Annotated in this window: 54 protein-coding genes and 2 pseudogenes (2 of these 56 cut by a window edge); 40 read left to right on the forward strand and 16 right to left on the reverse strand. The window is 68.8% G+C overall.

Going from position 1 to position 56,296, the window contains the following annotated elements; all coding sequences use genetic code 11:
* From ACWPOB_RS03100 to ACWPOB_RS03115, 4 genes are all read left to right on the forward strand, one after another.
* Positions 1-581 carry the 3' portion of an NCS2 family permease gene (locus tag ACWPOB_RS03100; protein ID WP_100056872.1) on the forward strand. 904 nt of this gene lie to the left of the window's left edge, so the window shows 581 of its 1,485 coding nt (coding positions 905-1,485); its start codon lies beyond the left edge, outside the window; its stop codon occupies positions 579-581.
* Positions 582-624: 43 nt separating this feature from the next.
* Positions 625-1,056: an Rv0880 family HTH-type transcriptional regulator gene (locus tag ACWPOB_RS03105; protein WP_029541818.1), complete on the forward strand. Its 432-nt coding sequence runs from the start codon at positions 625-627 to the stop codon at positions 1,054-1,056.
* A 105-nt stretch (positions 1,057-1,161) separates the two neighbouring features.
* Positions 1,162-1,968 (forward strand): TrmH family RNA methyltransferase, encoded by an 807-nt coding sequence (locus tag ACWPOB_RS03110; protein WP_100056867.1) that lies wholly within the window; start codon positions 1,162-1,164, stop codon positions 1,966-1,968.
* Positions 1,965-2,246, forward strand: a complete 282-nt coding sequence (locus tag ACWPOB_RS03115; protein ID WP_006936132.1) for a DUF2537 domain-containing protein — start codon at positions 1,965-1,967, stop codon at positions 2,244-2,246. The genes ACWPOB_RS03110 and ACWPOB_RS03115 overlap by 4 nt, the downstream gene beginning before the upstream one ends.
* A gap of 40 nt (positions 2,247-2,286) precedes the next feature.
* Here the strand turns inward: ACWPOB_RS03115 and ACWPOB_RS03120 are convergent, their stop codons facing one another.
* The 4 genes from ACWPOB_RS03120 to ACWPOB_RS03135 form a co-directional block, all read right to left on the reverse strand.
* The gene (locus ACWPOB_RS03120) at positions 2,287-3,036 is read right to left on the reverse strand and encodes a DUF6928 family protein (RefSeq protein WP_455399860.1); all 750 of its coding nucleotides are present in this window, start codon (positions 3,034-3,036) and stop codon (positions 2,287-2,289) included.
* Between the two features lie 15 nt (positions 3,037-3,051).
* The gene (gene sepH, locus ACWPOB_RS03125; protein ID WP_455399904.1) at positions 3,052-3,939 is read right to left on the reverse strand and encodes a septation protein SepH; all 888 of its coding nucleotides are present in this window, start codon (positions 3,937-3,939) and stop codon (positions 3,052-3,054) included.
* 245 nt (positions 3,940-4,184) lie between these two features.
* Positions 4,185-5,306, reverse strand: coding sequence for a phosphoserine transaminase (serC, locus tag ACWPOB_RS03130; protein ID WP_029541824.1), 1,122 nt, complete (start codon positions 5,304-5,306; stop codon positions 4,185-4,187).
* Positions 5,307-5,421: 115 nt separating this feature from the next.
* Positions 5,422-6,549, reverse strand: a complete 1,128-nt coding sequence (locus ACWPOB_RS03135) for a citrate synthase 2 (RefSeq protein ID WP_006936122.1) — start codon at positions 6,547-6,549, stop codon at positions 5,422-5,424.
* A gap of 245 nt (positions 6,550-6,794) precedes the next feature.
* Between ACWPOB_RS03135 and pdxH the strand changes: the two genes are divergently transcribed.
* Together pdxH and ACWPOB_RS03145 are read left to right on the forward strand one after the other, a co-directional pair.
* Entirely contained in the window at positions 6,795-7,448 is a 654-nt protein-coding gene (gene pdxH / locus ACWPOB_RS03140; protein WP_455399905.1) for a pyridoxamine 5'-phosphate oxidase, read from the forward strand.
* Positions 7,445-8,713 (forward strand): MFS transporter, encoded by a 1,269-nt coding sequence (locus ACWPOB_RS03145; protein WP_006936119.1) that lies wholly within the window; start codon positions 7,445-7,447, stop codon positions 8,711-8,713. Before pdxH ends, ACWPOB_RS03145 begins: the two co-directional genes overlap by 4 nt.
* 4 nt (positions 8,714-8,717) lie before the next feature.
* On the opposite strand, the gene ACWPOB_RS03150 is transcribed toward ACWPOB_RS03145, so the two are convergent.
* Genes ACWPOB_RS03150 through ACWPOB_RS03160 form a run of 3 tightly spaced genes read right to left on the reverse strand, consistent with a single transcriptional unit; the run spans position 8,718 to position 11,429 of the window.
* A complete protein-coding gene (locus ACWPOB_RS03150) occupies positions 8,718-9,635 on the reverse strand; it encodes an MBL fold metallo-hydrolase (protein ID WP_455399861.1) in 918 nt (305 codons plus the stop codon).
* 22 nt (positions 9,636-9,657) lie between these two features.
* Positions 9,658-10,557, reverse strand: a complete 900-nt coding sequence (locus ACWPOB_RS03155; protein ID WP_455399862.1) for a serine hydrolase — start codon at positions 10,555-10,557, stop codon at positions 9,658-9,660.
* Positions 10,554-11,429, reverse strand: coding sequence for a LysR family transcriptional regulator (locus tag ACWPOB_RS03160; protein ID WP_455399863.1), 876 nt, complete (start codon positions 11,427-11,429; stop codon positions 10,554-10,556). Before ACWPOB_RS03160 ends, ACWPOB_RS03155 begins: the two co-directional genes overlap by 4 nt.
* A 198-nt stretch (positions 11,430-11,627) precedes the next feature.
* Between ACWPOB_RS03160 and bla the strand changes: the two genes are divergently transcribed.
* From bla to ACWPOB_RS03185, 5 genes and pseudogenes are all read left to right on the forward strand, one after another.
* Complete coding sequence (bla, locus tag ACWPOB_RS03165) at positions 11,628-12,548, forward strand: class A beta-lactamase (protein ID WP_455399906.1); 921 nt, start codon at positions 11,628-11,630, stop codon at positions 12,546-12,548.
* A 24-nt stretch (positions 12,549-12,572) separates the two neighbouring features.
* Positions 12,573-13,511, forward strand: coding sequence for an aldose 1-epimerase family protein (locus tag ACWPOB_RS03170; protein WP_100058339.1), 939 nt, complete (start codon positions 12,573-12,575; stop codon positions 13,509-13,511).
* Positions 13,512-13,784: 273 nt separating this feature from the next.
* Positions 13,785-15,083, forward strand: coding sequence for a citrate synthase (locus tag ACWPOB_RS03175; RefSeq protein ID WP_037200579.1), 1,299 nt, complete (start codon positions 13,785-13,787; stop codon positions 15,081-15,083).
* 26 nt (positions 15,084-15,109) lie between these two features.
* Positions 15,110-15,460: pseudogene (locus ACWPOB_RS03180) on the forward strand (FKBP-type peptidyl-prolyl cis-trans isomerase); the annotation flags it as partial.
* A gap of 21 nt (positions 15,461-15,481) precedes the next feature.
* Positions 15,482-15,835 carry an FKBP-type peptidyl-prolyl cis-trans isomerase gene (locus tag ACWPOB_RS03185; protein WP_373867492.1) on the forward strand — a complete coding sequence of 118 codons (354 nt, stop codon included), beginning with the start codon at positions 15,482-15,484 and terminating at the stop codon, positions 15,833-15,835.
* Between the two features lie 77 nt (positions 15,836-15,912).
* On the opposite strand, the gene ACWPOB_RS03190 is transcribed toward ACWPOB_RS03185, so the two are convergent.
* The 4 genes from ACWPOB_RS03190 to ACWPOB_RS03205 form a co-directional block, all read right to left on the reverse strand.
* Positions 15,913-16,200: a hypothetical protein gene (locus ACWPOB_RS03190; protein ID WP_100058337.1), complete on the reverse strand. Its 288-nt coding sequence runs from the start codon at positions 16,198-16,200 to the stop codon at positions 15,913-15,915.
* A gap of 88 nt (positions 16,201-16,288) precedes the next feature.
* Positions 16,289-17,617 (reverse strand): sensor histidine kinase, encoded by a 1,329-nt coding sequence (locus ACWPOB_RS03195; protein ID WP_455399864.1) that lies wholly within the window; start codon positions 17,615-17,617, stop codon positions 16,289-16,291.
* Positions 17,614-18,309 (reverse strand): response regulator transcription factor, encoded by a 696-nt coding sequence (locus tag ACWPOB_RS03200; protein WP_100058618.1) that lies wholly within the window; start codon positions 18,307-18,309, stop codon positions 17,614-17,616. Before ACWPOB_RS03200 ends, ACWPOB_RS03195 begins: the two co-directional genes overlap by 4 nt.
* Complete coding sequence (locus ACWPOB_RS03205; protein ID WP_100058619.1) at positions 18,306-18,941, reverse strand: TetR/AcrR family transcriptional regulator; 636 nt, start codon at positions 18,939-18,941, stop codon at positions 18,306-18,308. Before ACWPOB_RS03205 ends, ACWPOB_RS03200 begins: the two co-directional genes overlap by 4 nt.
* A 123-nt stretch (positions 18,942-19,064) precedes the next feature.
* Between ACWPOB_RS03205 and ACWPOB_RS03210 the strand changes: the two genes are divergently transcribed.
* A complete protein-coding gene (locus ACWPOB_RS03210; RefSeq protein ID WP_455399865.1) occupies positions 19,065-20,864 on the forward strand; it encodes an acyl-CoA dehydrogenase in 1,800 nt (599 codons plus the stop codon).
* A 1,285-nt stretch (positions 20,865-22,149) separates the two neighbouring features.
* On the opposite strand, the gene ACWPOB_RS03215 is transcribed toward ACWPOB_RS03210, so the two are convergent.
* Positions 22,150-23,322 (reverse strand): hypothetical protein, encoded by a 1,173-nt coding sequence (locus ACWPOB_RS03215; protein WP_455399866.1) that lies wholly within the window; start codon positions 23,320-23,322, stop codon positions 22,150-22,152.
* An 899-nt stretch (positions 23,323-24,221) separates the two neighbouring features.
* On the opposite strand from ACWPOB_RS03215, the gene ACWPOB_RS03220 reads away from it, so the two are divergent.
* Together ACWPOB_RS03220 and ACWPOB_RS03225 are read left to right on the forward strand one after the other, a co-directional pair.
* Positions 24,222-25,121 carry an alpha/beta fold hydrolase gene (locus ACWPOB_RS03220; protein ID WP_455399907.1) on the forward strand — a complete coding sequence of 300 codons (900 nt, stop codon included), beginning with the start codon at positions 24,222-24,224 and terminating at the stop codon, positions 25,119-25,121.
* Between the two features lie 144 nt (positions 25,122-25,265).
* The gene (locus ACWPOB_RS03225) at positions 25,266-25,391 is read left to right on the forward strand and encodes a hypothetical protein (protein ID WP_455399867.1); all 126 of its coding nucleotides are present in this window, start codon (positions 25,266-25,268) and stop codon (positions 25,389-25,391) included.
* 116 nt (positions 25,392-25,507) lie between these two features.
* Here the strand turns inward: ACWPOB_RS03225 and ACWPOB_RS03230 are convergent, their stop codons facing one another.
* Positions 25,508-26,086 carry a helix-turn-helix domain-containing protein gene (locus ACWPOB_RS03230; protein WP_455399868.1) on the reverse strand — a complete coding sequence of 193 codons (579 nt, stop codon included), beginning with the start codon at positions 26,084-26,086 and terminating at the stop codon, positions 25,508-25,510.
* A gap of 49 nt (positions 26,087-26,135) precedes the next feature.
* Here ACWPOB_RS03230 and ACWPOB_RS03235 point away from each other — a divergent pair.
* Positions 26,136-26,508: pseudogene (locus ACWPOB_RS03235) on the forward strand (cysteine hydrolase family protein).
* 204 nt (positions 26,509-26,712) lie between these two features.
* Positions 26,713-27,189: a DoxX family protein gene (locus tag ACWPOB_RS03240; RefSeq protein WP_455399869.1), complete on the forward strand. Its 477-nt coding sequence runs from the start codon at positions 26,713-26,715 to the stop codon at positions 27,187-27,189.
* A gap of 360 nt (positions 27,190-27,549) precedes the next feature.
* Here ACWPOB_RS03240 and ACWPOB_RS03245 read toward each other — a convergent pair whose 3' ends face one another.
* Positions 27,550-28,134: a hypothetical protein gene (locus tag ACWPOB_RS03245; protein WP_455399870.1), complete on the reverse strand. Its 585-nt coding sequence runs from the start codon at positions 28,132-28,134 to the stop codon at positions 27,550-27,552.
* A gap of 519 nt (positions 28,135-28,653) precedes the next feature.
* On the opposite strand from ACWPOB_RS03245, the gene ACWPOB_RS03250 reads away from it, so the two are divergent.
* From ACWPOB_RS03250 to ACWPOB_RS03280, 7 genes are all read left to right on the forward strand, one after another.
* Positions 28,654-29,850, forward strand: a complete 1,197-nt coding sequence (locus ACWPOB_RS03250; RefSeq protein ID WP_100055318.1) for an adenylate/guanylate cyclase domain-containing protein — start codon at positions 28,654-28,656, stop codon at positions 29,848-29,850.
* Between the two features lie 1,110 nt (positions 29,851-30,960).
* Positions 30,961-31,407 carry a hypothetical protein gene (locus ACWPOB_RS03255; RefSeq protein WP_455399871.1) on the forward strand — a complete coding sequence of 149 codons (447 nt, stop codon included), beginning with the start codon at positions 30,961-30,963 and terminating at the stop codon, positions 31,405-31,407.
* A gap of 409 nt (positions 31,408-31,816) precedes the next feature.
* A complete protein-coding gene (locus tag ACWPOB_RS03260) occupies positions 31,817-32,674 on the forward strand; it encodes a 3-hydroxybutyryl-CoA dehydrogenase (RefSeq protein WP_455399872.1) in 858 nt (285 codons plus the stop codon).
* 56 nt (positions 32,675-32,730) lie between these two features.
* Positions 32,731-34,317, forward strand: a complete 1,587-nt coding sequence (locus ACWPOB_RS03265) for a class I adenylate-forming enzyme family protein (protein ID WP_455399873.1) — start codon at positions 32,731-32,733, stop codon at positions 34,315-34,317.
* The gene (locus ACWPOB_RS03270; RefSeq protein ID WP_065922144.1) at positions 34,314-35,087 is read left to right on the forward strand and encodes an SDR family NAD(P)-dependent oxidoreductase; all 774 of its coding nucleotides are present in this window, start codon (positions 34,314-34,316) and stop codon (positions 35,085-35,087) included. Before ACWPOB_RS03265 ends, ACWPOB_RS03270 begins: the two co-directional genes overlap by 4 nt.
* A gap of 40 nt (positions 35,088-35,127) precedes the next feature.
* The gene (locus tag ACWPOB_RS03275; protein ID WP_455399874.1) at positions 35,128-36,177 is read left to right on the forward strand and encodes an LLM class flavin-dependent oxidoreductase; all 1,050 of its coding nucleotides are present in this window, start codon (positions 35,128-35,130) and stop codon (positions 36,175-36,177) included.
* Between the two features lie 37 nt (positions 36,178-36,214).
* Entirely contained in the window at positions 36,215-36,811 is a 597-nt protein-coding gene (locus tag ACWPOB_RS03280; protein WP_455399875.1) for a TetR/AcrR family transcriptional regulator, read from the forward strand.
* A 56-nt stretch (positions 36,812-36,867) separates the two neighbouring features.
* Here ACWPOB_RS03280 and ACWPOB_RS03285 read toward each other — a convergent pair whose 3' ends face one another.
* Positions 36,868-37,617: an SDR family NAD(P)-dependent oxidoreductase gene (locus tag ACWPOB_RS03285; RefSeq protein ID WP_455399876.1), complete on the reverse strand. Its 750-nt coding sequence runs from the start codon at positions 37,615-37,617 to the stop codon at positions 36,868-36,870.
* 256 nt (positions 37,618-37,873) lie between these two features.
* Here ACWPOB_RS03285 and ACWPOB_RS03290 point away from each other — a divergent pair, with 256 nt between their 5' ends.
* The 9 genes from ACWPOB_RS03290 (at position 37,874) to ACWPOB_RS03330 (ending at position 45,905) form a co-directional block, all read left to right on the forward strand.
* Positions 37,874-39,055, forward strand: a complete 1,182-nt coding sequence (locus ACWPOB_RS03290) for a Rieske 2Fe-2S domain-containing protein (protein WP_455399877.1) — start codon at positions 37,874-37,876, stop codon at positions 39,053-39,055.
* Positions 39,048-39,482: a nuclear transport factor 2 family protein gene (locus ACWPOB_RS03295; protein WP_100055324.1), complete on the forward strand. Its 435-nt coding sequence runs from the start codon at positions 39,048-39,050 to the stop codon at positions 39,480-39,482. Before ACWPOB_RS03290 ends, ACWPOB_RS03295 begins: the two co-directional genes overlap by 8 nt.
* Positions 39,479-41,143, forward strand: coding sequence for an FAD-dependent oxidoreductase (locus ACWPOB_RS03300; protein ID WP_455399878.1), 1,665 nt, complete (start codon positions 39,479-39,481; stop codon positions 41,141-41,143). Before ACWPOB_RS03295 ends, ACWPOB_RS03300 begins: the two co-directional genes overlap by 4 nt.
* Positions 41,140-41,490: a ferredoxin gene (fdxA, locus tag ACWPOB_RS03305; protein WP_455399879.1), complete on the forward strand. Its 351-nt coding sequence runs from the start codon at positions 41,140-41,142 to the stop codon at positions 41,488-41,490. The genes ACWPOB_RS03300 and fdxA overlap by 4 nt, the downstream gene beginning before the upstream one ends.
* Before the next feature lie 41 nt (positions 41,491-41,531).
* Positions 41,532-42,239, forward strand: coding sequence for a PIG-L deacetylase family protein (locus ACWPOB_RS03310; protein ID WP_065922151.1), 708 nt, complete (start codon positions 41,532-41,534; stop codon positions 42,237-42,239).
* Positions 42,239-42,940, forward strand: a complete 702-nt coding sequence (locus tag ACWPOB_RS03315; protein ID WP_100055326.1) for a 4-carboxy-4-hydroxy-2-oxoadipate aldolase/oxaloacetate decarboxylase — start codon at positions 42,239-42,241, stop codon at positions 42,938-42,940. Before ACWPOB_RS03310 ends, ACWPOB_RS03315 begins: the two co-directional genes overlap by 1 nt.
* A 26-nt stretch (positions 42,941-42,966) precedes the next feature.
* Complete coding sequence (locus ACWPOB_RS03320) at positions 42,967-43,872, forward strand: fumarylacetoacetate hydrolase family protein (RefSeq protein WP_455399880.1); 906 nt, start codon at positions 42,967-42,969, stop codon at positions 43,870-43,872.
* A gap of 51 nt (positions 43,873-43,923) precedes the next feature.
* A complete protein-coding gene (locus tag ACWPOB_RS03325; RefSeq protein ID WP_455399881.1) occupies positions 43,924-44,817 on the forward strand; it encodes a DODA-type extradiol aromatic ring-opening family dioxygenase in 894 nt (297 codons plus the stop codon).
* Positions 44,818-45,113: 296 nt separating this feature from the next.
* Positions 45,114-45,905, forward strand: coding sequence for an enoyl-CoA hydratase/isomerase family protein (locus ACWPOB_RS03330; protein WP_100055329.1), 792 nt, complete (start codon positions 45,114-45,116; stop codon positions 45,903-45,905).
* 335 nt (positions 45,906-46,240) lie between these two features.
* On the opposite strand, the gene ACWPOB_RS03335 is transcribed toward ACWPOB_RS03330, so the two are convergent.
* The gene (locus ACWPOB_RS03335; RefSeq protein ID WP_455399882.1) at positions 46,241-46,588 is read right to left on the reverse strand and encodes a hypothetical protein; all 348 of its coding nucleotides are present in this window, start codon (positions 46,586-46,588) and stop codon (positions 46,241-46,243) included.
* Positions 46,589-46,650: 62 nt separating this feature from the next.
* On the opposite strand from ACWPOB_RS03335, the gene ACWPOB_RS03340 reads away from it, so the two are divergent.
* The 8 genes from ACWPOB_RS03340 to ACWPOB_RS03375 form a co-directional block, all read left to right on the forward strand.
* Positions 46,651-48,129 carry a cytochrome P450 gene (locus ACWPOB_RS03340; protein WP_455399883.1) on the forward strand — a complete coding sequence of 493 codons (1,479 nt, stop codon included), beginning with the start codon at positions 46,651-46,653 and terminating at the stop codon, positions 48,127-48,129.
* Between the two features lie 61 nt (positions 48,130-48,190).
* Positions 48,191-49,279: an alcohol dehydrogenase catalytic domain-containing protein gene (locus ACWPOB_RS03345; protein WP_100055333.1), complete on the forward strand. Its 1,089-nt coding sequence runs from the start codon at positions 48,191-48,193 to the stop codon at positions 49,277-49,279.
* Positions 49,276-50,742, forward strand: coding sequence for an aldehyde dehydrogenase family protein (locus ACWPOB_RS03350; RefSeq protein ID WP_455399884.1), 1,467 nt, complete (start codon positions 49,276-49,278; stop codon positions 50,740-50,742). The genes ACWPOB_RS03345 and ACWPOB_RS03350 overlap by 4 nt, the downstream gene beginning before the upstream one ends.
* Positions 50,743-50,862: 120 nt before the next feature.
* Positions 50,863-51,864, forward strand: a complete 1,002-nt coding sequence (locus ACWPOB_RS03355) for a PDR/VanB family oxidoreductase (protein WP_455399885.1) — start codon at positions 50,863-50,865, stop codon at positions 51,862-51,864.
* A gap of 18 nt (positions 51,865-51,882) precedes the next feature.
* Positions 51,883-53,688, forward strand: coding sequence for a CoA transferase (locus tag ACWPOB_RS03360; RefSeq protein WP_100055336.1), 1,806 nt, complete (start codon positions 51,883-51,885; stop codon positions 53,686-53,688).
* 42 nt (positions 53,689-53,730) lie between these two features.
* A complete protein-coding gene (locus ACWPOB_RS03365; protein WP_100055337.1) occupies positions 53,731-53,970 on the forward strand; it encodes a hypothetical protein in 240 nt (79 codons plus the stop codon).
* A 256-nt stretch (positions 53,971-54,226) separates the two neighbouring features.
* Positions 54,227-55,492 (forward strand): amidohydrolase family protein, encoded by a 1,266-nt coding sequence (locus ACWPOB_RS03370; protein ID WP_100055338.1) that lies wholly within the window; start codon positions 54,227-54,229, stop codon positions 55,490-55,492.
* 47 nt (positions 55,493-55,539) lie between these two features.
* Positions 55,540-56,296 carry the 5' portion of a class II aldolase/adducin family protein gene (locus tag ACWPOB_RS03375; RefSeq protein ID WP_455399886.1) on the forward strand. 5 nt of this gene lie beyond the right edge of the window, so only the first 757 of its 762 coding nucleotides appear in the window; its start codon is at positions 55,540-55,542; the stop codon falls past the right edge of the window.

The raw sequence follows: 56,296 nt of genomic DNA on the forward strand, positions 1-56,296 counted from the left end.
TGTTCACGCTCGTCCTCGCCAACTTCTTCGACGCGATGGGCACGATGACCGGTCTCGGTAAGGAGGCCGGTCTCGCCGACAAGGACGGCAACCTGCCCGGCATCGGCCGTGCCCTCGTCGTCGAGGGCACCGGGGCCATCGCCGGCGGCGTGGGATCTGCGTCGTCGAACACGGTGTTCGTCGAGTCCGCCTCCGGCATCGCCGAGGGTGCGCGCACCGGCCTGGCGAACGTGGTGACCGGCGTGCTGTTCCTCGCCGCGATGTTCCTCACCCCGCTCTACGAGATGGTGCCCGTCGAGGCCGCCGCGCCGGCCCTCGTGGTGGTGGGTGCCCTGATGATCGGGCAGGTCCGCGACATCGACTTCACGCAGTTCGCCATCGCGTTGCCGGCGTTCCTCACGATCGTCGTCATGCCGTTCACGTACTCGATCGCCAACGGGATCGGCGTCGGCTTCATCACGTGGGTGGTCCTGCACGCGGCGGCCGGGAAGGCGCGGACGGTGCACCCGCTGCTGTGGGTGGTGGCGGGCTTGTTCGTCGCCTACTTCGCGGTGGACCCGATCACCGAACTGCTCACCTGACACGCGGCACGATGTGTCCGGTCGGTCCCGTATTGTGCACGCCATGACATCGGAACATCGCACGCTCGCCGGCGACCTCTCGTTGGCAGTTGTGCGCCTGACGCGCCATTTGCGGGGGCGGCGCTCCGATTCCCGGGTTTCCCTGACTCAGCTGTCGGCAATGACCACGCTGAGGCAGGAGGGAGCGATGACCCCCGGCGCGCTGGCCGCGCGCGAAAAGGTTCAGCCGCCGTCCATGACGCGGGTGATCGCATCGCTCGACGAGCTCGGACTCGTCGAACGGACTCCGCATCCCACGGACGGCCGGCAGGTCATCGTCTCGCTCTCGGATGCGGGCCTGGCACTGCTGGTCGACGAGCAGCAGGCCCGCGAGGCGTGGCTGACCGAACGTCTGGCCACGCTGGACGAGGACCACCTCGCCACCTTGCAGGACGCCGTGGGCATCATCAACAAGCTGGTCAGCGAGGCGGAGTGAGCCGGTCCCGGCCCGTAGGGCCGAGTCTGCGCCCGGACGACACGGGGTAGCGCGGAGCGAGAACCCGCCGACGAGACTCCGGTGCTACCTGGGAGAATCGACGGCGTGGTTCACGTCATCGACATCGAGGATCCCGCCGACCCCCGGCTGGACGACTTCCGAGACCTCAACTCGTCGGATCGCCGGCCGGACCTGCCCGCCGGCAAGGGCCTGGTGATCGCGGAGGGCGTGTTCGTCGTGCAGCGGATGCTCGATTCGCGGTTCGCGCCGGGCAGCCTGCTCGGGGTGGATCGCCGTCTCGGTGAACTCGCCGACGACCTGCGCGACGTCGATGTGCCGTTCTACCGCACCTCGGCCGAGGTGATGGCCGAGGTCGTCGGCTTCCACCTCAACCGCGGGGTGCTCGCCGCGGCGCACCGGCCACCGGCACTCGCCCTCGACGACGTCCTCGAGAAGGCCACCACCGTCGCGGTGCTCGAGGGCGTGAACGACCACGAGAACCTCGGCTCGATGTTCCGCAACGCCGCCGGCCTCGGCGTCGATGCCGTCCTGTTCGGCAAGGGCTGCGCCGACCCGCTGTACCGGCGGGCGGTGCGGGTGTCGATGGGGCACGTGCTGCGGGTGCCGTTTGCGCACGTCGAGCGGTGGCCGTACGACCTGGACCGGTTGCGGGCGCGGGGCTTCCAGCTCATCTCGCTCACGCCGAATCCCGAGGCCGTGCCGCTGGCCGAGGCCATGACGGGGGAGAAGGTCGCCCTGCTCCTCGGTGCCGAGGGCCCGGGGCTGACCGAGCACGCGATGCGCGCGACGGACGTGCGGGCACGCATTCCGATGGTCCCGGGCACCGACTCGCTCAACGTCGCCACGGCCGCGGCGATGGCGTTCTACGAGCGGGTACGGCTCCCGCGGTGACCGCACCCCTGCGCGCCCCGTCGACACCGTGGTCGACGGGGCTGACGCTGACGGGCTTCGCCCTCGTCGTCACCGTCGTCACGATCGTCGCGTTCGGGCTCGAACTCGGGCGTGTGCACCCCCTGCTCGCGGTGATCGTCAACCTCGTCGCCGCGGCCGGGATCGCCCCGACCCTGTGGTGGTGGCGGCGGGTGCCGCTGTGGCGGTGGATCGTCGCCGGTGTCGCCGCCGGAGTTCCGGTCGGCTGGATCGTGCTGCTCGGCGTCACGACGTTCTGAGCGGATCCGCAGCCGCGCGCGAATCGGATGGACCCGCCGGTTATTCGGCGTGCGGGTGACCGGACAGCGCGCGACCGGGCGCGGCGGTTCGTCGCGGCCACCACCACCGTCGCGCGGGCGGGCGGGCCGGCTCGTCGTGTTCGGTGGGCGGTCGCTCGCCCTCGCGGTACAGCTCGAAGCCCCACACCTCGATCTCGTGGGGGTCGAGCTCGCCGCCGGCGCGGCCCGTGTAGCGGAACCCGAGCCACGCGGCGTTGGCGGCCTCGGCGAACCGGCGGGGGTGGAACGGCAGCGCCTGCGGATCGGGCAACACGTCCAGCGGCCAGCGGATGGGGAACTCCCCACCCCAGAACGGCCGCTCCCACACGAAGGGCAGCCCGTCGTCCTCGGCGATGTCGACGGGTGTGGCGTCGAACGCCCGTCGCAGCGTGCCGCGCCGCCAGGCCCCGACGGCGCCGCGCGCCCCGGTGGGGTCCGACACGACGAGGTAGGTGTTCTCGGAAGCGACGGTGCGCCTCCAGCTTTCGGGTAGCTGCGACGGACGCGTGGCCGCGAGGTCCGGGCTGCACACCACCGTCACCCCGGGGAAGCTGCCCACGTAGACCCGGCCGGGGTCACCGGCCGCGGCCTGCGCGAGCGGCACCCGGTCCAGCGGCTCGGACGACAGCCCGGGGTGCAGCCGCCCGACGAGCGCGTGGGCCGTCTTCCGGTCGGCCCGCGCGGCGCGCAGCACCGCACCGGGGTCGGGGGCGTCGACGTACCAGATGGTCGACACGGCCGCCGCCACCATCGGTGGGCCCGAACCTCAGACGCGCCCGTTGCTGCGCACGCCGAGCAGCACGTCGTCCCACGAGGGGAGGGCGGGCTTGCCGCGCTTGTCCTTGCCCGGGCTCTGCTGCGGCGCCAGCTTCGGCCGGTCCTCTTCCGCGTCGGGCTCGGGCAGGCTCGCCGTCATGGGCCGGACCTCCTCGACCTCCGCGTCGATCACCGCGGGCGGCGGATCGAGGGTGATCGCCTCGGCGACGACGTCCTCCCGGTCGGGCCCGTCGTTGTCCCCGCTGTCGTCGACGTCGCGCGCCGTGTACACCGGCGTGAGGCAGCGCAGCGGCCGCCCGCAGTCCGGGTCGATCAGCTCGGTGGCGGTGTCGTCGAGCGGGAGGATCGTGCCGCCGTGTGCATCGGGCTGGTAGCGCCAGTGCGCGGTGTTGGTGGACCGGCCGGCGGCCCACTGCAATTGAGCCACCCAGTGGCCCTCGTCGTCGCGCCACGCGTCCCACGTGGCGGCGTCGATGCTGTGCCCTCGCGCCCGGAACGCCTGGGCGACGATCTCGGCGAGGGTGTGCACGGCCGGGCCGTCCGGGCGCACCGGATGTCCCTGCTGGGCCATCTCGGCCGCGCGGGAGCGTTCGAGCAGCACCGGGTAGGCGAACCGCTCCACCTTCGCGAGCGGGATCCCGGCCTCCTCGGCGACCTGCTCGACGGACGCGCCGGAGCGGATGCGGGCCTGGATCTCGCGGGGGCGCAGCTGGCTGGTGGTCTCGATCTGGATCTGCCCGAGGCGGGCGAGGTCACCGCGGGAGGCGGCGCGGAGCGTGTCGTCGATCGGGATGCGGAATCTGTCGCCGTTTTCGGGATCGGCAAGCACGACGTGCGTTCCGTCGGGCTCGAGGCCGACCACTCGAAGCTCTCGCACCATGACCTCCTCGCGGGGAATCGCGATTGACCCGCCCGACTGTAACGGACTCGTGACCCCTGCGGAGCAGGACACGCCGACACGCCGGGGGACCCTGTGGCGCGAAACCGTCGACGTGGCGCTATTGTCCAAGGTTTCCCCGAAAGTCTCTACTACTCGTCGAGAGTTTGGGAGGCGCGCGAGACGGCAAGCGGGGCCGGACCCGACCCGGATCCGACCCCGCCCCGAACGGTTGCGCTACCGCCCTACATCTGGGAGACCACCCAGTCGACGCACTTGGTCAGCTGGGTGACGTCCTCGGGGTCGATGGCCGGGAACATGCCGATGCGCAGCTGGTTGCGGCCCAGCTTGCGGTACGGCTCGGTGTCGACGATCCCGTTGGCGCGCAGGATCTTCGCGACCTTCGCGGCATCCACCGAGTCGGCGAAGTCGACGGTGCCGACCACCTGCGAGCGCAGCGCCGGATCGGCGACGAACGGGGTGGCGTACTCGGAGGCCTCGGCCCACTCGTACAGCCGCGACGACGAGTCCTTGGTGCGGGCGGTGGTCCACTCCAGGCCGCCGTTGCCGTTCATCCATTCGATCTGGTCGGCCAGCAGCAGCAGCGTGCCCACCGCCGGGGTGTTGTACGTCTGATCCTTGGTGCTGTTGTCGACGGCGATCGGCAGCGACAGGAACTCGGGGGTGAAGCGGCCCGAGGCCTTGATCTCGTCCACCCGCTCGAGCGCGGCCGGGCTCATCAGCGCGATCCACAGGCCGCCGTCGGCGGCGAAGCACTTCTGCGGCGCGAAGTAGTAGACGTCGAAGTCCTCCGCGGCGACGGGCAGGCCGCCGGCACCGGACGTCGCGTCGATGGCGATGAGGGCGTTCCCGGAGCCGGCCGGGCGGGTGACAGGCACCGCGACACCGGTCGAGGTCTCGTTGTGGGCCCAGCCGATGAGGTCGGCCGATCCGTCGGCGACGATCTCCGGTGCGGTGCCCGGCGCGCTGTCGACGACGATCGGGTCACCGATCAGCGGGTTCTTCTTGGCGACCGTGGCGAACTTCGACGAGAACTCGCCGTAGGTGAAGTGCTGCGACTTCTCGCGGATCAGGCCGAACGCGGCCGCGTCCCAGAACGCGGTGGTGCCGCCGTTGCCCAGCACCACCTCGTAGCCGTCGGGCAGGGAGAACAGCTCGCGCAGACCCGAGCGGATGCGGGCGACGACGTCCTTGACGGGCTTCTGCCGGTGGCTGGTACCGAACACCGAGGCACCGACCTCGACCAGGGACTGCAGCTGCTCGGGGCGAACCTTGGAGGGGCCGCAGCCGAAGCGGCCGTCTGCGGGCTTGAGGTCGGCGGGAATGATCGGTGTAGCGTCAGCCATCGGTATGCGTGTCCTAAACGTCGAGGAACGAGTGCACCGGTAGTCTAGACGGCCCCCGCCGGGTGGCCGGACGGACGGGCACCCGGCGCAGGGGCCGTCCGCCCGGCTCGGCGGGTCAGTTGTGGGTGATGGAGTCCCAGCCCTCGACGCTCTCGGGGCTGCGCGGGTCCGGGCCGGTGTAGATCGCGGCCGGGCGCACCAGCTTGCCCAGGCGCTTCTGCTCGAGGATGTGCGCGCACCAGCCGGCGGTGCGGCCGCAGGTGAACATCGCCGGCATCATCGCGGCCGGGACCTCGGCGAAGTCGAGGATCACCGCGGCCCAGAACTCGACGTTGGTCTCGATGGCCCGATCGGGGCGACGCTCGCGCAGCTCGGCGAGGGCGGCCTGCTCCAGCGCCGCGGCGACCTCGTAGCGCGGGGCGTTGAGGCGCTTGGCGGTGTCGCGCAGCACCCGCGCCCGCGGGTCCTCGGCGCGGTAGACGCGGTGGCCGAAGCCCATCAGCTTGTCCTTGCGGTCGAGGATGCCCTTGACCAGCGCGCGGGCGTCGCCGGTGCGTTCGGTCTCCTCGATCATCGGCAGCACGCGCGCCGGGGCGCCGCCGTGCAGCGGGCCGGACATCGCGCCGACCGCACCGGACAGCGCGGCGGCGACGTCGGCGCCGGTGGAGGCGATGACGCGGGCGGTGAAGGTGGAGGCGTTCATGCCGTGCTCGGCCGCCGAGACCCAGTACGCGTCGATCGCGGCGACGTGCGCCGGGTCGGGCTCACCCTTCCACCGCACCATGAACCGCTCGGTGACGGTCGCGGCCTCGTCGATGCGCTTCTGCGGCACGGCGGGCTGGTAGATGCCGCGCGCGGACTGCGCGACGTAGGACAGTGCCATCACAGCAGCGCGGGCGAGATTCTCGCGGGCGGTGGCGTCGTCGATGTCGAGGAGCGGCTCGAAGCCCCAGATCGGGGCGAGCATCGCCAGGCCGGCCTGGACGTCGACGCGGACGTCGCCGGTGTGGATCGGCAGCGGGAACGGCTCGGCCGGGGGCAGGCCCTGGCCGAACTTCCCGTCGACCAGCAGCGCCCACACGTCCCCGAACGTCACCCCGCGCGTGACGAGGTCCTCGATGTCGACGCCGCGGTAGCGCAGCGAACCGCCGTCCTTGTCGGGTTCGGCGATATCACTGGTGAAGGCGACCACGCCTTCGAGGCCGGCGACGAAATCCTCGGGTACAGACGCGCGCGATGCCATGACGGTTGGGCTCTCCTCGTTCGGTGCAACCCGGTCCGGGCGGCACTGCCGGTGAAGCGGGACTCGGCGGATGTGATCGGCGCCCCACTCCGTTCGTCGGTGCGACTGTAGTCCCCCGGACTGGACGCTGAGCGATGGGATACCCAGGAGTAGCGTCGAGCATCGTGTCCACCGATCCACAGCCCGGCGCCGAGAACGCCGAGGGACTGACTCCGGGTGCGGCCGAGCACGCCGACCTGGCCTCGATGCGTGTCGACTACACCCCCGCCGGCCCGCAGGGCGCCTCCGCCGCCGACGAGGATCTCGAGCCCGAGTGGCTCGCCGACGGGTGGCTGCCGCTGCTGCGCCGCTGGCTCGGCGACGCCGCCGCGGCGGGGCTGCCCGAGCCGAACGCGATGGTGCTCGGCACCGTCGACGAGCACGGGCGGCCCGTCACCCGCACCGTGCTGTGCAAGGGCGTCGACGCGGACGGGGTCACCTTCTTCACCAACTACGACTCCGACAAGGGCCGGCAGCTCGCCGCGACGCCCTACGCGTCGGCCACGTTCACCTGGATCCCGATCTTCCGCCAGGTCACCGTGCGCGGACCCGTCGAGCGGGTCGGCGAGGAGGAGACCACCGAGTACTGGCACTCCCGGCCCCGCGGCTCCCGCCTCGGCGCGTGGGCGTCGCAGCAGTCCCGGCCGATCGAGTCGCGGGCCGCGCTCGAGCACGCCCTCGTCGAGGTCGCGGAGCGCTACGGCATGGACGCCGAGATCCCGGTGCCGCCGCACTGGGGTGGGCTGCGGATCCGCCCCGAGTCGGCCGAGTTCTGGCAGGGCCGCCCCAACCGCCTGCACAACCGGGTGCGGACCCGGCTGGTCGACGGGCGGTGGATCACCGAGCGTCTGCAGCCGTGAGGCGACTGCTCGCCGACACCACACCGCTCGAGAATCGCGACTACCGCCGGTTGTGGACCGCCGGCATCGTCACGGTCATCGGCGCCCAGCTCAGCGTGGTCGCCGTGCCGCAACAGATCTACGAGATCACCCGCAACTCCGCGTACGTGGGCCTGACCGGTGTGTTCGCCCTCGTGCCGCTCGTGGTGTTCGGGCTGTGGGGCGGGGCCCTGGCCGACGTGATGGACCGGCGCCGGTTGCTCACGCTCACCACCGTGGGCATGGGGGTGACGTCGCTGCTGCTGTGGGCGCAGGCCGCCGCGGGTCTCGGGAACGTGTGGCTGGTGCTGGTGCTGCTGTCGCTGCAGCAGGCCTGCTTCGCGGTCAACCAGCCGACCCGCGGCGCCGTGATCCCGCGACTCATCCCGAAGGGCCAACTGGCGGCCGCCAATTCGTTGAACATGACGGTGATGCAGTTCGGCGCCATCGCCGGGCCGCTGCTCGCGGGCGCCCTGATCCCCGTGCTCGGCCTGCCCACCCTGTACCTGATCGACACCGTCGCGCTGCTCGCGACGCTGTGGGCGGTGCTCGCGCTGCCGCCGATCCCGCCGACCGGGCAGGCCCGGCGGGCGGGCCTGCGCGAGGTGCTCGACGGGTTCCGCTACCTGTCCACGCAGAAGATCCTGCTCGCCTCGTTCGTCGTCGACATCGTCGCGATGGTGTTCGGCATGCCGCGGGCACTGTTCCCGCAGATCGCCCACGACTCGTTCGGGGATCCCGCGCAGGGCGGGCTCGCGCTCGGCCTGCTGTTCGCGGCGATGTCGGTCGGCGCGGTGCTCGGCGGGGTGTTCTCGGGGTGGTTGCCGCGGGTGCGCCGGCAGGGCCTGGCGGTGATCGTGTGCATCGTCGCCTGGGGCCTGGCGATGATCGGCTTCGGCGTCGCGGTGGGCGCGGCCGAACCGGGCGGCACCGCGGTGTGGCTGTGGATCGCGCTGGCGTTCCTGGCGTTCGGCGGCGCGGTCGACATGGTCTCGGCGGCGTTCCGCTCGACGATGCTGCAGTCCGTCGCCACCGACGAGATGCGCGGCCGGCTGCAGGGCGTGTTCATCGTCGTCGTCGCCGGCGGACCCCGCATCGGCGACGTCCTGCACGGCGGGGCGGCCGCGCTGGTGGGCACCGCGATCGCCGCGGCGGGCGGCGGAGTGCTCGTCGTGGTCGGTGTGCTGGTGTGCGTGCTCGCCTTCCCCGCATTCGTGCGGTACCGGGTCGACCGCACGATCCGCTGATCGGTTACCTCCAGGGATCCTCGCGCCGCCACACCTGCGGCAGGTGCAGGCGTACGCCGTCGCGCTCGGCGAGCCCGCCGAGGACCCGCATGGTGACGTCGAGATCGTCGCCGGCGTAGGGCAGCGCGCGCAGCGGCCGGTCGAGCGGGCGGAAGAAGTCGTCCCAGTGCACGAGCACCGCCCGCCGCGCGCCGACCGTGCCGACGGTCTCCGCCCAGTAGGTGCGGATGTACTCCTCGCTCTGCACGCCGAGTTGACCGACGCCGAGATAGACGACCTCGGCGCGGCGGCCGGCCAGCGCCCCGGGCCGGAATCCGGCGCTGCCCTGGATCAGCAGGGTACGGCCGTCGGCGTGCGCGACGAACGTCGACCACGCCTCGCCGCACCGGTACGCCGCGGCCCGCGCGGGCGGGACCACGGGCGCGCCGATCGTGCCCGGGTATCGGTCGGGCGGACAGTGCTCCGACGCGACGAGCGTGACGGTGAACCCGCCGAACCGCAGCGGCTCACCGGGGGTGGCGACGACGATCCGCTCCGGTGGAAGGCCGTGCCCGCGCCCGACGTTCGCGGTGGACTCGCCGCCGACGAGCACCGCACCCGTCCGCTCGGCGACGACCGCGGAATCGAGCACGTGATCGAAGTGGCTGTGGACGGGCAGCACGGCCGCGAGCCGGGTCGCGTCGGCGCGGGCCAGGCACGCGTCGATCCGGGCCGGGTCGGGAGCGAGCCGGCCCAGCGCGACGGCGCCGAGGCCCGGCCGGGTGAAGAAGCCGTCGGTGAGCAGCGCGTCGGTGCCGTCGTCGACGAGCAGGGTGGAAACGCCGAGGAACGTCACGGCCGGGCGGGACGCCGCCGTCGCGGCGGGGACGTCGAACCGGTCGGCGTAGGCGGCGAGGTCCGGGCGGCCGAGGCGCAGTCGCATCCGGTCATCGTAGGCGCGGGAATCATTCGTGCGGCGCCGGACGACGCAGCTCGGTGACCGCGATGCGGGCGGCCTCGGCGATCGCGGCGTCGACGACCGGCAGCACCGGGTCCACGCGCGCGGCCCGGGTGAAGACTGCCACCGCGACGGGCTGTTCGTGCGGGAACTCGACGACGGCGACCTCGTTGCGGATCACGCCGATGGTGCCGGTCTTGCCCGCCACCGACACGCCGCGGTGCGGGAACGCGGACGCGATGCGGTGCGGCCAGATCTGCCGGCGCATGACGGCGCGGACGAACTCGGTCTGCTCCGCGGACAGCACGCGCCCCGACCACACCTCCCGCAGGAACCGGGTCATCTCCTCGGGCGTGGTCGCGCTCGTGTACGCCGGGTCGTACGCGGACACCGTCCACGCCTCGTCGTTGTCCGCGAGCGCCGCGAACGCCTCGGCAGTGGTGTGGGTGTCGGTGTCGCCCACCAGACTCCGGTGCAGGTCGGCGGTGCCGCCGACGATCTTCGTCTGCGTCAGTCCCAGGTGGTCGAGCAGGCCGTCGAGCGGGCCCATACCGATCTCGCCGAGCAACACATCGGCGGCGGCGTTGTCGGACACCGTCATCATCGACGTCGCCAGGTCGCGCCGGCTCAGGGTCACCGGGTCGTGCAGCACGGCGATGCCCGTCGGGCCGGGGGTGCACTCGGCGGGTGTCACGGTCAGCGGCGCGGTGGGATCGATCAGCCCGGCGTCGACGCACCGGCAGAACGCGACGAACAGCGGCAGCTTGTACACCGACGCGGTGACCACCCGCTCGCGACCGCCCACCGTCACCTCGTCGGCCGAGTCGTCGCACCGGCGGGCGTGCACCCAGCCGGTGCAGCCGGCGTCGGCGAACACGTCGCGGATCCTGTCCTCGGCACTCCTCATCTCAGCCGCTCCCGGTACAGGAGCCGGTCCAGCGCGTCCGCGTGCGCGTCGGCCCCCGGGCGACGGACGACACGGACCCGTAGCGCGACCGCCTCCGGCGCCATCCGCAGCCACGCCACCCCGGGCGTCGCGGTGGGTGGCGTGGTGGTGAGCCCGAAGCTCGCGCCGGCGGCGACGGCGGCGAGCAGCGCGCGATCGTCGCGGGCGGTCGTGATCGTCGCGTCCAGGCCGCGCTCGCGCAGCAGGTCGCGGACGGCGTCGAAGGCGGGCAGGTTGGCGGCACGGGGCGGGGCGGCGAACGTCAGCCCGGCAAGCATCGGGAAGGTGGGGCGCTCAGCGCCGGCGCTGCGATGATCCGACGGCACGACCACCCAGCGCGGCAGCTTGACGACGGGTCCCGACTCGACACCGTCGACGAGGGCCGGATGCTCGACCACCGCGACGTCGCACAGGCCCGACCGCACGTCCGCGACGAGGTCGACGGTCGTGCCGACGGTGGTGGACACGGCGCCGTCCGCGCCGACCGCCCCGCGCAGCGCCGTCACACACGCGGTCACCAGCCGGTCCGGGAGGGCCGCGGCCGCGCCCCAGTGCACGGTGCCGCGCGTGTGCGCGATCCGCTCCGACTCGGCGAGGAAGCGCTCGGCGTCGTCGACGAGCAGACGGGCGCGCGGCAGGAGCTGCACGCCGGCGGGGGTGAGCACCGCACCGTGGCGGGCGCGGTGGATCAGCTCGACGCCGAGGTGCTGCTCGAGCCGCCGAAGTCCCTGGGACAGCGGCGGCTGGGTCATGTCGAGTGTTGCCGCCGCCCTGCCGAAATGCCGCTCGTCCGCCACGGAGACGAAGAAGCGGAGATGGCGGATCAGGTCCATGGCGTCATTGAACCAGCGGGATCCGGGCCGGCAGCCGCGACGGCGAACCGGCCCCCGTCTCGCCGTCGAATCCGGCCCGGCCATCTGCGGCGATAGCGCAGCCGACTCGATGGTGGCGGCGTTCGGTATTGGCGTCCGCCGCGGCCGCGATGCTGTTGTGCGGCGGTGACTTCACTTCGACGCGACAATCCCTCTCCGCTGACCCGCCGCCGGTTCCTCGTCTCCGCGCTGGCGGCCTCGGCGCTCTCCGCCGCCGCGGCGTGCGGCGCGCGCACCGAGGCGACGGTGCCGCCGCCGGGGCCGGATGCCGGCGCTCGGTTCGCCCCGCTCGACGCGGTGCTCGCCGACCTCGAGGAGCGTCGCCGGGTCCGGCTCGGCGTGCTCGCCCACGATCCGGGGCGCGGGCTGACGTACGCCCGCCGGGCCGATGACCGGTTCGCGATGTGCTCGACGTTCAAGGTGTACGCGGCCGCCGCGATCCTGCGGCTCGAATCGCAGGGCAGTCTGCGGCTCGACGACGCGGTTCCGGTCGATCCTGCGGACATCGTCGAGAACTCGCCCGTCACCTCCGAGGCGCAGGGCCGGACCCTGACGCTGGCGCAGCTGTGCGACGCCGCCCTGACCCGCAGCGACAACACCGCCGGCAACCTCCTGCTGCGGCGGCTGGGCGGGCCCACCGCCGTGACCGCCTTCGCCCGGTCGCTCGGGGACACCGCCACGACCCTCGACCGCTGGGAGCCCGAGCTCAACAGCGCCGAGCCCGGCGACGTGCGCGACACCTCCACCGCGTCCGGTCTCGCGCGCGGCTACCGGGCGCTGCTGCTCGGTTCCGGCCTGCCCGCGGCGGGACAGCAGACCCTGACGGGCTGGATGCGGGCAAGTGTCACCTCCGGGCAGCGCCTCCGGGCGGGGATGCCGGCCGGCTGGACCGCGGCCGACAAGACGGGCGCCGGCCGGTACGGCACCGTGAACGACGCCGGGGTGCTGTGGTCGCCGGACGGTTCGCCGCTCGTGCTCGTGCTTCTCAGCGACTCGGTCACCGGGTTGCCGGACGCCGCGCACGACAACGCCGCGATCGCCGAGGCCACAGCCGTGATCGTCGAATCCCTGACCCGCTGAGTCCGTCCGCGGGACACTGGGCCCATGTCCGATCCGAAGAACTACCGGATCCGAGGGGGCGGGTACCGCGCGGAGGTCTCCAGCTCGGGGGCGGCCCTGCGGGTGCTCGAGCACGAATCGGCGACCGGGCCGTACCGGCTGACGGAGAGCTGGCCGGAGAACGAGCGGCCCCCGCTGCGCTCCGGCACGGTGCTCGCCCCGTGGCCGAACCGCATCCGGGACGGGCACTTCTACTTCGACGGCATCGAGCATCAGCTCGCGCTCACCGAGCCCGAACGCGGCAACGCGCTGCACGGGTTCGTATGGCATCGGGACTGGGTTCTGGTTTCCCACAATGATTCTCGCGTCGAGCAGGCGCTGGATGTGGGGCTGCACAAGGGGTGGCCGTACCAGCTGCGGCTCACCGCGACCCACGAGGTGGGCGACGGCGGGCTCACCGTCACGCACACCGCCACCAACGTGGGCGGCTACCACTCGCCGTTCGGGCTCGGTGTGCATCCGTACGTGCGGGCGGGCGACGCACCGCTCGACGAGTGCACGCTGCGCCTGGCCGCCGGCACCCGGCTGCCGCTCGATCCCGGGCGCGGACTGCCGAACGCGTACTCACAGCCGGTCGAGGGCACCGAGTTCGATTTCACCGCGCCGCGGTCGCTGCGCGGGGTCGAGCTCGACGCCCCCTACAGCGCGCTGGACGTGGACGTGGACGGCCGGGCCCGGCACGAGCTGCGGGGCCCGGACGGCAGGGGAGTGCAACTGTGGGCCGGGCGCGAGTTCGCCTGGCTGCAGGTGTTCACCGCCGGCGCCGTCCCCGAGCTGGAGTATCCGGGGCGGGGGCGGGCCTTGGCGCTCGAGCCGATGACGTGTCCGCCGGACGCCTTCAATCTCGGCATCGATCTCGTCGTGCTGCAGCCCGGGGAGACGTGGACGGGCCGGTGGGGCCTGATCGCCCTGCCGGCCGCGTGACCGGTTCCCGCACCGCCGGTGCACCGGCGGTGCGGACACGCCGACGGGCGCTCACCGCGACGGCGCCGGGAACGTGATATGCAATATCCGCGCAGGTGAGCGCCGTTGCGGGGGGCGCGACCGACGGTTTCGGTGCCGTCGTGGCACACCTCCGATCCGGCGCGATCCGGGACCTTCGACGGACCCTCCCTGGGCACATGGCCTGCGCAAGGGCTAGGTTCTACGTGAATGTTCGGAAGAATCGCGTTGATCTGAGCTTGAGAGGGATCCTTCGTGCCCGCTGAGAATGACACCCGACCCACCCTCAGCTACCCCGGTGGCGAGCACACAATGTCTATCGCCAAGGCGACGGAAGGCAACGACGGCATCGAGCTGGGTAAGCTCCTTGCGGAGACCGGGTACACCACCCTTGACCCCGGTTTCGTCAACACCGCCTCCACCACGTCGGCCATCACCTTCATCGACGGGGAGAAGGGCATCCTGCGGTACCGCGGATACCCCATCGAGCAGCTGGCGGAAAAGTCCACGTTCATCGAGGTCAGCTACCTGCTGATCTACGGTGAGCTGCCCACCGCGGAGCAGCTCGAGGTCTTCACCGACAAGATCCGCCGGCACACGCTGCTGCACGAGGACCTCAAGCGCTTCTTCGACGGCTTCCCGCGCAACGCGCACCCGATGCCCGTCGTCTCCAGCGCCGTCAACGCCCTGTCGGCGTACTACCAGGACGCGCTCGATCCCGACGACCCGGAGCAGGTGGAGCTGTCCACCATCCGGCTGATGGCCAAGCTGCCGACCATCGCGGCCTACGCCTACAAGAAGTCCGTCGGTCAGCCGTTCCTGTACCCGGACAACTCGCTGAACCTGGTCGAGAACTTCCTGCGCATGACCTTCGGCTTCCCGGCGGAGCCGTACCAGGTCGATCCCGAGATCGCCCAGGCCCTCGACATGCTGCTGATCCTGCATGCCGACCACGAGCAGAACTGCTCGACCTCCACGGTTCGGCTCGTCGGTTCCTCCGACGCCAACCTGTTCACCTCGATCTCCGGCGGCATCAACGCGCTGTGGGGCCCGCTGCACGGTGGCGCCAACCAGGCCGTGCTCGAGATGCTCAACGAGATCAAGACCAGCGGGGGCGACGTCAAGGAGTTCGTCCGCAAGGTCAAGAACAAGGAAGACGGCGTCAAGCTCATGGGCTTCGGACACCGCGTCTACCGCAACTACGATCCGCGTGCGGCGATCGTGAAGAAGACCGCCGACAGCCTGCTCGCCAAGCTGGGCGGCGACGACGACCTGCTGCAGATCGCGCAGGCCCTCGAGGATGCCGCGCTCACCGACGACTACTTCATCGAGCGCAAGCTGTACCCGAACGTCGACTTCTACACCGGTCTGATCTACCGGGCGATGGGCTTCCCGACCCGCATGTTCACGGTGCTGTTCGCACTCGGCCGCCTGCCGGGCTGGATCGCGCACTGGCGCGAGATGCACTCCGACCCGACGCTGAAGATCGGCCGCCCGCGGCAGATCTACACCGGTTACACCGAGCGCGACTACAACAGCATCGACGCACGCTGACCCGTCCCCTACCGGAAGACCGATACATGAGCAGCAAGCCCGAGATCGAGTTCCAGGGGGGTCCCGCCCCGACCGGCCTGGTCGTCAAGGACCTCACCGTCGGCGAGGGCGCCGAGGCGACGCCCGGAGCCAAGGTCGAGGTCCACTACGTCGGCGTCGAGTTCGACTCCGGCGAGGAGTTCGACTCGTCGTGGAGCCGCGGCGAATCCATCACCTTCCCGCTCAGCGGCCTGATTGCCGGCTGGCAGGAGGGCATCCCCGGCATGCGCGTCGGTGGCCGCCGTCAGCTGACGATCCCGCCGGAGATGGCGTACGGCCCGGCCGGCTCGGGTCACCGCCTCGCCGGCAAGACCCTGGTCTTCGTCATCGATCTGCTCGGGGTGGAGGCCAAGCCCGAGGTGCCGGAGATCGAGCCGGCCACCGGCCCGGCCCCCGCGGAGCTCGTGATCGAGGACATCACCGTCGGTGACGGGACCGAGGCGCAGCCCGGGTCGGTCGTCGACGTGCACTACCACGGCGTCGAGTACGACACGAACGAGGTGTTCGACTCCTCGTTCGCCCGCGGCGAGTCCGTCAAGTTCCCGCTCGGCCGGCTCATCCCCGGCTGGCAGGAGGGCATCCCCGGCATGAAGATCGGCGGTCGCCGCAAGCTGACGGTGCCCCCGCAACTCGCCTACGGGCCGGCCGGGTCCGGGCACCCGCTCGGCGGCAAGACCCTGGTCTTCGTCATCGACCTCCTCGGCACCGAGTAGGTCCCGCCCACGGCCGGAGCCCCGCATCGCCTTTCGCGATGCGGGGCTCCGTCGCATGCGGGGGATTCCCGCGGGGGTCAGTGCCGGACGAAGGGGGTGGGGGCGATGTCGCCGCTGTCGAGGAAGTGCCACTGGTCGTCGCTGCGGCAGATCCGCCCTTCGAACCGGGAGCCGTGGTTGCGGAACTCGCTGCGCAGGAAGTTGCCGTTCCTGTCGAAATGCGTGATGGCGCAACCGCGGTCGTGACGGTCACGGCGGTCGTGGTCGTCGTGGTGGTCCGAGGACGCGGCTGCGGTCCCGGCACCGCCGAGGACCGGCAGGACGATCAGGGCGGCGGTGACGATCAGCTTGCGGCTCTTCGACATTCGGATCTCCTGGGATCAGTGGAGGGGCTGCCTACGATCCTGCGCCCGCCCCGTCCCGCGTCGTAGTGACCCGAGGGGTGGAAAACGTTCACCCCGCCGATCCGGCGAGCCGCACCGTCAGCCGGGCCCCGCCGAGCGGGCTCGGCTCCAGCCGCGCCGCGCCGCCGTGCAGCGCCGCCTGCTGCGCCACCAGTGCCAGCCCCAGCCCGGAACCGCCCCTGGCGGCGCCGCTGCCCCGGCGGAATCGCTCGAACACCACGCCGCGCTCGTCGGCGGGCACCCCGCGGCCGTCGTCGTCGACGGTGAGCACGGTGTCGGTGCCCTCGACGGTGACCGCCAGCCGGATCCGGCGGGCGTGGCCGTGCCGCACCGAGTTGGCCACGGCGTTGTCGACGACGAGCCGCAGACCGCTCGGCAGCGCCCGGATCTCGCGTCCCGTCTCGCCGACGACCTCGATCTGCACGCCGGGATGCCGGCTCATCGCATCGGCGGCCGCGGCGTCACAGATCTCCACCGGGTCGGTGGGCACGAAGTCCCGAGAGGTGGACAGGTCGCCGCGGGCGAGCCGCTCGAGGTCGTCGAGAGTGGATTCGACGCGGCTCTGCGTCCGGGTGAGGTCGGCGAGGATCTGGGTGCGCTCCTCGACGCTCAGGACGTCGCCCGTCGCGTCCAGGGTGGAGAGCACCTCGAGGTCGGTGCGCATGGCGGTCAGCGGGGTCCGCAGCTCGTGGGCGGCGGCGGCCGCGAAGTCCCGCGCCGTGGCGAGGGCGGCGTCGGTGGCGGCCTGGGCGCGGGCGACGTCGCTGAGCATGTCACCGGCCGCGGCGGCGAGCTCGTCGGCCTCGCGGATGCCGGAGCGCCGCGGCGCGAGCGTCGGTTCTCGGGCCACGATCCGGCGCGTGAGGTCCGCCAGGGGACGCACGGCCCGCCCGCCGAACACCCAGCCGAGGGCCGTGGCGACCGCGACGGCGATCGCACCGGCGACGGCGAGCTGACGGTGCTGCTCGGTCGTGATGTCCTGAGCCTCGGCGTAGGGCACGGCGACGGACAGGAGCGAGGGCACCCGGTCGGTCGGCGCGGTGTACGTCCGGTAGGCGGTGCCGCCGAGGTCGACGGTGTGCGCGCCGGGGGAGAGGGCGGGCAGTTCGGTCGGGGTGCTGCTGAGCAACCGCCCGGATTCGGTGCGAATGGTGACGGCGAAGGCGCCGGCGTCGCCCAGGGCGGGCAGGAACAGACCGGCGGTGCCGGCGTTGGCGACCAGCACCTGGGTGGCCGTCTCGAGGCGGCGGTCGAGCTGCGCGAGGTTGTTCCGGGTGATCGCCAGCGCGACGAGCACGCCCAGGACCGCGACGACGAGCGTGGTGCCGAGCGCCGTGGCCGCGGCGACCCGCGCACGCAGCGAGAAGCGTTGTGTCACGCCTGATCCCGCAACACGAAGCCCACCCCGCGCACGGTGTGCACCAGCCGTGGCCGCCCGCCGGCCTCGAGCTTGCGGCGCAGGTAGCCGACGAACACGTCGACGACGTTGGTGTCTGCGTCGAAGTCGTAGCCCCATACGAGGGCCAGCAGGCGGTCGCGGCTCAGGACGATGCCCGCGTTGCGGGCGAGCACCTCGAGCAGTTCGAACTCGCGCTTGGTCAGCTCCGCCTCGGTGCCGTCGATGCGCACCCGCCGGCCGGCGGTGTCGAGTTCGAGCCCGCCGACCCGGACGACGGAGCCGGCGCCGGGAGCGCCCGGCACGCTGCGCCGCAGCATCGCCCGGATCCGCGCGACGAGCTCGGCGAGCACGAACGGCTTCGTCAGGTAGTCGTCGGCGCCGCACTCGAGCCCGGCGATGCGGTCGTCGACGGTGCTGCGGGCGCTGAGCACGCAGATCGGGATGTCGTGACCGCCGGTGCGCAGGGCGGTGACCACGCCGGTGCCGTCGAGGACCGGCATGTTCATGTCGAGCACCATCGCATCGGGGCGGTGCCGGGCGACGACGTCGAGCGCCTGTGTGCCGCTCGCGGCGGTGAGCACGTCGAACCCCGACAGGCGCAGCCCGCGCTGCAGGGAGGCGAGGACGTCCTCGTCGTCGTCGACGACGAGGACGGTGGCTGGCTCGGTCACCCCTGCATTGTGCCCGCGCCGAGCATGCCGAGGACGAGCTCGACGTAGTTGCCCGCGAGCGTGTCGACGTCGATACGGCCCGGCTGGTACCAGCGGGCGACGTCGATGCCGAGGGACAGGATCGCCAGGGCGGTGGTCGGCACGTCGCGGACGGTGAACACCCCGGCCGCGATGCCGTGCTCGATCTCGGCGCGGATCACGGCGTCGGTGTCGCGGCGGATCGCGGCGATCGTCCGGTAGTGCTCCGGGGTGAGGGCGTGCAGTTCGTACTGCGCCACCCGGCAGACGGTGTGGTGCACGGCGTGGGTGCGCACGAAGCCGTCCACGATCGCGCGCATCCGGTCGGCCGGCTCGGTGGCGGAGGCGGCCGCGGCGACGACGGCGTCGAGGACGTGCTGGTGCCCGATGCGGCTGGCCTCGAACAGCACCTCCTCCTTGGACTTGAAGTGCACGTACAGTGCGGCCGGGCTCAGGCCGGCGCCGACGGAGATGTCACGGGTGGTGGTGGCGTGGTAGCCGCGACGGGCGAAGGACTCCACGGCCGAGCCGATGAGACGACGCGCGACGTCGGATTCGACCTCGGTGAAGATGCCGGTGAGGTCGTCCCGGTCGGTGATGGGCGTGTCGATCATGCTGGGTTCTCTCCGTCGCCGTGCTGGTCCGTTGACATCATGCACCGTCGTTGCTGTACTAAGTGAGCGCTTAGTGAATCTGTGGCCGCTGAGTGAATCTGTGGCACTGTGAAAGGAAACTCCATGCCCGCTCCCGTCCTGTCCCGGCGTGACCTCGACTTCCTGCTCTACGAGTGGCTGAACGTCGAGTCCCTCACCGCGCGGACGCGGTTCGCCGAGCACTCACGGGAGACGTTCGACGCCGTCCTCGACCTCAGTGCGGAGATGGCCACCAAGCATTTCGCGCCGCACAACAAGAAGGCGGATGCCCAGGAGCCGCGGATCGGCGACGACGGCAAGGTCGAGATCATCCCCGAGGTCAAGGCGGCGCTGGAGCTGTTCGCCAAGGCCGGGCTCATCGGGTCCTCGTTCGACGAGGAACTCGGCGGCATGCAGCTGCCGATCACCGTGCTGCGTGCGGCGATGGCCTGGTTCCAGGCCGCGAACGCCGGCACCTCGTCCTACCCGTTCCTCACCGTCGGCAATGCCAACCTCATCGCCACCCACGGCAGCGAGGAGCAGATCGCCACGTACGTGCCGTCCCTGCTCGAGGGCCGGTTCTTCGGCACCATGTGCCTGTCCGAGCCGCAGGCCGGATCGTCGCTGGCGGACATCACCACCAAGGCCGTGCCGCAGGACGACGGCAGCTTCCGGCTCACCGGCACCAAGATGTGGATCTCCGGCGGCGACCACGAGCTGTCCGAGAACATCGTCCATCTCGTGCTGGCGAAAATTCCCGGTGGTCCGGCGGGGGTCAAGGGCATCTCGCTGTTCATCGTCCCGAAGATCCTCGTGGGCGGGGACGGCCAGCTCGGCGAGCGCAACGACGTCGCCCTCGTCGGTCTCAACCACAAGATGGGCAACCGCGGCACCACCAACACGCTGCTGAACTTCGGCGACGGCACCTTCACCCCCGGCGGTCGCGCCGGCGCCGTCGGCTACCTGCTCGGCGACCCGCACAAGGGCCTGGCGTACATGTTCCACATGATGAACGAGGCCCGCATCGGCGTCGGGTTCCTCGCCACGTCGCTCGGCTACGCCGGCTACCTGCAGTCCCTCGAGTACGCCCGCACCCGCACCCAGGGCCGCCCGCTCGGCGACAAGGACCCGTCGTCGCCGCCCGTGCCGCTGATCGAGCATGCCGACGTGCGGCGAATGCTGCTCGCGCAGAAGGCCTACGTCGAGGGCGCGCTGGCGCTGGGGCTGTACTGCTCGACGCTCGTCGACGAGCAGCAGACCGCCGAGGACGAGGACGCCCGCACCCGTGCCGGGCTGCTGCTCGACATGCTCACCCCCGTCGCGAAGTCCTGGCCGTCGCAGTGGTGCCTCGAGGCGAACAGCCTGGCGATCCAGGTGCACGGGGGCTACGGCTACACCCGCGAATTCGACGTCGAGCAGTTCTACCGGGACAACCGCCTCAACCCCATTCACGAGGGTACGCACGGCATCCAGGGGCTGGACCTGCTCGGGCGCAAGGTGGTCATGCAGGGCGGGGCGGGACTGGCGCTGCTCGGCGAGACGATCGGGCGGACCGTCGCGCGGGCCGTCGACGCCGGGGGCGACGCGGCCCGCTACGCCGGGCAGCTGCAGGCGGCGGTGACGCGTGTCGCGGCGACCGCCGCACGGCTGTGGTCGACCGGCGATCCCGAGGTGGCGCTGGCGAATTCGTCGGTGTACCTCGAGGCCGTCGGGCACGTGATCGTCGCGTGGATGTGGCTCGAACAGCTCCTCGCGGCCGGGACCCGGGAGGGCGGCTTCTACGAGGGCAAGCGTGCCGCCGCCCGGTACTTCTTCGCGTTCGAACTGCCGAAGACGGGTCCGCAGTTCGACCTGCTCGACAGCCTGGACCGGACCACGCTCGACGCGCGGCCGGCCTGGTTCTAGGCGGCTGCAAGAGAGGACGAGTCTCGTCTTCAGGATGCCCGGTGCGTGGTCGTGCCGGACGAGGAACCGAACACGCACCGGGAGGTGGTCAGCTAGCGCGCAGGGCGATGGTGAGGCCGTCCTTGTGGCAGGCAGTGGGAGCACCGGGGTTGGGTTCGGCTTGGCAATTCCAGCCGTCGCTGGTGACGGTGTCGGTGATGGCGTCGGTGCAGCCGACTCGTCCGGCTGCGGTGCCGACGGCGATGAGGTGGTGGCGCCGGCGGCGTCGGTGACCGGTCCGCAGTGGACGTCGTCGATCGTAGTGGCGGGTGCAGGTACAGCGGCGCGCTGGTGTTGACCGGTTGCGGGGTCGAGTTCTGTGCCGGGTGCGGATGACGGACGGTGCGGGGCTGGTGGGTTGGCCGGTGCCGCGTTGCCGCGCAGCCCGATGTGAAGGTCACCGTTGATGCAGATGTGCGGGATCGTGACCTCCGGCTGGGCTGGGTGAACACTTTCACTCCTGAATGGTGCAGCTGCTGTGGCGAGCAAGATGGGAGACTGCGCCGCGGAAGACTCCGACCGCCCGCGCCGCAGTCTCGATGACTGTCACTCGGCGTTGTATGCGGCGGCGACGTCGAGGATCCCGGTCACTCCGAAGCTGTCGGTGAGCATCCCGAAGCCGGGGCTCCCAACATCCTCGTCCAGCAGCTCTCACCCGCTTCACGGTTTCCGTCACCCCCAGTCAGACGACTCGAGGGATACGACGGATCGGTGACGGTCGGCACCGACCTGACGACCGTGCCCGTCGCCCAGACCTGATGGGAACGGATACAAGCACCCGGACCGACAGACAGGACCCGTCATGAACACTGTGCTATGGATCCTCGCCGGACTCCTCGCACCGATCTTCCTCGCAGCGGGTCATGAAGCTGATTCAGCCCAAGGACAAGTTGGCTGTCACGCCCAACCTGTCCTGGGCCGAGGACTTCTCCGACGGGACAGTCAAGGCGATGGGAATCTTGGAGGTTCTGGCCGCGATCGGTCTTAGACTCCCGCCTATTGAGGCTTTCTCAGTAAGTTGATCTTGCTTGGATGGCGTCAGGCCGGATCTCGAAGGACGCAGAGCTCCTGGTAGGACTGGATTTGCGAAGATCGAATCCGAACCAGAGGCGATCCACGTGATCGCCTATCTTGCCATGCGCGACGTCGCTCGACCGCTCGCCCAGTACCTTGGCCGACTGTGTACGTCGGCGCCGGCGCAGCCCGCCGGTGAACAGGGCCTCCCGCGACGGTGCGCATCACACGGTCATCGGCGGGGTTCACACACCCGCCCGGTCGAGGCGTTCGATGAGGCGTGATTTGCGCGCATGTCTGTGACGTAGTGCCAGGATGCGCTGGGTGAAGGCGTCACGTCGGCCCTCGCGTTCGGCGAGTGCCTGCATATCGGTGAGCAGCGTGATGGCAGCCTCGTATTCGCTGGGTTTCGGGTGGCGATCATCGCGTCGATACGCGACCACGCGGCTTCCTCGTCGCGGACCGGTTCATCCAACCGTCTCTCGCGGGCGAGTGCGTGGTCTTTGTCGCGGCGGACTTTGTCCTCGGCACGCCGGGCGGCCGCCCGGCGCTCACGGTCGCCGCGACGACGCGCCGCGGCGTCGAGGAGATCGGCCACGGTCCGAGGGGGCGAAGCTGGAATGTGCGGGGTGTGCTCGTCGTGGAAGCGGCGCAGCATCTCTGTCCGGACCGCCGCGGGGTGATCATTCACCACGCGCATCAGGAGTCGGTTCTTCTCGGCGAGGGGCAGTGTTGTCACCCAGGCTGCGAGTGCGTCGGAGATGCCGGTGGTCTCCTCGAGCGGGGGGCTGGTCCGGGCTGCGACGGCAAGTAGGTCGTCGTCGAGGCGGAGGAAGTCGGCCAGCGCTCGCTGCGCGGCGGTGAGCGTGGCTAATCCGGGCGGCACGGGTGGCTCGAGGTCGTTGTCGGGGTTGCGGCCCCAGGAGTAATCGTCTGCTTCTGCAGTGTTGTGGCCGACGAGCCAGGCGAGGTAGAGCGGGCGGAGGTCGCCCGTGGCGAGTTCGGAGCGGATCCCGACGATGGCCGACAACGGTGTGACGGCGTCAGGATCCCACTCGCCGCCTTCGTCCTCGCTGGTCAGGTCGAGCACGAGGAATTCGCCTGTGGTCCAGGCGGTTACCAGATGTCCGACGCAGTAGTCGCGGGCGACGTCGATGTCGAGCAGGCCGCGCGGGAGGCGGAGCATGATCCGGTGTGTTCCCCAGTTCGCCAGATAGAGGTGCGCGTCGTAGTAGCGCTCCATCATCTGCCTCGGATCGCCCCGGAAGTTGCCCCAGTGGTACTCGTTGACGAAGCTGGTGGCCGTAACGCTCGCCCGGGTGGACAGCGAGCGAACCTCGGCCAGCTGACGATCGTTCAACGGCCGGTCGACGGCGAGGAATTCGTAGTACTGGTATTCGCTCATCGCCTACCCTTGCCGGTTGGCACGGACAATGGGGTCTGCCCGGAAACCCGAGTTGTCTCCCATGTGGAAGAACAGGTGCCCGGCGAGCGTGCCGTCCTCTTGCAGAGCTGCCCAGCCGCGTCCGCTGACCTCGTCGCCTTCGTCGTCGCCGATCCAGCTGAACTCCACTACCGGGTGGCCGTTGCGTTCGGTGGTCCGGCAGTCCATCGAGCCGCGGACGGCGATGAAGCCGAACTGCCCGGTCCCGTCGCGGGTGAACTCGATGAAGCCGGGTTCGACGAGATCGATGGCGTCGCGGTCCCACAGGTCCCTTGTTTGTCGCGATGTGCGGTGGTGAGGGTAGCCGCCTCGGAGGCCGGTGCGGTGAGTCGGGCTGCACGGGTGCTCTGTCCGGCTTTGACGAATGTGGCTCGGTCCTGGGCCTCGAGAAGTGGGTTCGATCGCTGGCTGTGGAGGGGCACGGGCGGGCGCGGTACCGGCGCGGGTCGTTCCCGTTCACGACCAGTCTCTTGCGAGCGGTGGACCTCTTCGTGGAACGCGCCGCGCCGGGTCGAGAGAGCGTCGAGGGTGGTGTCCGCGCATCTTCTTCGTTCGGCGCACCTGCGTGCTTTCGCCGGTGCGGCACCGCGATCTTGGCGGGCACGATTTTGTTTGTCGAAGGTCCTGGTGTCCCGTGTTGTCTGCGGCGAGCGTCTGCGATCGGCTGCGGATGCGTCCTGGTCCGCTTGCGCGACGGTTTCGTCGGGTCGCGTGTCGGTGAGAAGGGCCCTGGGGTGGGTAAGGGAAGTCCATCCGACCTCCGTGGGCAGGTCGTGAAATGGGTGCGGGTGAATCAGCGTTCACCTCGTAGTGCACCATGAGGGAGAATGCTCAACTCGATGATGTTGGTGAGGTACTTCATGGATCCGATAGCCACACAGTGCGAATTCCGCGGTGACGGTGTCACGCTTGCCGCCGACCGGTGGGATCCACCGGCACCGGGTGCCGACGGGTCGGGCGTCGACAGGAAAGGCGTGGTGCTGTTGCTGCACGGCGGCGGGCAGACCCGGCATTCCTGGCGAAACACCGGTCGCAGCCTCGCGGCAGACGGCTGGTCCGCCGTCGCGGTGGATGCACGGGGCCATGGCGACAGTCAGTGGGCGCCGGACGGGGACTACGGCATCGATGCGTTGGTCGCCGACCTGACGTCGATCATCGGCGAGCTGGAGGAGAAGCCGGTACTCGTCGGTGCCTCGATGGGCGGGATGACGTCGTTGATCGGGCAGGGGGAGAATCCCGCACTTGCTCGTGGTCTGGTCTTGGTCGATATCGCACCGAGGGTCGAAACCGGCGGCACCGCGGAGATCATGGCCTTCATGCGCAGTGGTCTCGACGGTTTCGCCAGCCTGGACGACGCGGCGGCGGCGATCGCGGCGTATACCCCGAACCGTGTCCGCAAACCCAACCCGGCAGGGTTACACAAAAACCTCCGCCTGCGTGAAGGCCGCTGGTATTGGCACTGGGATCCGGCGTTTCTTCGCCACGGCGACGAACCCACGCGTCAGGCCGACTCGATCGTGCGCTACGAACGTGCCCGGGCTGCCGCGGCCGCGATCACCGTTCCCACGATGCTCGTGCGTGGTGCACACTCTCATGTGGTCAGCGAAGCAGGCGCCCAGGAACTGCGCGAGCTGATCCCGACCGCGACAGTGATCGACGTGCCCGGGGCCGGCCATATGGTCGCCGGGGACGACAACGATGTCTTCAGTGGTGGATTGAAGGGATTTCTCGACGACGACGTGGTCGCCGCACGTCGCTGACTCCCTCGAGACCCTCGCACGTAGCCGGCCGGGGGCGCCTCTCGGGGTCTGCCTCGGTGTCGGTGGCCCCGGTGGTCCGGTGCGTCTCGAGACCGGTTGAATCCGCCCAATATCGCGCCGTTCGCTACACCCAACGCCTCGCCGATGCCGGGCGCGGTCGCCACGGTGGGCAGCCGCGGCGATTCCTGCGATAACGCCCTCGCCGAGGCGATCAACTCGCTGTTCACGGCCGAACAGGTCCGGAACAAGGGCCCCGTGGCGGTCGATTGATGACCTCGAAATCGCGGTGGCGGAGTACATCGATTGGTTTCGGATTCGAGGAGACCTGCGGTCCAACGATCTCCGGTAACGGTGGGTACCGGTCGGACCGGACCGGATGGCATTGCTCAATCGCCGAGCAGGAGCAGAGTCAGGCTGTCACGGAGCCATTGTTCGAACTTGTCGGCCGTCCACGCCTGCTCCCGGACGAGCAGTGTGTAGGTGTGGGGGTTGGACAGTGCCGAATAGGCGGCGGCGGCGTCGGCGGCGTCGAGCCCATCGCGCAGCGGTCCGTTCGCCAGAAGCATGTCGATGTAGACCCGTTGCCCGTCGCGGCGACGCTGGGCGTCCCGCCGTTGCAGCTCCGCGGCCCTGGGATCGGATGCCGCGGCCGACAGCAGGATTCGGTGCGCGACGGCGGTGCGCTCGAGGATGCCGCGGGAGAAGTGGGCGAGCATCCGCACTTGGGTCCGCTGCTCGGGGCACTGTCGGATCTCCGCGATCTCCGCGATCTCCGGCCGATCGAACAGGTCGTGCCCGTCGGCCGTTCTGACGATGGCGGGCTCGAGGATCGCGTCGAGCAGGTTCACCTTGGTCCGGAACCGGCTGTAGACGGTCTCGACCGCGGCGTCCGCGTGCTCGGCGATCGCCTCCATCGTGGTCGCCGCGTAGCTACGGGAGTCGAACAGCGCCGTGGCCGCGTCCACGATCCGCCGACCCCTCGTCCCGGCCCGGACCGCCCTGCTCAACGTGGACATGCAGCGCTGCTTCGTCGAGGACAGCCCGCTGGCCGCGCCCACCGGCCGAGAGCTCCTCGACGCGATCAACGCCCTGATCCGCACCTGCCGCGAGACCGGGGTCCTCGTCGTCCACACCGACCGCCGAACTGCATGAGGCCCTCGACGCCGCGCCGAACGACCTCGTCGTCGACAAGACCCGGTGCGGCGCCTTCCACGGCACCGACCTCGCGCAACAACTGCGCAGGCGGGGGATCGACACCGTGATCATCAGTGGCATCGCCACCAACATCTGCTGCGAGGCCACTGCCCGGGAGGCATCCCAGCACGACTTCCACGTCGTGTTCCTCAGCGACGGCACCGCGTCGATCCCGGGGCACCGCCTGGGGTAGGACCGGTTCGCTCGGCGCGGTAGGTGGTGGATGCGCGTATTCCTCGAGTGATGAGGATTCTCCGCCAGTGCAGCTGCTGACGGTCCGTAACGATGTGGGTCCGTGGGTGTCCCGGTCGAGATCGGTTCGGCAGCTGCTCGTATCGGGGGGCGTGTCTCCCATGCACACCGTAGGTAAGGGTAGGCATGCTTTACTTCTGGTGTGATGACTTCCGTACGCCATTGGCTGGCCCACTCCAGTGATCACGCGCTCGCCGCGTTCCGCATTGTCCTGGGATTCCTGTTCCTCTGCCACGGCACCACCAGCCTGTGGTCCTGGCCGGCTGAGCCTTACGGCGGAACCACTGCGCAACTCGGTGCCTGGCCGGGCTGGTGGGGTGCGGTCATCCAGGTCGTGTGCGGGTTCACGCTGCTGCTCGGATTCGGTACGCGACTTGCTGCGTTCCTCGGGTCGGGTTCGATGGCGTATGCCTACTTTTGGGGTCATCAGGGCGACGGTGCGCTACCGATCCACAACGACGGCGAGTCCGCTGCGCTGTTCTGCTGGGCGTTGTTTGTACTGATTTTCCTGGGGGAGGGGTCGTGGTCTGTCGACCGGGTGCTTCTGGACCGTCGAGATGCGGCCGCATCCGGTAACCGGCGAATGGCGGGGGCGGACACGCACGCGTTCGTCCAAGCCTGACAAGATTCGCTGATCCGGTCAGCAGTTGTGATCGGTGGCCGAGGGCCGAGCCCACGAATGGTGCCTTGGCGTCGCATGGACAGCACCGCCGGCTGCCTGAGGGTAGGCGACATCCGATCCCTGTATCCCCGGCGGTAGCGAGGGCCGCTCGCGGGGAAGGACCGTGATCCCTCGTCGAGGCGGCGGGGCGCCGGACCGCCAACGGATCGCATTCGAGGTGGGCCTGGTGCCGGGCGTACTCGGGAACGCGGGCGGCGCACCACCGCCGCACCTGAGCGATGTCCGGCTCCGGCACACCGGTTGCAACGGGCACCGGCCACGGCGGCGCTTCGTCGGATCCGCCGCCGGAGGCCACGTTGGTCAGCAGGGGTGAAATGCGTTCTCGGCCGCCTCCTCGAGCACGGTGACGGCGGTGTCGAGGCGCTGTTGGCGGCGCCGGTTCGGTTCGTGGTTGGCGTCGGCGGCCACGGACCCGATGAGTTCCTCGAGATCGTCGTCGCTCACGGGCAGGACAATGTCGTCGCCGTGGACGTACGCACCGAAGACGGCCCGTTCGCAGTCGGTATCGAGCAGCATGAGCTCACGCAGTGTCGTGGCTACCTCGTCCGGGATCCGGAGGTGGTGCACCGGGCTCCTCGGCGCCGGATGCCGACGCCGCAGGTCGAACGGTGAGTCCTGCCAGCCGGTGATGGTCCCGGCGTCGCTGCAGGCGGTGCATACCCATTCAATGGGCCCGGACGGATCGGCGCACAGCACGCTCATCCGTCCCGGACAACGGCGGTGGCCGGGGCGGCGTCGGCACGGCAGCGCACTGATCCAGCGGACCCCGCACTGACGGGCGGTGGCCGCCCGCGCCAGGGCAGCCAGCTGCTCAGCGAGGCGGTGCGCAGGGCCGGGGGCCTCGTCGGGCAGTTCGAGGAAATGACGCAGATCGCAGACGAGCACATGGTGAACCTACTCGACGGCGCTCCCTCCAGAGTGTTGCGACCAATACTCGAACCAGCCTGCCGTACCGTGTTCAGTTTTCACGTGCCGTCGACAGGGTGCGCGGTCCGCGGCGGTGCGCTGCACCCGGCCTCGATCTGTCGAGGTGAACAGCCGGACCGGCACGGCCCAGGTGATCCCCGAGCTCGGGTGCGGAACTCGAGGATGGCTGCCCCGAGATCACCGGACACTTCCCCGACGCGATACCGCTCGTGTGCTCGGGACGTAGTGCACGAACTCCACGCTGTCACCGGCGCTCGGGACCATCTCCGTGATGACGCCGCGGCGCGTCGAACCACCATCGAAGAGCCAGGCCCTGGGCGTTCTCGGGGATGTAGGGGACCTGCTCCCGGGCGCCTACCCCGGGGCTTCGCACGGCACGGCGCAGGGGTCCCCTCCAGAGCGCCGTCGGGATGGCGTCCTCGTCCGGAACGCCAGACTCCCGAGACAGGAGGTGACACGAGCCCGGACAATCCAGAAGTGCTCATGTCACTGGCAAGGCGTCTGCTGTCCACGCCGTCCCGGCTTCTTCACCGTCGACGTCGCATGCGTGCGTTCACAGCGGCCGGTCTGCTGGACGGATTGAACGGCGCAGACAGGGCACGCCGAATCCGTGTGCTGCTGCAACTCGCCGAGCACGGAACCACCGTGGCGGCCCTGACCGAGGCCACCCGGCGGGGTCAGCTGGGGTATCTGCTGCTCGACGACGTGTTGACCCCTCGCGGGGCCACCTACACGCTCGCGCAGATCTGTGAGCGGACCGGCATCGCCCGAATGGATGTGGAGCGGTGGTTTCGGTCGATGGGCCGAGGGGTGGCGACCGAGGAGTCGGCGGACTACAGCGAGGACGATCTGCGGCTGGCGCGGCTGCTGGCCGAGTACCGCGCTCTCGGTAGCGCGGACGCCGACCTGTTCGCGTTCGCCCGGATCGTGGGCCGCAACACCGCGACCCTCGCCGATACGGCCCGGTCGTTGATCCAGCGGGATCTCGACGCGGATCCCGATCATCCCGAGCGGGCGCTGCGCCAGGCCCACGAGCTGCGCCGGTTCTCCGAATTTCAGTCCCGGTTGCTCGCTCGCGCCGTCACCACCCGCCTTCGGCAGTCTCTGCGGCAGCAGATCCACGCGCAGGCGATGAACCACCATGATCCCGAGGCCCGGCAGGTCGCGGTGTGTTTCGCCGATCTGGTCGGGTTCACGAATCTGGGGGAGCAGCTGTCCCCGACAGAGTTGGGAGCGTTGGCCGATCGGCTCGATGTGCTGACCACCGATGTGGTGGCCCCGCCGGTGCGGTTCGTCAAGACGGTCGGGGATGCGGTGCTGCTGCTGTCGGCGGACCCGACGGCTCTGGCCACGGTGGCTATGAAACTCCTTGCGGCCGCGCACCAGGAGGCTCTGCCGCCGTTGCATGCCGGGATCGCGTGGGGCACGGCGGTGCGCAGCGCCGGCGATTGGATCGGACGACCGCTCAACCGGGCCAGCCGCATTGCCTCGGTCGCCGGGCCGGGCGAGGTGCTCGTCGACGACGCGGCGATGCGCCGACTGGATCTTGAGGCGGTAGCGGCCGAGCCGGCCGGTCGGTATCCGTTGAAAGGCTTCGTGGGCGAGCACGAGCTGTATCGGCTCCGGGCGGTGGGAACGCCAACCGGTGAGACGGGACGCGAGCCCTCCTCGTAGCGGCTGCTCCGCCATCACGGCGCAAGGGACCGCCGCAGAAAGATCCACTGCGCGGTCGTCGGCCATTTTCAGTCGACACCCGATACCGACGTGGTCGGCAGGGGTAGGTGAGGGAGTTGGCGGACAGCGCCTCGGCGGCGCCAGAAAATTCATGGGCAGTCGGTCGCGTCTCAATTCACTCGTTTACGTCTTGGAGGCGATGACTGATCGACAGGTGAGGGTCGAGCGCCTGACCATGCCGGTCAGAGCACGCTTCGTGAGGCGCGCCGCAGGATGTCACCAGCAGAAGATCAATTCGCAGAGGGCACGTGACCAGGAACAAAATCCTTCCACGCCACGCCACGCCACGCCACGCCACGGGATGGGTATGGCTAATTGTGGGGCTGGCGATGCTGTGGCCACGCCCGCGATTTGGGTTACACGTCCGGGCGGATCTGACCCAGCGCTGGCGTCGGCGTGCTCGCCGTAGTGGACTCGTCGGAGCTGCGCGACAGCGAACCGCCCGCCCAGAACCCGCCACCGAAAGCGCAGCCCGCACTCGCCGGGAGCGGTGATCTCGCTGCCGCGGTCGCGGCACGGCGTCGACCTCAGTCCACAACCGAAGGGGGCTTCGTCTACTTGGCTCGATGGCTGTCACGTACGGCGATGCGGTATGTCGACTTACTTGAATGCGAAAGTGCGAGGGCACAAGAGCATGTCAGGGAAATGATGTCAGCCAGGGGAAGCAAGCTATTGACCTTCCGATCGGAAGGGATTAAATTCATCGGTCAAGCGGATCCGACTCCGTGATCGGGCCCCACGCCCGCGGCGCCTCGCCGCGTGTCGTTGTCGGCAACTCGGTGCGAGGAGTGTGCCCCATATGGTTGTCAATACCATTGGTACCAAACGATTATCGAGCATGAACATCCGATTGGTCGGCGACTCGGCAATGGTATGCAGCTGTCGAGGGGCAAATTCACCTGAGAGTCGGCCTTCCAGGGTAACGACCTGGTCCCACTGCAGGACTCTCCAGTCGAGATCTGCTCTTCGGCAGAAACTCTCGCCCGATTTCCCTCGCTTGAGCTGCAATTCGCGGGCCGTCGGATCGGTACGGCGGGCGACTGGCCGGACGTGCTGGCCGCGACCAAGACGACCGAGCAAAACCTGGGTTGTCGATTCGCCACGCGGGCGGAGATCGCCGAGACCGACGTCACCGCGTTCCGCGTCGGCTGCGTGTTTGGGGACACCGAGTCCTTCATATCGCGGTATGAGGTCGCGGCGGCGAAACTGCCGGAGGGACGGAACCGCACACTCCCCGAAAACCTTGCGCTCACCTACCGATTGCTGATCGGAGCCCGCAGCGCGGGCAGGCCGCTGTTCCTCTGCGCGGATCCCATCACGCCCGCGTTGGACCTGCTGTACGAACTTGCGCGCCACAAGTCCCACGGAGTGCCGCCCTTCCAAGCCGAATACGAGGGTGCGGCGATCGCTGCCGCGGTGGGTGCCTCCTTCGGAGGGCACGTGGTTGTGACGTCGACGAGCGGACGGCATCGTCTTCGAGGCGTTGAAGAACACTGAGTCGCATGGCGACACCACGGTCTGACTGCGGCACGGCGAGCCGGTGCCCTTCGGGTCCATGACAGGGAAGGGCGTGCGGGTCGGCTCGTGCGGCGCCCTCGAGATCGTGCCGCTAGACGACGTGGACGCTGGTTCTCTGTTGATCCCACGATGCTCACCACGGGGATCCGTCGATCGCATTCATGCTCATGCGTCTGCCGGACAGGCAGGGCGGTCGTCCCGGTCGGCATCGTCTGCGACGTGGGCCGGCCCGCGTACGACGATCTGGTCAACGAGCAGATCGCGCAGGCCTGCAACCGGGACCGCGTCGGGCCTGGCCGCGGTCATCGGCGGTGACAGCTGGGTGGTGGGTCGGGCGAACGGCGGTGACCCATCTCCCATCCGGAACGACCACACGAAGGAGTAGGAAGTGATCATCGATCAAGTAGGCGTCGTGGGTGGTGGCCTCATGGGGACGGGCATCGCGCGTGTCTGTGCGCTCGCCGGCGCCGATGTCGCGGTCTGCGAGGTGGACGCCGAGCGGGCGGAGGCGGCGCGGGCACGCACCGAACGTTCGCTGCGGCGCGCCGCGGCGGCGGGCAAGATCACCGACGCAGACTGCAACGGTGCGTTGGGGCGGCTCCACTTCACAGCATCGCTCGAAGACCTCGCTGACCGCGAGCTGGTCATCGAAGCCATCGTCGAGGACGAGCGGGCCAAGACGGACCTGTTCGCCGCGCTCGACGAGGTGGTCGTCAGCCCGTCCGCCGTGCTCGCCTCGAACACCTCTTCCATCTCGATTACCAAGCTGGCCGCCGCGACCACGCGCCCGGAACGGGTTGTCGGTCTCCATTTCTTCAATCCCGTACCCGCGCTGCGCCTGGTGGAGCTGGTGCCGACGCTGCACACCCAGGCGGCGATGATCGACCGAGTCGAGCGGTTCGCCAGCGATGACCTCCAGAAGCTGGTGATTCGATCGCAGGACCGCGCGGGGTTCGTGGTGAACGCGCTGCTGACCCCGTACCTGCTGTCCGCGGTGCGCATGCTCGAGGCGGGATTCGCGGCGGCCGAGGACATCGACCGCGGCATGGTCGAGGGCTGCGCGCACCCGGTCGGCCCGCTGTCGCTGGCGGACTTCGTCGGACTGGACATCCTCCTCGCTGCCTCGACCTCGATGTACGAGGAGTTCCGGGATCCGGGTTTCGCACCGCCGCCGTTGCTGCTGCGCATGGTCGAATCCGGATTCCTCGGTGAGAAGACCGGCCGCGGCTTCTTCACCTACTCGTGATGCCCAGTTTCGAAGGAGCTTCCATGCCCTCAGCCAATTCCTACGCGGGACTCACCGTGTCCCCGAAGACGACGTGGTCGCTGACCGGTGCGTCCGGTACAGGCGGTGATGCGACCGCGCCGACCAACCTGATCTGGCCGCTGCGCCGGGCCGCTCGACTGCATGGCGACTCGATTGCGATAGTCGATGGGCCGACGCGACTGAGCTATGCGCAGTTGTGGTCCTGGTGCGAGCGGCTGGCCGCGGGTTTGGCGGGGCGCGGGGCCGTTCGGGGCGACCGGATCGGCATCCTCGGAGCCAACAGTGCCGAGTATCTCGCCGCCTACTTCGGGGTACCGGCTGCGGGTTACGTGCTGGTCCCGCTGAATGCGCGTCTCGCCGACGCCGAGATGATTGCGATCATCAATGACTGCGAGCCGGTGATCGTGGTGGCGGACGAGGCTCATCTCGCCCGCGCCGAGTCGCTGTCGGTATCGACCGATGCCACCGTCGTGGACTTCGGACGGTTGCTCGGCGAACCGATCGAGTGCGCCGCCTCGGACGGTGGGAGCGAGGTCGGTGCCCAGGATCTCGCGGCAATCTTCTACACCGGAGGTACGACGGGACGGGCGAAGGGAGCGATGCTTACCCACGGGAATCTCACCGCGAACGCGCTGCACATGATCGTGGGACTCGGCTATCGCTCCGATGACGTCTATCTGCACTGTTCACCGATGTTCCATCTCGGCGACGGGATGTCGACCTATCCGATGACCTGGGTGGGCGGACGACACGTGGTAATTCCGCGTTTCGAGCCCGCGGCCGTGGTCGATGCGATCGAGACGGAGGGGGTGACCTGTACCTTCCTGGTGCCGACGATGCTCACGCTGCTTCTCGAGTACCTGGACGGGACAGACCGAGATCCGGACCTGTCGTCCCTGCGTGTCGTGGTGCACGGCGGTGCGCCCATCGCGCCGATGCTGCTGAACAGGGCGATGGAACGGCTGGGATGCTCCTTCACGCAGTCGTATGGCATGACCGAGGCCGGGCCGATCCTGAGCTTCCTCCCCGACGAGGGCCTGCTGCTCGGCAGCCGGATCCTGAATTCCGCCGGGCGTCCGGTGGTCGGGGTCGAGGTGCGGGTGGTGCGGCCGGACGGAACGGACTGTGAGGTCGGCGAGACCGGCGAGATCGTCGGTCGGGGACCGAACTTCGCGGTCGGGTACTGGCGGCAGCCGGAGGTGACCCGGGAGCGGTTCCGCGACGGCTGGTACTGGACGGGGGACCTGGCCTATCGCGATGAGGATTTCTACCTCTACATCGTCGGTCGGGCCGGTGATGCGATCATCAGCGGTGGTGAGAACGTCTATGCCGCAGAGGTAGAAGCCGTACTTGCTCAGCATCCGGACCTGGTCGAAGCCGCGGTGATCGCGGTTCCGTCATCTCAGTGGGGCGAGCAGGTCCACGCCGCCGTCGTGATCCGGCCGGGAGCGGCGACGACCGAGGCGGATCTCGATCGGCATTGTCGCGCACTGATAGCCGGCTACAAGATCCCGCGCTCGTACGAGTTCCATACTCAGCTTCCGCGCACCGGGCCTGGAAAGATCGACAAATTGGCATTGCGGCGTCCGCATTGGACGGCGCATGGAAGGGACGTGTCATGATCACATCGGATGGTGGGGAGAACAGGGTCGCGCTCGTGACCGGTGCCTCCCGCGGAATCGGAGCGGCCTGTGCTTTGCGTCTTGCGGCGCAGGGGTACGCAGTCGCGGTGAACTTCGCGCGGTCCGGCCATGAGGCGGAGTCGGTTGTGAAGCAGATCCGTGCCGACGGCGGGCGGGCCGTGGCGATTCGGGCGGACGTAGGGGCGGAGGGCGCGGGCGAGGAGCTCGTGGGTGAGACGGTGCGTCGGCTCGGGCCACCGCTGGTGGTGGTCAACAATGCCGGGGTTCAGCGGTCCCGGGCGATGATCCGTCAGACGCGTGACGAATTCGACCAGATGCTCGACATCAATGTCCGTGGGGCCTGGTCGGTGACCCGCGCCGCGCTGCCGCACATGTACGACGCGGGCTGGGGACGCGTGGTGTTCGTCAGCTCGGTTCTGGGTGCCACCGGTGGGCCCGGCGACACCGGGTACGGCGCTTCGAAGGGGGCGTTGCTGGCGATGTCGAAGAGCCTGGCGCTCGAGGTCTCTCGACGCAATATCACCGCCAACGCGGTGCTGCCGGGAACGATCCTTACCGACATTGTCACCGACGTCGATCCGGCGGTGCTCGAAGCCAATATCGCGGCGATCGCCGCGCGGCGCGGGGGTGAGCCCGAGGAGGTGGCGGCCGTCGTCGCTTTCCTGTGCTCTCAGGACGCCTCCTATGTCAGTGGTGCGGAGGTCGTGGTGCACGGCGGTGGGTGGCTCACGCTTCCGCCGTCGAAATAGCACCGGTGGTATCGGATTCGAAACACGGAGGAAAGAACAAGTGCAGTACGGAATCGGCTTGTACACCGGGCAGGTACCCCCGGGCGAGGACCTCGGGTTCCACGACGAGTACGCCCGGATCATCGAGCAGGCGACCCTGGCCGAAGAGGCGGGCCTGGACTCGATCTGGTTGAGCGAACACCACGGGGCGAGGGACGGGTATCTTCCCTCGTTGTTGCCGATCGCGGCGGCGATCCTCGGTGCGACGACCCGGTTGGTGGTGGGGACGGCGGTGCTGCTGGCACCTTTCCACAATCCGCTTCGGCTGGCGGAGGACGTTGCGGTCCTCGACCAGATGTCGGGGGGCCGTTTCATCCTTGGGATGGGAACTGGGTGGCGGCGTAGCGAGTTCCGGTCTTTCGGGGTGAACATGGCGACCCGCGGACGGGCACTGGAGGAGACCGTCGAGATCCTCCGGCGGGCGTGGCAGGGGGGCCGATTCGGGTTCGAGGGGCGGGTGCACCGGATCGACAGCGCGATCGTCAGGCCCGAGCCCTTCACGCCCGGCGGCCCGCCGATCTGGCTCGGCGGCACGGGGCCGCGGGCACTGGATCGGGCCGGCCGCCTGGGGGACGGATTCTTCGGGGTCTGTACCCCGTTCGACCCCGCCATGGCGACCTTCTCCCAGGTTCTCGAGTCTGTGCCTGAGCACCGGCGAGCGGGTTTCTCGTTCGGCCAGCTGAGGTCCGGCTTCATCGCGGACGACCCCGAACTCGGTTGGAAGCTCACCGGGCGCGGTATGACCTACACGATGGACGTGCATGCTCGGTGGGCCGCGGAGGAAGCCGGCAATGCGGTCGAGGTGGAGACGATGCTGACCTCGGAGGACGTTGTGCGGCAGTACAACCTGATCGGCACACCCGGCGAAGTCACTGCGACGTTGCGGCCGTACGAGCAGCGCTTCGCGGCGCGCAGCGATTCTCATCTCTGTTTCCGGCTCTATCATCCCTACATGCCGCAGGATGCGGTGCTGGACGCGATCGGTACGTTCGGTAGGGTGGTGGTTCCCGCCCTGCGCACCTCGGCCGGCGGTGGGCCGCAGCCGGGGTGATTGCGGGGCACGCGCCGCACCTACTGGAGGAAAGCCCGTGCCACCCAAGCGCTCCGCCGAGCGGCATGCCGAGGTCCTCGACGCTGCCATTGAGCTGATCCGCCAGAAGGGCATCGACGGGACGAGCCTGCAGGACATCGCCGATGCGGTCGGTATCAAGAAGGGCAGCCTGAACACCTACTTCTCCTCCAAGGAGGAGCTGGTCGAGCTGATCCAGGCCAGATTCACCGAGGTGGCGGAGCGGGAGCTGCGCATCATCGGGGAGCGCACCGACCTGACACCCGACCAGCGGCTGCGTGAACTGCTCTACTTCCATGCCGAGCACTGCACCCTGCGGGTCTCCTCGCCGGTGCTGGTCGGCTTCATGCAGCTGTGGACCTCGTCCTCGTCGCCGGGTGGACGCCACCAGCCGTCTGTGGTGCGCGAGTACCAGCGCGTCTTCGAGGACGCTGTCGCGCAGTGTTCGCGTAACCGAATCTTCCGGAAGATCGATCCCGTGCTCACCGTGAACGGGCTCATGGGCAGCATGAGCTGGTGTGCATTCTGGTACAACGAGGACGAGCACGGACCGTTGCGGCCGCTTGTGGACGAGATCATCGATATGGCCTTCGACGGCCTGCGCGCGAAGGGCTGACGCGCCACGGGCACGGGCGGTAGCCGACCGCCTGCGCCCGTGGCGTGTTCTGGCGGTCAGCGCTGCGCGAGGCGGGCGCCCGCATCGAGTCGGATGACCTCGCCGTTGAGCATCTCGTTGGTGACCACCGCACAGGCCAGGTCGGCGAACTCGTCCGGGCGGCCCAGGCGCCGCGGGTGGGCGACCGCGGCCGTCAGCTGGTCCTGCAGATCGGTTGGCAGGTCCGTTGTCAGTGTGGTCTCGAATGCGCCGGGGGCAATTGTGGCGCAGCGGATTCCGTGCTGGGCGAGTTCGCGGGCGGCGGGGAGGGCCATTCCTATGACGCCGGCTTTGGATGCCGAGTACGCCAGCTGGCCCTGCTGACCTTCGAACGCGGCGATGCTCGCGGTGGTGACGATAACGCCGTTTTCCGTGTCGGCCCGCTGGTTCTTGCTCATGTGCCAGGCGGCGGCGCGCAGGACGTGAAACGTTCCCCGCAGGTTGACGTCGATCACATGGTTGAACCGCTCGGGGGCGACCGGTCCTTGCTTGCCGATGAGTCGGAATCCTCCGGCGACGCCCGCGCAATGCACGACGATGTCGACCCGGCCGAAGGTGCGAACCGTGGTGTCGAATGCGGCGTCGACCTCGTCGGGGGAGATCACGTTCGCTGCGAGGGGTAGCCAGGTTTCGCTCGGGGTGCCGGGTGGGGCGGACAGGTCCAGCGCGGCGATCCGGGCGCCGCGTTGGGCGAGCATCTGCGCGGTGGCCTCTCCTAGTCCCGCCGCGGCACCGGTGACCACGGCAACTGCTCCGGCGATCTGCATGTCATCCTCCTGTGTGAGCCAAGCCTCAATCCGATCGGAATGTGATCTACGTCTTGTTCCGAGCGGCAATCGGCGTTACCCTTCCATTCGACAGGATAACAGCCGGTGCCTCGGAGGCGAGGCTCTCGATACCTGAAATCTATTGGCCTAGAGGTCAATCCAGTCCGTCACGGCGTGGCGTCGACAATGATGGAGGATCCGCATGCTGTCGCATGAAGACAATGAACTCCTGACCCGGGTAGACGGGGAAGCGCCGATGGGGGCGTACCTCCGCGAATACTGGACACCCGCAGTCCGCTCCCAGCGGTTGATCGCAGACGGCGCTCCCGTGCAGGTCCGACTCTTCGGCGAGGAATTCGTGGCCTTTCGCGCCACGGACGGCAGGGTCGGATTCCTGGACGAGTCGTGCCCGCACCGGGGGGCCTCGCTCGCGCTGGCCCGGAACGAGGACTGTGCTCTGCGGTGCATCTATCACGGCTGGAAGATCGACGTGTCGGGCACCGTTGTCGAGGTGCCGTCGGAGCCCGCCGATCGACTGGCGGACATGGCCGACAAGATCACGATCGGCAAATACCCCACCCGGGAGGCCGGCGGCGTGGTCTGGGTGTACCTCGGGGTGCACGACGACCCGCCCGCGTTCCCCCAGTTCCCGTTCGACAAGGTACCGGCCGACCACGTGCGTGCCCTGGTCGCCGAGACGCACTGCAACTGGCTGCAGGCAGTCGAGGGGACCCTGGACTCCTCACACGTGTCGATCCTGCACCAGGCCTGGTTGGGGCAGAGTACCGGCAGCCTGGGCAAGGCGGCGGAAGACTCCGCACCACGCTACGAATCCGACGAGACGGGTTACGGCATCCGCTTCGCCGCGATCCGGCACTCCGGCGACGACCAGCATGTGCGGGTGACCGAGTTCGTGATGCCCTGGATGGCCTACATCCCGACCGGCGACGAAGATCGGGTCGCCATCATCGGAACCCCCATCGACGACGAACACTCCCGCCAGTGGTTCATTCGGTGGAACGACGACCATCCGCTCACCGAGGACACCGATACCCACTTCTGGTACCGGGACCTGACGGTGGCGCCGGACGACTTCACCGAGCTGGTCCGGTGCAAGGGCAGCTGGGGGCAGGACCGCTCGCTCATGTCCGACGGACACTTCTCCGGCTTCACCAATCTCATTCTCGAAGATGTCGCGATCCAGGAGAGCCAGGGGCCGATCGTCGATCGCTCCAAGGAGAAGTTGGGCACCAGCGACATCGCGGTCGTAAAGACGCGCCGTCTGATGCTGGATTCCGTTCGAGCACACCAAAAGGACGGGACAGTGTTCGGTCGGAAGGACCCGCTCGCCCGGCCCGGCACCGCCGGCGTGGCGATAACGATCGAGGCCACCGGAGACTGGCGTACCGCCGCGGCCGGCGAGGCCCGGTATGTCTAGCCCCGGTCGTGCCGGCTTCGCGGACTGGCAGGCGATCCGCGCCCTCACAGCAACCTACAACCGCTGTTTCGACAGGTCGGACGCGCAGGGTTGGGCGTCGACCTTCATCCCGTCCGGCCGCCTCGAGGTCGCCGGCGAGGGGGTCGCCTACGCGGGACACGACGAACTCCGCGACTTCTGCTCCTCCCGGGGATGGGGGATCCTGCACATGACCCTCGACCCCGAGGTCACCGTCGACGGTGACCTCGGCGAGCAGCGCTGCAATCTCGTGATGTTCCGGCGGTACGAAAACCGGGAGCGGCCGACGCTGCTGGCGACGGGGCGGTACACGGACACCCTGATTCGCACCCCCGAAGGGTGGCGCTTCGAGTGCCGGGTCGTCGAGTTGGACAATCGGCTGGGCTACACACCGGAAGGGTCGAAATGACATACATACCGGGTCCTCACGGAAACTCCAGCCCCGACAGTGCGGCGTCACCGGTCGACATCGTGGTGTTCGGCTCCGGCGCAGCGGGATTCGCAGCCGCGCTGGCCGCGGCCGAGGAAGGCGCCACCGTGCAGCTGTACGAAAAGTCGGAGGTGCTCGGCGGAACCACCGCGAAATCGGGCGGCGTCTACTGGATTCCCGACAACCACCTCATGCGAGAGCACGGCATCGAGGATCCCCAGGACCGCGCGGTCAGGTACATGGCACGGGTGAGCGCCCCCGAACGCTACCGCGCCGACGACGCGCTGCTCGGGTTGTCCCACTGGGAATACGATCAGCTCACCGGCTACTACCGGATCGCCTCCGAGGCGGTGGAATTCCTCCACGGCATCGGGGCACTGCGGTCGACGATCGAGACGGCACTTCGGTTTCCCGACTACCACATGACCCTGCCCGAGCAAGGGGGCGTGTTCGGGCGGGCGTTGTGTCCCGCCGACGAACACGGACGCCCGGCGGGCGGCGACGAACTCATCGCCCAGTTGGCGGCGGCCGCCGCGCGCAGCGGTGTCCGGGTCGCCACCCGGCACGCATTCGTGGGACTGGAGATCGACGACGGCCGGGTGGTCGGTGCGGTGGTGCGCGACCTGGAGGCCGAGCGTGACAGCACCATCCGTGCGGAACTGGGCGTCGTGCTCGCCGTCGGGGGCTTCACGCACGACGCCGAGCGCCGAGCCCGTCACCTACCCGCTCGGGTGTGGGGCGGATGCGCCGCGGGCACGAACACCGGGGATGCGCTCCCGGCGTTCGAGGCCCTGGGCGTGCCCCTGCACAACATGGACCGCGCCTGGTGGGACCAGGTCGCGATCGAGCACACCCGGGTGGGGGCGACCGAGACCCGCGCAGGAATGTGGGTCGCCCCGGGGGACTCGTCCCTGATCGTGGATCTCGACGGGCGACGGATCGTCAACGAGAAACAGTTCTACAGCGACCGGGCCAAGGTGCACCTCGGGCCCGACGCGCCGGAGCTGCTCGTGCTGGTCTTCGACGGCCGGACCGAGGAGCTGTTCTCGAGGGAGCCGTTCGCCTATCCGTTGGCGCTGCCCGGCGAGCCGCGGTCGCACCTCGTTTCGGGCGAGAGCTGGCAGGAGTTGACCGAGAATCTCGCCGACCGGCTGCACTCGCTCGCGGCGGTGACCGGCGGCGCCCGGCTCGGCGCAGACTTCGGGTCGAACCTGGTCGACACGGTTGCCCGTTTCAACGAGCTGGCGCGCGCGGGCGTCGATTCCGACCACGGCCGCGGGAGTGAACCGATCGAGGCGTTCTTCACCGGCGAACCGCGCGCCGGCGGCGGCCCGAATCCGGTGATGGCGCCGCTGCGCGGGCGGGGGCCGTACTTCGCGGTGCTGATCGGACTCGGGACGCTCGACACCAAGGGCGGCCCGCGTACGACTACCGACGGCCAGGTGCTCGGCGGTGACGGCGTCCCGGTGGAGGGCCTCTACGCCGCGGGGAACTGCGCGGCGTCGCCGTCCAACGACGGTTACTGGGCGGCCGGGGCGACGATCGGCCCGGCGTTGGCGTTCGGGTACAGCGCGGGGCGGCACCTGGCCTCCCGAGGGGCCGTGGAGACCGACTCCCGGATGCGCGGAGTGTCGAGATGACCTTCATCATCGGCGCCGCGTGCATCGATGTCATGGACCGGTCCTGCCTGCAGGAGTGTCCGGTCGACAGCATCTACGAGGGCGCCCGCAAGCTGTACATCCACCCCGCCGAGTGCGTGGACTGCGGTGCCTGCGAGCCGGCCTGCCCGGCGGAGGCGATCGCCTCCGATCGCGACGAGGACGAGGACTTCGCACCGTTCGTCGCCGACGCCGTCGAGTTCTTCCAATCCGTGCTGCCGGGCCGGGTGAACCCGATCGGGTCGCCGGGCGGCGCGCGAAGCACCGGGCCGGTCGGAGTGGACAGCCGCTATGTGCGCGAGCTGCCCCCGGCCGGTTCCTTTACCTAGCCGCGGCGCGGAAGCCGCGGACCACCAGAAGGAGAGACAGCATGACCAAGGTGACAGTTGTCAGTGCGCACGGGCTGGACTGGGTGTGGCGGACCGGCGGAACGATTCTCAAGTACGTCCAGGCCGGGGCGGAGGTGACCGTCGTCTGCCTGTCGATGGGCGAGCGGGGCGAGTCGGCGTCGGCGTGGGCGGAGCCGAACCAGTCCGCGGAGCGGGTGCGGGCGATGCGGCTGGCCGAGGCGGAGAAGGCCGCGGCGGTGGCGGGGGTCGAACTGCGCACCTACGACTGGGGCGACTACCCGATGATCATCGATGACGAGCGGCGCCTGGAGATGGTGCGGCTGCTGCGCGAGCTCCGTCCGGATGTCGTGCTCACGCACGGTCGCCGCGACCCCAACAATCCGGATCACGTGGCCACCGCCCGCGTGGTCGAGGACGCCGCGATCTGGGCCCGGGCCCACGGTCGCCTGCCGGAGTCGGAGCGGTTCGTCGTTCGGCAGATCCACGGTTACGAACCGGAGTTTCCTGAGTTCTGCGACTTCCAGCCGGACACCTACATCGATATCAGCGATGTCGCCGAGCAGAAGCTCGAGATGATGCAGTGCTCGCAGGTACAGCAGTTCATGATCGAGGTCTACGAGCAGCGGGCGCGTTATCGGGCGATCATGGCCGGGCTGCTGCTCGATCGCAAGGTCACCCACGCCGAGGCCTTCGAACGTTTCCTGCCCGCCGCGGGAGGGTTGTTCTGATGGACAACTTGCCCGTCAGCCCGTCGATCGTCGACCGTGTGGACCGGCGCGTCGGCGCGCACGCGGCGGAGTTCGCCGAGCTCGGCGTCGCGACGGTGCACGAATCACAGGGGCGCAGCGGGCTCATGGATCCCGCGATCAAGCCGCTTGTGGCTGGCTCCCGCGTCGCGGGACCCGCGGTGACGTGCCTGAACCATCCCGGGGACAACCTGATGTTGTTGGCCGCGCTCGACCTGTGCCGGGAGGGGGATGTCCTGGTCGTCGGGAACCTGGCGCCGTCCACCGCCGGCATGGTCGGTGAGATCATCGGCAGCATCCTGGTGGCCCGTGGGGCCGCGGGTCTGGTGGTGGACGGGGGCGTGCGCGACATCCGTGAGCTCCGGCGGCTGCCGTTGCCGGTGTGGACCAGGACCGTGTCGGCGATGGGGACCACCAAGGGCGGCCCGGGGTGGGTCAACACCCCGGTCGTCGCCGGCGGGACAACCGTGCGGCCGGGGGACCTGGTGGTCGCCGACGACGACGGTGTCGTGGTGGTTCCCCGCGAGTCGGCCGACGAGGTCTTGGCCCGTGCCCGGGACCGGGCCGAGCGGGAGTCGCTGCTGCTCAAGGATATTGCAGACGGTCGGTGGCCCGGGTTGTCGCCGGAGTTGCGCGAGCAGCTGCGCAGGCTCGGCGTCACGCGGATCCCCGGCCCGCACTAGGACAATCACTCCCGAGAGGTGTACTCATGCGTTTGTGTTCGTTCCTGTCCGGGGAGGTCGCGCACGCCGGTGTCGTCGGCGTCGATGATTCCGTCCTCGACGTGACCCGGATCGTCGAGGCCCGAGGTGACGATCTCCCGCGGACGGTGGCGGGGTGGGTCGAACTCGGCTCCGCCGGGATCGACCGGCTGCGTCGGCTGTGTGCGGAGTCGTCCTCGGACTATGTCGCCGGTGACGTCGGTGATCTCACGCTGCTGGCGCCGATGGGGCGACTGGCGCGCAACGTGATCTGTGTCGGTGCCAACTATCGGGAGCACATCGAGGAGTCCGTGCGCGCGGTGGGAGAGATCGACGTGCCGGACGCGCCCGTGTATTTCACGAAGGACGTGCGCAGCGTGTGCGGGCCGTTCGACGACATCAGCTGGGATCCGGCGGTGAGCACGCAGCTCGACTGGGAGGTGGAGCTGGCCGTCGTGATCGGGCGCGCAGGCCGCAACATCCGGCCGGCGGACGCGCTCGGGCACGTCTTCGGTTACGCCGTGTTCAACGATGTCAGCGCCCGGGACGTCCAGCTTTCCCGGAATCAGTGGTGGAAGGGCAAGAGCATTGAGGGTTCGTCGCCGTTCGGTCCTTTCCTGGTGACGAGCGACGAGATCGCCGATCCGCAGGATCTCGAGCTCACGTGCTGTGTCGACGGCGTGGAGACGCAACGTTCCACGACCAAGCTGATGATCCACGATGTCGCGGCCCTGATTGCGGATCTGAGCCGGACGTTGACGCTCGAGCCCGGGGACGTCATCAGTACCGGGACCCCGGCCGGGGTCGGATTGGCCCGTATCCCCCCACAGTGGCTTGTACCCGGGTCCGTTCTCGAGAGTGAGATCACCGGGCTGGGCCGACAGTGCAACCGCGTCGTCGAAGCTGGAGTGTGAACTCACATGGCAAATCTCGTCGGTGTTTTCGGTACCTCTCACAGTCCCGCGTTGATCACTCCGGTGTCCGACTGGCCGGCTCTGGAGCCGAACATCGCGCGCCCGGGGCTGGACCGCCTCGTCGGTGACGTGCGTGACCTCTGGGACGCGCACGAGGCGCGCTTCGACGCCGCCACGGCGACGCTGCGCGCGGCTGTTCTCGCGGTGGAGCCGGATGTGCTCCTGATCGTAGGCAGTGACCAGGGCGAGAACTTCGGTCCGCGGTCCGCGCCCGTGTTCGAGATGTATCTCGCCGAGCATCTCGACGCGAGCGCGGCGAACCGGCGCGACGAGGGACCCGATCAGTTTCGGATCTCCGTTCCGATCGCTCGAGATCTCGGTGTCGAAGTTCTGAAATACCTGTGCCACAATGGCTTCGACATCGCTCACACCTCGGAGACCGTCGACGAGTACGGTATCGGACATGCGGTGACCTGGCCGATGCGCTTTCTCGATCTGGTCGATTCCGGGCTCGCATTGTTGCCGGTGGTGACCAACGTGTGGAATCCGCCGAACGTGCCGAGCGTGGAGCGGTGCGTGGCCTTCGGTCAGGCACTGCGCGCGGCGATCGACGCGGCCCCCGCACAATCCCGGGTCGCGGTGCTCGCGTCCGGTGGGCTGAGCCACCTCGTGCTCGACGAGGAGCTGGACGCTCGGGTCCTGACCGTGCTGCGCTCGGACGACATCGGCCTGTGGGGGAGCATCGGGGACGACGAGCTCCGACTCGCCCACGACAAGCACGGCCTGCCACTGCGCCTCAACGGCACGGCGGAGATCACCGACTGGATCATTGCCGACGCCTGCGCGCAGACCCCCGCCGACATCATCGACTACGTGCCGGCGTACCGCACCCAGTCCGGCTACGGGGTCGGCATGTGCTTTGCCCAGTGGAACCTGCCGACCTGATCCGCACCACGGCGTAATCCTTCGGCGGACTACATGTTCGCAGCCTCGCCCGAGGAAGACGTCGGACTCCAGTCGCCGGTGCGGCACTGTTCCCGGATCGTCGTCGAGCCGCCGACGAACATCGAGATTCGCACCGAGAACCCATACGCACACTTTCCACGCTCTGCTCGCCGAGGTCGTCGTCGCACGCACCCTGGGACGGGACGAGCGCACACCTCGCACAACACCAGCTGTCACACGTCGACGCGGGCGCCGCCCGCCTGAATGTCAACTGTCCCATCAGAAAGGACTCACCCATGTCACTGAACGGATATCACGGCTCCGACGACGACATCCTGATCGAGATCGAGAACCGCATCGCGTGGATCACCTTCAACCGGCCGGATGCGTTGAACGCGTTCGGGCCGGCCCAGTTCCACCGTCTCGCCGACCTGCTCGACGGCGTCTCGGTGAACCCCGACGTCGGCGTCGTGGTGCTGACCGGCAACGGGCGCGCCTTCTCGGCCGGTGGCGACGTGCGGGAGTTCACCAAGAAGGGCCTCGTCGACACCGGGGTGTATGCCCTGCGCGCGATGACCTCCATTCGATCCTGCCGCAAGCCCGTGATCGCGATGGTCAACGGGATCGCGGTCGGCGGCGGTAACGAGCTGGTCATCGCGGCCGACCTCGCCATCGCGGCGCGCAGTGCTCGGCTGGGTCAGGCCGGCACGATGATCGGCGCGTGTCCCGTGCTGGGCGGTACGAATGTCCTGCCCCTCCAGATCGGCGAAAAGCGCGCGAAGCAGATCGTCTTCTTCAGCGAGAAAGTCCCGGCCGAGCAGGCGTTCGAATGGGGTTGGGTCAACGCGGTCGTCGACGACGCCGACCTGAAGTCGACGACCCGCGAGTGGGCCGAGCGGTTGCTCGCGCTGCATCCGCAGTCGCTCCAGATCGCGAAGGCGGGCAGCAACGTGTGGTGGAATTACTCCTACGACACGATGGTCAATGGCCTGGACATGATTGCGATGGGTGTGCCGGCCGAATCCGTCGACGAGGGACGGGACGCCTTCCTGGCCAAGCGTCCGGCGGACTACTCACCCTGGCACTGATCTCCCGTCCTCTCCCGTGGTTCGCCCCCGTCGCACGGAAATGGGTACGGTGCATGACCGGTGTGCGATCTCGATGCTGATCCAGGCGCTGCTGGCGGCCGTGCCCCCGATGCTCCCGCGGTTTTCCGGTCGGACTGCGGGGCATCGGGAACGGTGGGGTCGACCGCGTCGGCTGAATCGCCGGAATCAGGCCCCTCGTCGTGGCGGACGGTACGGCGCGTTCGACTGCGGTGGGGTAGTCGTGTACCCGCGGTCGTCGAGCTGGTGCTCGGGCTGCGACTGTCGATGTTCGGCGAGCGGACCTGATCGCTGGAGGACAGCGCTGCCGACGTCGATCAGGGTGACCGGTTCGCCGACAGGTGCGAAGTGGTGCGCAGGATTGTCACGATGGCGGTGACCGGCGCCGAGTGGACCGGACGCCGGAGGATGCGGGTGACTGCGGGTGGGCTCGGATTCGACGACTTTACGTCGATCGGAGCGGCCGACGCTACGTCGAGCCGGTCTCCGGCCGGGGCATCGGCTATCCGGAGTCGGTCGATCCGGGCCTCGTCCGGAGGGGTGTTGCCCATGGACCAGTCGGTCCTGCGCACCTGCACGATCCGTTCCGTCCAGCCGCGGCCACGCGTTCTGGCTTTCGGGTGTGGCTGCGTCGCGGCACTGACCCGGGCGGCGGCGGCGGGCATATCCGCAATCTCGCTGTGCGGTCTGATCACTCGGATCAACAGGTACTGTTGGCCGGTCGGGTGTGCCGGACCGCGCCGGCGCTCGAGCGTGCACTCACCGACACCCGTTCGCCGAGAGTACGCCTGACGGCAGGCGCTGCCGGCGCCGACGCCGGGTGCGGGGATGCGGAAACGCGCCTCGAGTCTTGCTCGGCATCATGCCGCTGGTGCGGTGGTCCGTGGTCGACTCGGTTCCCGCCCGTCGGATTGGTGAGGCAGCTCACATTTTCTCATTGACCTTCCGATCGGAAGGGCTTAATGTCGGATCCATCGCCCGAATCCGGGACACACCATTCACCGGCTACCGGCCTACCCAATCTGGGGGAGCAGTGGACACAAGCAACAACGATTACAACAACCGCTATGTCGCCACCCTTCATGATCCCGACACGATTCACCGCGAGATGCGGGCCAAGTGTCCCGTCCAGCACAGCGAGACCCACGGCGGATTCTGGGCGTTGACCCGCTACCAGGAGGTCGACGCGGCCACCCGGGACACCGAGCGGTTCTCCTCACTGCCGACCATCACCTTGCCGTCCGTCGGCGCGCCCCGACCGTTCATTCCGATGGAGTCCGATCCGCCGCAACACTCGAAGTACCGCTCACTTCTCAACGTCGTCTTCAACGCCCGCCGATTCGCAGAGCTCGAGGGCGAAATCCGCAAGCACGCCGTCGAGCTGATCGAACGCTTCACCGCCGCCGGCGAAGCCGACCTGGCGCGGGACCTGGCATTCCCGCTGACGACACGGGTGATCACCTGGCTGCTGGGAATCCCCGACGAGGACGTCTCCCGGTTCAGTGACTGGTCTCTCGGTCTGGTCTCCGTCGCCTCGCCGGAGGAGGGCCTTGCACTGCAGATGGAGATCCGCGACTACTACGTCCGCCACATCACCGCCCGTCGAGAGAATCCGACCACAGACCTTGCCAGCCATCTGCTTTCGTCGACCATCGACGACCGCGCGGTCACCGAGGAGGAAGTTCTCGACATCTACCTCTCCCTCACCGGGGCCGGCGGCGAAACTACCGCAGCAGCAGCCAACCACATCTTCACCCTGATCGATCGTCACCCCGAGCTCCGCTCACAACTGCAGGCCCACCCCGAGATGCTGACCTCGGCAGTCGAGGAGTTCCTGCGCTACATCACCCCGGTTCCCGGCTTCGCGCGCACGACCACGTGCCCGGTCGAGGTTGCCGGGACGGTGATCCCGGAGGGCGAACGAGTGTGGATGTCGTGGCTGTCCGCCAATCACGACGAGGCGGCCTTCGACGAGCCGGCCAAGATCCTCCTGGATCGAAGGCCGAACCGGCATCTCGCATTCGGAGCGGGCGTGCACCGATGCCCGGGCGCGCCGTTGGCCCGGATCGAACTGCGCATCATGGTCGAGGAAATCCTTGTCCGCATTCCGGACTACCGGCTGGCGGATCCGAGTGCCGTTCAGATTTCGGAGGGGCAGACGCGGATCATCCGCTCGCTGCCGATCGTCTTCACGCCGCAGCGCTGACCCCCACCGGTGCACGTCGCCGGGCGCACGGCATCCATCCCACCACGCTCAGGAGGTTCATGTGAGAGCCGCAGTCAGCCGCAGAGTCGGCCAGATCGAGATCGAGGAGCTGCCGGATCCCCGGCCCCGGGCCGGGGAGGTGCGCGTTCGCCTGGTGAGTTCGGGCATCTGCCACACCGACGTCTCGGTCCTGGCCGGGCATCTGCCGTCACCGCGCCCGATCGTCCTCGGCCACGAGGGAGCGGGCATCGTCGACGAGGTCGGACCGGGCGTCGAGCACCTCGCGGTCGGAGACCACGTGCTCTGCTCGATCATCACCTCATGCCACGCGTGCTACCAGTGTCTGCGAGGGGAGTACGCGCTCTGCGAACGCGCCGTCGGCTTCTCCGGCACCATGCTCGACGGCACCACCAGGTTGCGCTCGCGCGACGAGGATGTGCACACCCTCTTCTGCCAGGGTTCGTTCGCCGAGTATGCGGTGGTGCCGGCATCGGCGGCGGTGAAGATCCGACCCGACGCGCCGCTCGAGAAGCTCGCCGGCCTGGGCTGCGCGTGGTCGACGGGCCTGGGGGCGGCGATCGTCCGCGCGGAAGTGCGACCCGGCAGCAACGTCGTCGTGATCGGCGCCGGCGGCGTCGGTCTCGCCGCGATGATGGGTGCGCGGGCGATGGGTGCGACCTCTGTCATCGCCGTGGATCTCGCGGAGCACAAGCTCGCGCGGGCTCGCGAACTCGGTCTCGCATCGCACACGATCTCCGTATCGGGACCGGAGGCTGTTGCAGCCATCCGCGACCTCACCGACGGCAGGGGCGCGGATTACGGATTCGACGCGGTGGGCGCGCAGGGCACGCTGGAGACGGCGCTGCAGGGCATCCGGCCCGGCGGGCTCGCAGTGGCCATCGGTGTCATGGATGCGTCGGTGACCGTCACGTCCGACCTGTTCGCGTTCCTGATGCAGAAGCAACTGACGGGTACGTACGCAGGATCGATCATTCCGCAGCGGGACATCCCCGCGTTCGTCGACCTCTACATGGACGGCCGACTGCCGCTGGACTCGGTCATCGACGCGACCTACGGGCTCGACGACGTCCCCAAGGCCCTCGGCCAACTGGCCGCCAACGAGATCACGAAGGGCGTGGTGTTGCTGTGAACGGACTCGACATGCAGATGTACGTCGACGGCCGGTGGCGCGACTCGACGTCCGGCGGACGGATCGACGTGGTCAACCCCGCCCGCGTCACGGAACTCGCGGGGTCGATCCCCGACGGGGCACCTGCCGACGTCGACCTCGCCGTCGCCGCCGCGAAAGCGGCGCAGCGCGACTGGGCGCGGCTACCGCTCGTCGAGCGGGCCGCCATGGTGGCCGACGCCGGTGCGCGACTGACGGCGATCGATCCCTCGGGCCCGGAGGTCCTGACCCGCGAGATGGGCAAGATCCTGGCGGAATCGATCATGGACTTCCAGTCCCCTCCATGGGGGTGGAAGCACTACCTCGACAACCTCGACGATCTGGCCGCGATCCTGACGGACAGCCGCGTCGACGACACCGGGCGGCTCGAGGTCAGGCGCCGACCGGTCGGGGTCGTGGGGGCGATCGTCCCGTGGAACTGGCCGATCGCGCTGCTCGGCGTCAAACTCGGTCCGGCTCTGCTCGCGGGCAACACGATCGTCGCCGTACCGTCTCCGTTCGCCTCGCTGGGGGTTCTCAAGGCGATCGAGGCGATCGGTGCGGCGCTGCCCGCCGGCGTGGTGAACGTCGTCACCGGGACCGGCGACCGGGTGGGGGCCGCGTTGAGTGCGCATCCCGACGTCGACATGATCGCGTTCACCGGGGGGCCCGAGGCCGGCCGGGCGGTCGCCCAAGCCCTCGGATCGCGGCTGCGCCGGGGAGTGTTCGAGTTGGGTGGCAACGATCCTGCCGTGCTGCTCGACGACGTGGTCGTCGACGACGAGCTGATCCGGAAGCTGGTTTCGGCTTTCACCGTCACCTCCGGGCAGGTCTGCTTCGCAGTCAAGCGGCTGTACGTGCACGAGACGCTGCTCGCGGAGGTGACCTCCCGTCTCGGCGAGGCACTGCAGGAGTTCGTGGTCGGTGACGGGCTGGATCCTGAGGTGACGATGGGTCCGCTCGCCAACGAGCGGCAGTTCAAGCGGTTCACCGCTCTGCTCGCGGAGGCGGAATCCTCTGGTGCCCAGGTGAAGTCCTTCGGTCGTGCGCGCGACAAGGCGTCGTGGGAGGGCGGGTACTTCCACCTGCCGACACTGGTGACGGGCGTCGCGGCGCAGGAGCGCATCGTCACCGAGGAACAATTCGGCCCTGCGCTGCCGATCCTCGGTTTCCGAACCGAGAGCGAGGCGATCTCGCTCGTGAACTCGACCCCGTACGGTCTGACCTCCAGCATCTGGACGGCGGATCCGAGCCGCGCCTGGAACATGGCCGGCGAGATCGATGCAGGCGTGACCTTCATCAACAAGCACGGCATGGCAGCGTTCGATCCGGGCGCGCCGTTCGGCGGGGTGAAGGCCAGTGGCTACGGGCGCGAGATGGGCATGGAAGGCCTGCTGGAGTTCACCTGGACCCAGCAGATCAGCGATCGACAGATCCTCGGATAGACCCGCGCCCGGACGGACACGGCGGCGCCGGGGGCGTTCGGTCCGGCGCCGCCGTAACCGCCCTGATCCTGGCGGTTTTCGGATTATGAACGACGAACACATTCGAACGGATGACATGGCATGGCACACTCTGACCTCGACGCTGATCCGCAACGGATGTACGAGCTGTTGGTGCAGCAGGTGACGTGGGAGGCGGAGGGCGTCGTCTCGATCCGGCTGATCGATACGAACGGCTCCGAGCTGCCGGCGTGGGCGCCCGGTGCCCACCTGGACCTCATCCTGCCCTCGGGCAAGGTGCGGCAGTACTCGCTGTGCGGGGATCCCGACGACCGCGCTGCCTACACGGTGGCGGTGCTGCGCGAGGAGCACGGCCGCGGCGGCTCACGGGAGATCCACGACAGCGCGCTGGTCGGCCGGACGATGTCGGTGCGCGGACCGCGCAACCACTTTCCCCTGGTCGACGCCCCCTCCTACCTGTTCGTGGCCGGGGGTATCGGCATCACGCCGATGCTCGCGATGGTCCGCGAGGTGCGGCGCCGGGGGGTGCCGTGGCGACTGGTCTACGGCGGGCGCAGCCGGTCGTCGATGGCCTTCCTCGACGAACTGGACCGCATCGGTGGGGGGAACGTCGACGTCGTCCCACAAGACTCGCACGGGATGCTCGATCTGGACGCGGTGCTCGCCGCGGTCCCTGGCGACTGCGTCATCTACTGCTGTGGGCCCGAGGGGCTGATCCGGGCGACCGAGGAGCGGGTCGATTCCCGATTCGCGCCGGACGCCCTGCATGTTGAGCGCTTCGGTGCGTCGTCGAGCAGTCAGTGCAGTGAGACGCCGGCCCCAGCTGAGAGCGCCGGCACGGGGTTCGAGGTCGAACTGCGTCGTACCGGCGCGGTGTTGGACGTGCCGCCCGAGCGAACTCTGCTCGACGTCGTCCGTGACTCTGTCCCGGACTTCCTGTCCGATTGTGAGGAGGGCTTCTGCGGAGCCTGCGAGGTGCGGGTACTCGAGGGCGAGCCCGAGCACCACGACCTACTGCTGTCCGACCGGGAGCGCGAATGCGGTGACCGGATGATGATCTGCGTGGGTCGCTCGAGGTCCCCGCGTCTGGTCCTCGACCTGTAGTCCGCCGCGCCCCTACAGATGGGAATAATCTTGGAATCCATAACATTTCCGGCGGTCGGCCGCGCGCGTGGCGCGGCGGGAGACTTCCGGTACGACGCAGGGGCGACGGCGCCCGCACCCGCCCGGGTGCGGCCACTCGACGAGATCGTGCGTGAGGTGGTGGAGCCGGGAGACCAGATCCATTTCCCGTGGCTCTCGACGCGCGCGTACGCGTCGCTGTTCGAGGTGCTCCGGCAGGTCAGATCGGGCCGACTGCGCGGGCTGACCGTCATCTCCGCGTCGCTGCGCGCGGAGGTCGCCCTCCTCGTCGCCTCCGGCGGAGTGGATCGGCTCGTCACCGCGTTCGCCGCCACCACGTATCCGGCGGTGCGGCCGAACACGATCCTGGCGCAGGCCATCCGGGACGGCGCGCTCGTCGTCGAGGAGTGGTCCATCCTGGCGCTGATCCAGCGGGTGCTCGCCGGCGCGCTCGGATGGCCGTTCGTGCCCGCGACGACGATGGATGGCACGGACCTGCCCGTCGTGCCCGGATCGCGGCCCGTCCGCAACATTGTCAATCCCTTCGATGAGTCGGACTGCTCGGTCATGCCGGCCCTGCGTCCGGATGTGGCGCTGATCCATTGCCCGGTCGCGGACTGGCACGGCAACGGCGTGGTGTTCCCGCCGTTCGCGGAAGACCTCCACACCGTCTATGCGGCGCGCAAGGGCGTCATTCTGACGGCAGACCACATCGTGTCGCCGGCCGATCTGCGGCGGTGGGCGGGCCACGTGAGGGTCCCTGCGGCCCGAGTTCGCGGGGTCGCGCAAGTCCCGTTCGGGGCGCACCCCTCGGCTTCCCCGGTCCCGATTCGGGTAGAGGGCGCCGCCGGGTACGGCGAGGATTACCGGTTTCTTGCCGAACTGGGGTGCCTGCGGACCCTCGAAGAGGCGGAGGAGTTCAGCCGGCGCTGGATCGACGTGCCGACCCGCGCACGCTACCTCGGCGAACTCGGTCGTGAGCGCATCGAGCACCTGATCGCGATGGACCTCGACGAGTCCTGGAGGATCGACGAACTCGATGCCGAACAGATCCCCGCGGAAACCGGCTCGGTGACCCTGGGCGAACGCCTCGCCGTCTCGGGTGCCCGCGCAATGGCGAACCTGGCGCGCGCGTCCGGCACCCGGACCGTGGTGGCGGGCGCCGGCGTGTCGCACCTCGCCGCTGCGCTGGGCCGGGTGACACTGCTGGACGACGAGCATGTCGTCGACCTGGTCTTCGAGAGCGGGGTGCTCGGCTATATCCCCAGACCGCACGACGCGACGCTCTCGAACACCCGCAACCTCCCCACCGCGCGTCACCTCAGCAGCGCGCTGGAGGTGCTTGGCATGCTGCTGCCGGCCACCCCGGACACCACGATCGCGGTGCTGTCGGCCGGGGTACTCGACAGCGATGGGAATGCCAACAGTAATCGCACGCCGTCCGGCCACTTCCTTGTCGGTGGCGGGGGGAGCACCGACATTGCGTCGCGGGTTCCGACGGTCGCCGTCGTTGCGGCCGACTCTCGAAAATTCGTGGGCATGGCCGACTTCACCAGCTATCACGGAGCGAATGTCGCGGTGATCGCCACCGACGTCGGGCATCTGAGTAAGTGCGACGGCGAGTACGTGCTGTCGGCGTGGTTCAAGGATGTCGCCGCCGGGGCCGACGAGGCGCTGGCCCGCGTGCGCGCGGTGACCGGATGGGATGTGCGGCTCGCGCCGGACGTCGAGCAGCTGGCGGCGCCGTGCACCGCGGAACTCGAATACCTCAGGGCCATTGACCCGGAGGGCAACCTGATCGGGTGAGCGCGGACTCGCCCGGTGATCGAAAACGCAAGGATGGGTCGGATGAACAGCGAGGACCGAGAACTCGTTCAGTTCGCGGTGAACTGGGCACCCTTCGGGGGCGCGCCCCCGGACGAGGTGTTTGTCACGTTCGGGATGACTGTGGACCGGTATCAACGCCGGCTGCGGGAGATCCTCCGCACCGCGCGGGCAACCGATTCGCCGACCGCGTCCGGACGGGCAGATATCGCTGGGCGAGCTCATAAACTGATGGAATCAGTTGAGCGACAGCGGATTCGCTGATCCATTTCGTTGACCGGTTTCGTGACATCGTGTACCTTCCAATCGGCAGGGTAAAATGCGATCGATATCACACCTACGCCACTCGGGTGGGTAGAGCTCCGAGCGATGCCGGCCGGCGAGCCAGGCGTCATCGCTGCCGGTCCGAGCCGACACGTAGGTGGACGGCGCGGTGCAGCGCGACCGCGGTCCGGTTGTTCCTCGGGGATCCGAGACCTTCTTCGGTGCATAACGTCATGTCGACAGAATGGAGTCATGAATGGCGCTCGATATTCACAACCCGGATGTCGAAAGTCAGGGTAGGGAACTGGTGCGGTCGGAGCCCACTTTTCTTCCGGATCCGCAGCCTGGGGAGCTGTGGTGTCCCCTCATCTCGGTGGACGATCACGTTCTCGAGCCGGCGGATATCTTCACCAGCCGAACAAGTGCGCGGTATCGCGATCTTGTTCCGTCGGTCGTCCCGGATCAGGACGGCATACCGTATTGGCGCATCGATGGCGACCGAGTTCCCATGCGTCTCACGATGTGTGGTGCGGTCGGTCGGCCGATCGAAGAGTGGAGTCTGGCACCTCAAAAGTACGAAGATTTCCGCCCCGGGGTGTGGGATGTTCATTCCCGGATAAAGGATATGGATCTCAACGGGGTGTATGCATCTCTGAACTTTCCGTCATTCATCTGGGGGTTTGCTGGGAAGCGGTTGAGCGGGATGCGCGATCGGGAGGTTGGTCTGGCTTCCGTCCGGGCGTACAACGACTGGATGCTCGAAGAATGGTGCGGTGCCTATCCGGACCGATTCATCTCCTGTCAATTGCCCTGGCTCCTCGACCCGGAGGTGGCGGCATCGGAGGTGAGAAACAACAAGGAACGTGGCTTCCAATCGGTGACATTCTCGGAGAATCCCGAGGGGCTGGGTCTTCCGTCGCTCTACTCCGAATACTGGGATCCGTTCTTTCGTGCATGCGAAGAGACCGAGACCGTGATCAACCTGCACGTGGGGTCCTCGGGGTCGATTTGCCAACCGAGCGTGGCATCGCCTGCAGATGTGACGGTTGCGCTTTTTCCGTTGAACTCCGTCCAGGCAGTGGTCGATTGGATTTTCTCTCGGATCCCTCTGCGGTTTCCGCGTCTGAAGATCGTACTCTCCGAATCCGGCGTCTCATGGGTGCCGATGATCATCGAGCGACTCACTCGTTCCTACCGACAGGCTGCCAGTTCGAAGACGTGGAGCCCGTCGGATCCGAACCCGGTCGACATCCTGCGACGCAACTTTTGGTTTACGTCCATCGAAGATCCGGCGGCGTTCCGGATGCTCGACATCATCGGCGCCGACAGAGTCATGGTCGAGACAGATTATCCGCATGCCGACTCCTCGTGGCCGGAGTCGCAAGACCTGTTCAGTCGGGACATGAAGTCGCTACCTCGGGACACGGTCGAGAAGCTCTGCTTCCGGAATGCGAGTGCGCTCTACCAGCACCCTCTCCCTCCTCAGGCGCTGATCGATTCCTCGAGCATCGCCCACTCCTGATCTCGAGTATCGGAAGCGACACTCTTCCTCCCTTCCAGGAGCAGTCAATGATGCACACTCTCGACCTGCCGGATCCGCCGACATTTCAGTCTGTCGCTGAAGAACGAAATCACAGGAAAGTGCGCCTTGCCGCAGCGTTCAGGGTCTTCAGCAAGTTCGGATTCGACAACGGAGTTACCGGACATATCACTGCCCGCGATCCCGAGCACACCGACCACCTCTGGGTGAACCCGTGGGGGATGTCCTTCGGCCACATTCGCGCATCGGACCTGTGCCTTATCGATGGGACCGGACAATTGGTCGAGGGTGTAGGTCCCGTCAATCCGGCAGCAATCACGATACATGCCAGTGTGCACGACGCGAGACCTGATGTGGTCTGCGTTGCCCACAGTCACTCGTTGTATGGGAAAACCTGGTCCGCATTCGGCCGGAAGTTGGAGCCTATCACGCAGGACGCGTGTGCCTTCTACGAAAGGCACTCCGTTTTCGATCAGTACAATGGCGTCGTGCTGGAGGACGACGAAGGTCGTGCCCTCGCGGAAAGTCTGGGTGAGAATCGCGCTGCAATTCTCAAAAATCACGGCATACTTACGGCCGGGGCAACGGTTGACGAAGCCGCATGGTGGTTCATCTCCCTCGAACGATCCTGTCAGGCGCAGCTCCTCGCCCTAGCCGCCGGAAAACCGGACGTGATTCCTGCCGGGACTGCGCGGCAGGTCGCCGCGCTCTACGATCAGCGTGCTGGTTGGTTCAATTTTCAGCCAATACTCGCGCGAATCATGCGAGAGCAGCCCGACCTGGCTG

It is taken from the genome of Rhodococcus sp. 2H158 (genome assembly GCF_053764755.1).

What these genes read in the sequence shown, in the direction of transcription:
- ACWPOB_RS03215 (WP_455399866.1), bottom strand. Translation starts at nt 23,322, where the DNA reads ATGAGCGAATACCAGTACTACGAATTCCTCGCCGTCGACCGGCCGTTG.
- ACWPOB_RS03135 (WP_006936122.1), bottom strand. Translation starts at nt 6,549, where the DNA reads ATGGCATCGCGCGCGTCTGTACCCGAGGATTTCGTCGCCGGCCTCGAA.
- ACWPOB_RS03290 (WP_455399877.1), top strand. Translation starts at nt 37,874, where the DNA reads ATGGGGGCGTACCTCCGCGAATACTGGACACCCGCAGTCCGCTCCCAG.
- ACWPOB_RS03190 (WP_100058337.1), bottom strand. Translation starts at nt 16,200, where the DNA reads ATGTCGAAGAGCCGCAAGCTGATCGTCACCGCCGCCCTGATCGTCCTG.
- ACWPOB_RS03360 (WP_100055336.1), top strand. Translation starts at nt 51,883, where the DNA reads ATGGGAATAATCTTGGAATCCATAACATTTCCGGCGGTCGGCCGCGCG.
- ACWPOB_RS03170 (WP_100058339.1), top strand. Translation starts at nt 12,573, where the DNA reads ATGTCCGATCCGAAGAACTACCGGATCCGAGGGGGCGGGTACCGCGCG.
- ACWPOB_RS03160 (WP_455399863.1), bottom strand. Translation starts at nt 11,429, where the DNA reads ATGGACCTGATCCGCCATCTCCGCTTCTTCGTCTCCGTGGCGGACGAG.
- ACWPOB_RS03300 (WP_455399878.1), top strand. Translation starts at nt 39,479, where the DNA reads ATGACATACATACCGGGTCCTCACGGAAACTCCAGCCCCGACAGTGCG.
- ACWPOB_RS03310 (WP_065922151.1), top strand. Translation starts at nt 41,532, where the DNA reads ATGACCAAGGTGACAGTTGTCAGTGCGCACGGGCTGGACTGGGTGTGG.
- ACWPOB_RS03105 (WP_029541818.1), top strand. Translation starts at nt 625, where the DNA reads ATGACATCGGAACATCGCACGCTCGCCGGCGACCTCTCGTTGGCAGTT.
- ACWPOB_RS03225 (WP_455399867.1), top strand. Translation starts at nt 25,266, where the DNA reads ATGCCGGGCGCGGTCGCCACGGTGGGCAGCCGCGGCGATTCCTGCGAT.
- ACWPOB_RS03210 (WP_455399865.1), top strand. Translation starts at nt 19,065, where the DNA reads ATGCCCGCTCCCGTCCTGTCCCGGCGTGACCTCGACTTCCTGCTCTAC.
- ACWPOB_RS03285 (WP_455399876.1), bottom strand. Translation starts at nt 37,617, where the DNA reads ATGCAGATCGCCGGAGCAGTTGCCGTGGTCACCGGTGCCGCGGCGGGA.
- ACWPOB_RS03150 (WP_455399861.1), bottom strand. Translation starts at nt 9,635, where the DNA reads ATGCGACTGCGCCTCGGCCGCCCGGACCTCGCCGCCTACGCCGACCGG.
- ACWPOB_RS03370 (WP_100055338.1), top strand. Translation starts at nt 54,227, where the DNA reads ATGGCGCTCGATATTCACAACCCGGATGTCGAAAGTCAGGGTAGGGAA.
- ACWPOB_RS03155 (WP_455399862.1), bottom strand. Translation starts at nt 10,557, where the DNA reads ATGAGGAGTGCCGAGGACAGGATCCGCGACGTGTTCGCCGACGCCGGC.
- fdxA (WP_455399879.1), top strand. Translation starts at nt 41,140, where the DNA reads ATGACCTTCATCATCGGCGCCGCGTGCATCGATGTCATGGACCGGTCC.
- ACWPOB_RS03315 (WP_100055326.1), top strand. Translation starts at nt 42,239, where the DNA reads ATGGACAACTTGCCCGTCAGCCCGTCGATCGTCGACCGTGTGGACCGG.
- ACWPOB_RS03320 (WP_455399880.1), top strand. Translation starts at nt 42,967, where the DNA reads ATGCGTTTGTGTTCGTTCCTGTCCGGGGAGGTCGCGCACGCCGGTGTC.
- pdxH (WP_455399905.1), top strand. Translation starts at nt 6,795, where the DNA reads ATGCGTGTCGACTACACCCCCGCCGGCCCGCAGGGCGCCTCCGCCGCC.
- ACWPOB_RS03120 (WP_455399860.1), bottom strand. Translation starts at nt 3,036, where the DNA reads ATGGTGGCGGCGGCCGTGTCGACCATCTGGTACGTCGACGCCCCCGAC.
- ACWPOB_RS03220 (WP_455399907.1), top strand. Translation starts at nt 24,222, where the DNA reads ATGGATCCGATAGCCACACAGTGCGAATTCCGCGGTGACGGTGTCACG.
- ACWPOB_RS03355 (WP_455399885.1), top strand. Translation starts at nt 50,863, where the DNA reads ATGGCACACTCTGACCTCGACGCTGATCCGCAACGGATGTACGAGCTG.
- ACWPOB_RS03205 (WP_100058619.1), bottom strand. Translation starts at nt 18,941, where the DNA reads ATGATCGACACGCCCATCACCGACCGGGACGACCTCACCGGCATCTTC.
- ACWPOB_RS03240 (WP_455399869.1), top strand. Translation starts at nt 26,713, where the DNA reads ATGACTTCCGTACGCCATTGGCTGGCCCACTCCAGTGATCACGCGCTC.
- ACWPOB_RS03335 (WP_455399882.1), bottom strand. Translation starts at nt 46,588, where the DNA reads ATGCCCGCCGCCGCCGCCCGGGTCAGTGCCGCGACGCAGCCACACCCG.
- ACWPOB_RS03270 (WP_065922144.1), top strand. Translation starts at nt 34,314, where the DNA reads ATGATCACATCGGATGGTGGGGAGAACAGGGTCGCGCTCGTGACCGGT.
- ACWPOB_RS03330 (WP_100055329.1), top strand. Translation starts at nt 45,114, where the DNA reads ATGTCACTGAACGGATATCACGGCTCCGACGACGACATCCTGATCGAG.
- serC (WP_029541824.1), bottom strand. Translation starts at nt 5,306, where the DNA reads ATGGCTGACGCTACACCGATCATTCCCGCCGACCTCAAGCCCGCAGAC.
- ACWPOB_RS03365 (WP_100055337.1), top strand. Translation starts at nt 53,731, where the DNA reads ATGAACAGCGAGGACCGAGAACTCGTTCAGTTCGCGGTGAACTGGGCA.
- ACWPOB_RS03295 (WP_100055324.1), top strand. Translation starts at nt 39,048, where the DNA reads ATGTCTAGCCCCGGTCGTGCCGGCTTCGCGGACTGGCAGGCGATCCGC.